We start from the raw sequence: 46,689 nt of genomic DNA, 5'->3' as shown, positions 1-46,689 counted from the left end.
GACGCTTCTCCATCTCCGCGATGTTGGCTGACACCTGCTAATCACTCCCTGCCGTCACGGCTCTCAACCATGCCCTATCAAAGCATCTCATCCCCTACGTCCAATGTTATTCTGCAAAGTTGTAAACACCAAGTTTGCAAACTATACCCACGAGCATGCCCGCCTACCGCACCTTTGCAGGCTCCAGCCTGCGTGCCATCCGGACGCTGAAGCGGCTTCGCCAGGCGGAAATGGCGCAGACGTTGGGGATCAGCGCCGCCTATCTGTCCCAGCTGGAGAATGACGATCGCCCGCTGACAGCCGCCTTGATCGACAAGCTGGAACGCCACTTCCCGTCCGAGTGGCGTGGCGCACCGCGGGCGCAGGCCGAACCGCTCCATGTCGCGCTGCATCATGCCATGGCCTCGTCGGGCATGAGTGGCGACTTGTCCTCTTCGAAGATCAGGCGGATCGCAGAGCAGCATCCAGAGTTCGCCGCGCGCTTCATCGATCTGGAGCGCTCCGCCAAGCAAAGTCTCCAGCGCCTGGCCATGCTGGACGAGGCACTGGGCGTGGGCAATCTCGCCGGAGGACGTCTCCCGTGGGAAGAGGTCCGGGACTGGTTCAGCGATTCCGACAACTACGTCGATACGATCGACCGCGCGGCCGAGGCGTTTTCCGGTCAGTTGTCGGGTGAAGCGGTGACCCCCTCGATCCAGACGTTGACGCAGTGGCTCGATCAGCGCGGTGTGGATGTCCGCTTTGCTTCGCACGGGCCCCTCCGGCATTTCGATGAGGCGGCACGCACGCTGACCGTGAACTCCGCGCAAGCGCAGGACAGCTTGCGGTTCCATCTGGCTTGGCACGTAGCGAGCATTGTGTTTCGCGAAGAGATCGCGGCAATCATCGCCAACGCCGTGGTGACGTCGGACACGTCACGCAATCTTCTGTCGATCGGCCTTGGCAATTACGCGGCCGGTGCGATCCTGATGCCATATGGCGCGTTTCGCCTTATCGCTCGGGACTATCGCCATGACATCGATCGTCTGCGCCATGCCTTTGGCACGACATTCGAACAGGTCTGCCATCGTCTCTCAACATTGCAGCGCCCGGGAGAGTTGGGCATTCCGATGTACTTCTGCCGTGTTGATATCGCGGGCAACATTACCAAGCGCCATTCAGCGACACGGTTGCGTTTTGCCCGGTTTGGTGGGGCCTGTCCGCTATGGGTGGTGCACGAGGCCGTCGCCGTTCCGGACAGAATCCATGTCCAACTGGCGGAGATGCCGGATGGCGTTCGCTATGTTTCGATCGCGAAGGGGCTGGTCAAGCAAGGGGGCAATTACACCCAACGCCCGCACCGCCATGCCGTGGCGCTCGGCTGCGAGACGGATTATGCCGATGCTTTCATTTACGCCGACGAACTGAATCTCAGCAGTTCGTTCTCAGCTACAAAGATCGGCACGTCTTGCCGCATCTGCCCAAGGACCGACTGTTCTCAGCGCGCGTTTCCGCCCAGTGATCGCGAGATTTCGGTCGACGTCAATCGGCGTGACATCGTGCCCTATGAGATCGGCGGCTAGTTGTCAGTCAGCGCGACGCTTCCGTTGAGAGGGAAGCGTCGCGCCGATGATTGGATGCGTTAACGCGCGCCCGTTTATTCGCCTTGCGGGGTGCGAGCCTTGCGGCGCGGCTTGGCAGAGGCAGCCTTTGCTTCGCCACCATCTTGCGCCGCCGTGCCGGCATCAGCGCCCTGATCCGACGATGAAGAATTGAACAAGCCGAGCTTCTTGCGCGTCTTGCTGGGCGCCGCTTGTTCTCCAGCAGCCGCATTCGATGCTGCAGCCTTTGCAGCAGGAGCCTTGCCCGCGGCGGACTTCGCAGCGGCGGCAGGCTTAAGCCCACGCTTGGGAGCGCTCTTTGCTTCCGGCGCAGCGACAACCGGCGCGTTTACCGCTTCGGAGACGCCAGCCTGCTCAGCCGGGGTCGATGCCGCGCCAGCCTCTTCCACCTTTGCCTTCCGACGCGGGCTGCTGGGCGCGGTCTGCGTTTTCACCGTGTCGTCAGCTTGCACCTTTTCGGCCGGCGCGGGCTTGCGGCTGCCCAAGCCGATCTTCTGTGCAACAGCACGGCGACGTGCAGCATATTCCGGTGCGACAAGCGGATAGCTGGCCGGGAGATTATAACGCGAGCGATAATCGTCCGGAGTAAGTCCGTGCGACGCCAGGTGGCGCTTCAATGTCTTGTAAGGCTTGCCGTCAATCAGGCTGAGAATATGCTCAGGCGATCCCACGCTCTTACGGACCGAAACGGCCGGCGTGAAAGTCTCCGGCGTTTCCTCTGCAACCGTAGGAACGGCGCTTTCCACCAACGCCGAGCGCGTCGTACGGATCAAGTCCGCCAGCTCACCCGCTCCGACCGAATTGTTCGACAGGTACGCGCTCAACAACTGGACGGTCAGCGCGGTGACATCTTGGCTCTGGTCAGCTTCGGGCATTCGGATGGTCTTTCATTTGCGACGCGAGAAAGCTCTATAATAGAAAGATACGACATCTTGGCAATACAGTAATCAACTGCCCGATATATTTCATCTCGGACCCGTAACTTTTGAGGACGGTCTGGCTAGGCGCTAATGACGGCTTTCACAATGTGATCGACCATAAGAACAGCCATTTTGCGCAAGACAATCAGCTGATCGGGTTTGATGCCAAGGCGTCCATTGTCGACGATATCGGCTTAAGTCGTTGTTGAAGTTAGCGATAATCGTACATGCCTGATCGGAGGCGCTCCCGGTAAACATTTCCATGTTTTGAGCATGATCCTCGCCAGCCAATCCAGCAGGAGGTCGATAGATGTTAGTGCGAGGGTTCCACCGGCAATTGGGGCGTGCAACTCTGCTCGATCGGCGCCCGAGCAGCATCGCGATACTTCAGTCGCTTTCCGCAGCCGCTCTCGCGTTCTGGCGGGACTTAACAAAACTTGCTCTTTTTCGGAGGGTCTCGTTTCCGTGACGCTATCAGGCGAAAACGACCACTGTTTCGCAACTATACTGGCCTTAGCTGCTCGACCCATCGATTTCGAAACATAGATGATATCCGAAGCTGGAGACCCGCTGATGCTGTGGTGATCCCGGCCAGGGCCGCAGACCTAAACCGTGGCAGAGACTTTTCTCGAACTTTCGGACGCAAGAATACGTTCGTAGAGCGCCAAATATTCGTCTGCCATGCGATTGACGTGGAAACGGCGTTCGACACTCGCTCGCACGGCTTTCCGATCGAGCGATCCCACGGCGGCAATCGCCTGCACCGCCTCTACATTGCTATCCACCAGGAAACCATTGACGCCGTGCTCGATAATTTCAGTCATAGAACCGCGCCTTGAGGCGATCACCGGCGTACCGCAGGCCATTGCTTCCACCACGGACAGCCCGAAAGGTTCATCGAAATCGATTAGGTGAAGCAGCGCACGTGCCTGACCCAGGGCCTTCAGGCGCTTTTCGTCACCGACTGCCCCATGATACCGTGCGTTCTCGCCAAGTCGGGAGGTTACTTCGCGGGCGAAATATCCGTCATCCTGTACGATGCCGTAAAGATCGAGCGCCCGCCCGCTTTGCCGCGCCACGTCCAGCGCATGGTGCGGGCCCTTGTCGGGATGCATTCGGCCAAAGAACAGCAGCGTATCGCTACCCGCCTCGTCGAAAGGGAAGCTTTCAACATCGATACCATGGTGGATCGTTGCGGCGTATTTCAGGGCTGGATGCCGGTCCGCCTCGCTGATCGCCACATAGTGAACGCGATCCTGATAGGGCTTGTACATCGGGAGGATGCGGTCGGACGAAAAGCCGTGGATCGTCGTGACCATCGGCGTGTCGACAAGCTGAGCAAAGGCGTGGGCCGGGAAATCGGCCTGGTTGTGGATCACATCGAAGTTATCGGCCTGCTCGAAAAGGTGAGCGAGGTGGCGATGCTCCCACACTTTGGCGTCTATCGACGGATCCTCGCTGTAAGGCGCCGGCACGACACCATCCAACTTCGCCGACGTCAAGCTGTCTTGCGTCGCGAACAAAGTGACATCTGCGCCTTTGCGCACCAGCGCTTCGGTGAGCAGGCTGGTGACGAGCTCCCACGGGCCATAATGGCGCGGCGGGGTGCGCCAGGCGATTGGCGCTAGCATGGCGATGCGCATCAGTGTTTTCCCGTCAGTCTAAAGATCACGCCCTCATCCGCCGCAACAGTTCCGGTTTTGGCGTCAGATCTCGCGAGTGTAGAAGCGATCGTATCACCCAGGCCATAGCCGTGGGGCGTCGCAAACCGGCGCGCTTGCGAACTGAGGTTGAGGACGATCAGCAGCGTCTCATCTCCTGCCTGCCTAATGTAGGACAAGACTTCGTCGTCAGCGCCCTTCAAGGTGAAGGAACCAATCGTCAACGCCGGGGAACTGCGCCGCAGCGCGAGCAGTTTCTGAAAAAACCGCAGCATTGAATGTTCATCCGCACTCTGCGCGGCGACATTTCTGGCACGCCAGTCATCGTTCAGCGGCAACCACGGCTCGGCGGTGCTGAAGCCGGCGAACGGCGCATCGTTCCAGGGCATCGGCGTGCGAGACCGATCGCGACCGATCCCTCGCTCCGGCTCTCGCAAGTGCTGGGGATCGCGCATTCGTTCCGGTGGAATCGTCACCTCGCCGATGCCGAGTTCATCGCCTTGATAAAGCGTGGGCGTACCGCGCAAGGTCAGCAGCAGCATCGCCGCGACCCGCGCCTGCGCCTCACCGACGCGCGCAGCGATGCGGGGCGCGTCGTGGCTGCCGATAACCCAGTTGGGCCAACCAAACGCCGGCAACGAACCTTCATAATCCGCGATGATTTGCCGAAGCGAAGCCGCATCCCACGGATTTTCGATCAATTGGAAGTTGAACGGCAAGTGCACTTGCGGCTGTTCTGGGGTGCCATACCATTTGGCATGGCGATCGTTGGGTAGGAATATTTCCCCGACCAGAACCCGGTCGCCATAACTGTCAGCAAGACGACGCATCTCCACTGAAATCGTGTGCGCTTCGGGTTGATCAGTCGAGTGAAGCTGGATCAGCTTGTCGCGCTCTCTCACTTCGGGCGTCCATGCCGGATTGAGTGGATTGTCCGGGAACGCTTCATGCTTGATCATGTGCCAGATCACATCAATGCGGAAGCCGTCCACGCCGCGATCCAGCCAGAACCGGAGCACATCGCTCATCGCCGCGCGCAGTTCCGGGTTGCGCCAGTTAAGGTCCGGCTGTTCTTTCAGGAACGCGTGTAGGTAGTATTGCCCCGTCGCTTCATCCCATTCCCAGGATGAGCCGCCAAAATCACTGATCCAATTGTTGGGCGGGCCACCGTCCGCGCCGGCATCACGCCAGATATACCAGTCTCGCTTCGGATTATCGCGGGACGAGCGGCTTTCGATAAACCACGGATGTTGGTCCGAACTGTGATTGGGCACGAAATCGAGCAGCAGCTTCAAACCACGGGCGTGGATTTCGCTGATCAGCCGATCAAAAGTAGCCAAATCCCCGAAGAGCGGTTCGATCCCGCAATAGTCGGCTACGTCGTATCCGAAGTCGGCCATGGGCGAAGGAAATATGGGCGACAACCAGATCGCATCGACGCCCAACTGCGCAACATAGTCCAACCGCGCGATCACACCCGCAAGATCACCGATCCCGTCTCCGTTGGAGTCCTGAAAAGATCTGGGGTAGATCTGGTAGATCACCCCCCGCTCCCACCAGGGCGTGTCGCGTCGTTCTGCCATCACGCCGACGAAAGGCGCGGGGCCGGCGATGGTTCCTTGTCACGGGGTGATGATAGCGTTTCCTGCCATAGGATAGGGCCAGCGATCATTAGCCCTGAACTTGTGAACCGCCATGACCTCCGCGCGTTACTTGGCCAGGATCAAGGAGTTCATACGATGCCTGCAAAATCTGCCGCTCAGCAGAAAGCCGCCGGAGCCGCTTTGTCAGCCAAACGTGGCGACACGCCCAAGAGCAAACTTCAGGGCGCGTCCAAATCGATGGAAAAGTCGATGACGGAAAAGGAGTTGGAAGAGCTTGCCTCCACGAAGCGGAAGGGCAAGCCGGAGCATAAAGCCAAAAGTTGACGGCGATGTAGGCCGCCTCAGCGGCCGAATACGACCGTCCGCGTTCCGTTCAACAGTACCCGATCTTCCACATGGAGCCGCACCGCTTCCGCCAAAACACGGCGTTCGATGTCGCGCCCCTTGCGTACCATATCCTCAGGCGTGTCGGCATGCGTCACCGCTTCCACGTCCTGGTGGATGATCGGCCCTTCGTCTAGGTCGGCCGTGACGTAATGCGCCGTCGCCCCAATCATTTTCACGCCGCGGGCATGGGCCTGGTGGTAGGGTTTCGCGCCCTTGAACCCGGGCAGGAACGAGTGGTGGATGTTGATGCAGCGACCTGACAGATATCCCGCCATCTCGTCGGACAGGATTTGCATGTAGCGCGCCAGCACCACCAGCTCAGCCCGCGTTTCCTCCACCAAGGCGCGGACTTGCGCTTCCTGCGTGGCCTTGTTGTCCTTGGCTACGGGCAAGTGATGAAACGGAATATCGCCGATCATTTCGGAATTGATCGCATCGCGCGGATGGTTGCTGACGATCGCCACGACATCCATCGCGATCTCACCGATGCGACGGCGATAGAGCAAGTCCGCCAGGCAATGGTCGAACTTGCTGACCATCAGCAGCACGCGCCGCGGGCGATCGCGCCGCTGCATCGACCAAGCCATGCCATATTCGTGCGCGATCGGGCCGAAGCCTTCGCGGATATCCTCACGATCGGCAGCGCCCGGATCAAAAGCGACGCGCATGAAGAATTTGTCCTGGGCGCGGTCGTTAAATTGCTGCGCCTCGATAATGTTGCCACCGGCCTGAGCCAGGTAACCCGTCACCCGGGCGACGATGCCAGGGCGATCCTTGCAGGACAGCGCCAGGATGAGCGGCTCGACCATCAGCAAGCCTCAGGCCGCGACGGCGCGCTTGGCCAGCGCGGCCTCGCACTCGCCCATCAGCGCCGCGATGATCTCTGCCACGGGCTCTTCCTTCGTGACCATTCCGACCGACTGGCCGGCCATCAGCGAACCGTTCTCCACATCACCGTCGATCACAGCGCGGCGCAAGGCGCCCGCCCAGTAATGCTCGATCTGGAGTTGCGCCTCCATCATGGCCACACTTTCGTCATCCAGCAGCTTGGCCACTTCGATCTGCTTGGCGGTGAATGCCTCGGTGCCCTTGTTCTTCAACGCGCGGACCGGGATCACCGGCAGGCGCGCGTCCACTTGCACGGAAGCGACCGCATCACGGGCGGAAGCGCGGAAGAACGCCTGCTTGAATGCGGGGTGCGCAATGGACTCGGCGGCACAAGCAAAGCGGGTGCCTAGTTGCACGCCCGCCGCCCCCATCTCCAGGTAGCCGGCGATCGCTTCACCCCGGCCGATCCCGCCCGCCACGAAGATAAGATGATCGGCTGCGAGAGAAGGGAGGATCTCCTGCGCCAGCACGGATGTGGACACCGGCCCGATGTGGCCGCCCGCCTCCATGCCTTCGATCACCAGGGCATCCGCGCCAGATCGCAACAGCTTCTTGCCCAGCGCGAGAGTGGGCGCAAAGCAGATGACCTTCGCCCCGCCCGCCTTGATCGCTTCCACGCTGCCTTTGGGAGGGATGCCGCCCGCCAGCACGACGTGGCCCACGGCATGGCGGCCGCATACCGCGATCAGATCGAACAGTTGCGGGTGCATGGTGATGAGGTTCACGCCGAACGGCTTCGCCGTCAGCGCCTTGGTCGCCGCGATCTCTTTGTCCAGCAGTTCAGGCGTCATGGCGCCGCAGGCGATTACGCCGAAGCCGCCGGCGTTGCTGATCGCCGAGACCAGATTGCGCTCCGACACCCAGGACATCGCGCCGCACAGGATCGCATGTTCGCTGCCGAAGAATTCTGCGCCACGCGCCATCAACGCTGCGGTCTTGGTATAGGCGCTCATGACTGCTCCGGTCGGCAAGAGGTGGAGCGCGCCTTTAGGCTGACCCGGCCCGTCGCACAAGTCGCACAGGCCGGGGATCGACTGGATCAGGCCGGGGCGTCCATCCCGTAGGCGGTGTGCAGCACGCGCACGGCCAGTTCGGTCTCGTCCGAATCGATCAGCACCGAGACCTTGATCTCGCTGGTGGAAATCGCCTCGATGTTGATGCCGCGATCCGCCAGCGTCTGGAACATGGTGGATGCGACGCCCGCATGACTGCGCATACCCACGCCCACGACACTGACCTTCGCCACCTGATCGTCCGCGATCAGACGGTAGTAGCCGATCGCTTCCTGGCGCTCTTCCAGCAAGGACTGAGCGCGCGGCAGATCGGCCTTGGGCACGGTGAAGGTGACGTCCGTCTCGCCCTTTTCCTTCGCCACGTTCTGGATGATCATGTCGACGTTGATGTTCGCATCAGCCAGCGGCGTGAATATCCCGGCCACCGCACCGGGACGGTCCGGCACGCGGGTCAAGGTGATCTTGGCTTCGTTCTTGTCGGCAGCGATGCCGGTGATCAGCTGGCGTTCCATGTCGCTTCCTTCCTGTTCCGCATTGGCCAATTCTTCATCACTGACGATCATCGTGCCGGGCAGCGTATCGGCGGCAGGCGCGTCCTCGTCGATAAACGAGGAGAGGACTTGCACCCGCACCTTTTCCTTCATCGCGAGGCTGACCGAACGGGTTTGCAGCACCTTCGATCCGACCGAAGCCAGTTCCAGCATTTCCTCATATGTCACCAGCGGCAACTTGCGCGCCTTGGCGACGATGCGCGGATCGGTGGTATAGACGCCGTCCACATCCGTATAGATGTCGCAGCGATCGGCCTTGACCGCGGCGGCGACCGCGACAGCCGAGGTGTCCGAGCCGCCCCGGCCCAGCGTGGTCACCCGGCCTTCGGGCGATACGCCCTGGAATCCCGGGATCACCGCGATCTCGCCCGACGCCATGGAAGCGATCAGCGCGTCGGCATCAATATCCTCGATCCGGGCCTTGGCATGGGCGTCGTCAGTCTTGATCTGCACTTGCCAGCCCAGCCACGAACGCGCCTTGCAGCCCAGGGCCTGCAGCGTGAGCGCCAACAAGCCGGATGTAACCTGCTCACCACTGGCGACGACGACGTCGTATTCCGCCGGATCGTACAGCGCGCTGGCCTCGCGGCAGAAGTTCACCAGTCGATCGGTTTCGCCCGCCATGGCCGAAACTACGACGGCAACCTCGTGGCCTGCTTCCTGCTGGCGTTTGACGATGCCCGCCACACGCCGGATGCGCTCGGTGCCGGCCATCGAAGTGCCGCCGAATTTCATCACGATGCGCGCCACGGGGCGGTACCTCCTGTGATCGCCGGGTTTACCGTCCGGGCCAGTGGATTAGAGTCGGGCGCGCTGTTAGGGGGTGCCCATGAACAATGCAACCGCCGCAACGCAACAGACCATCCGCCCGCAAGAAGCCGCACACTTCGGCGCGCTCGCGGCGCAGTGGTGGGACCCCAAGGGCTCGTCGGCGATGCTCCACCGGCTGAACCCGGTTCGACTGGGCTTCGTGCGCTCGGCGGTGGACGCGCATTTCGGCACCGATCCGCGCAGCCTCAAACCCCTCGCCGGCAAGCGGGCGCTGGATGTCGGCTGCGGGGCCGGCCTCCTAACAGAGCCTCTGGCAAGGCTCGGGGCTGCCGTCACCGGGATCGACGCCGCCGCCGAAAACATCGCGGCAGCGCGGGCGCACGCGGATGAGATGGGCCTTGCGATCACCTATCACGCGGATGAGATCGCGCACGTCGCCCCGCAAGAGCAGGACCTGGTTTGCGCCATGGAGGTGATCGAGCATGTCGGCCACAAGGCCGCGTTCGTCGGATCGTTGGCGGATGCCCTGGCACCCGGCGGGTTGATGGTGATCTCCACCCCCAACCGCACCTCGCGCTCTCGCCTGCTGCTTGTCGAGGCGGCGGAGCGGTTGGGGCAAGTCCCGCGCGGCACGCATCACTGGGGCGATTTCATCACCCCTGACGAACTGCGCGATCTGCTGCTGGCGGCCGGACTGGTCATGGGAGAGCCGCGCGGGATCGCCTGGTCGCCGCTGAAAGGCCTGCACGAATCGGACGACCTTGCCCTGAATTACATCGTCACCGCCACGCAGGCTTAGCCCCGCCATTGCCCCTATGGACAGGGTAAGGCATCGGCTTAGCTCTCGACGGTCATGATCAATTCACTTAATCTTCGCATCTAGCGGGGTGCAGGCAAGTTAGAGCCGTGGCGGGATCCACTCTGTGGCAAGGAGGGGTAACCAACTGCATCGACTGACGCATTTCGATATCGCGCGACGTTTCGATACGCCAGCCAAGCGTGCCGTGGCGCGGATCACGCTGGGTGTGGCGTGCGGGCTATTGATGATCGGGCTGCGGATGCTTGTAGGCATCTGGGCCCCTGGCACCGGCCTGTTCTCCCTGATCTATCCGGCTGTCCTGCTGGCCACGCTTTACGGTCGCTGGGAAGCTGGACTTGTTGCGTTTGCGGTCGCTTTCGGTTGGGCCTGCTACCAGACTTTCGCGATGGACATCGGCGTCAGGATGGAAACGCAGGCTGCCTCCATCGCCGGGCTGAACGCGCTATCCATCCTTGTCGTGCTGATCTTCGCCGAAACCTTCCGCTACGCCGTGGAGCATGAGCGGCTCCAGCGCGAAGCCGAGATCGAGCGACGCGCGGTGCTTCTGGCAGAACTGGAACATCGCACGAAGAACAACTTCGCGCTGGTCGCCAGCCTGCTCGAACTGCAAAAGCGGCGTGAGGGCTCAAAGCAGATCGTCCGCGCCTTCGACGATGCGATCGGCCGCGTACGCACTTTCGCAGAGGCTTATACCCACCTCGCCGGGGAGCAGGGCGAGGGCGTGGTTGTGGAAATGCGTCCCTATCTCCATCGCATGGTGGAGCGGGTCAGCGGCGCGATGTTGCCGCCCGAGGTGAAGGTGGAGGCGCGCTGCGCCGATGTCAGCCTGCCGCGCGAGTCGGCCGTGGCCATCGGTCTGTTCGCCAACGAGGCGCTAACCAACTGCGCCAAGTACGCTTTCCCGCAGAGCCGCCCGGGCAAGGTGGTGGTGCATTTCGAAGCGCAGGGAGAGAAATGGCGGCTGGTCATCCGCGACAACGGCGTGGGCAACGCCGCGCCACCGCCCACGACGACGGGCGGCATCGGATCGAAGCTGCTCGAAGCCTTCGCACGCCAGGCCCGGGCCCGGCACGCTACGCGTTTCGGACCGGAAGGCTGCGAAGTGTCACTCAGTTGCGATGGTGGAGACGCACGGGCCGCCTGAGCATCAACGCAGCGCCTGCTCCCAGCGCGCAGCGTCGAACCCGACCAGCAGGCCGCCCGGATATTCGACGACAGGCCGCTTGATGCAACTCGGGTTCGCCGCCATCAGCTTCACCGCCTTGGTCGCGTCAAGATCGGACTTGTCGGCCTCCGGCAACGCGCGAAACGTGGTGCCACGGCGGTTCAACACCACCTCCCACCCGGCCTGATCGACCCACCGTGCAAGTTGCTCCGGGTCCGCTCCCTGCTTCTTGTAGTCATGAAAGTCGTAAGCCAGATCGTTCTGATCGAGCCATGCCCGCGCCTTCTTCACGGTGTCGCAGTTGGGTATGCCGTAGAGAGTGATCGTCATGCGCAATCCTTTGCGCGGCGGGTCCGGCCGGGCAAGCGGATAATGCGCAAACTGGACAAAGCGCCCCTGACGCGACAAAGCGCGCAGCCATGAGCGTCAACAGTTTCGGTCGCCTGCTGCGGTTCACGACTTGGGGGGAGAGCCATGGCCCTGCCCTTGGCGCGGTCGTGGACGGGTGTCCCCCGGGGCTGGAGATCGATGAGGGCAAGCTGCAGCCCTTCCTGGATGCGCGTCGGCCCGGCCAGTCAAAGTTCACCACGCAGCGGCAAGAGCCGGATCAGGTCCGCATCCTGTCCGGCGTGTTCGAAGGCAAGACCACTGGCACGCCGATCTCGCTGATGATCGAGAATGTCGACCAGCGATCGAAGGACTACTCCGAGGTTGCCAAGGCCTATCGCCCCGGCCACGCCGACTATGCCTATGACGCCAAGTACGGCTTTCGCGACTATCGCGGGGGCGGCCGCAGTTCGGCGCGTGAGACGGCAGCACGGGTCGCGGCGGGCGGCGTCGCGCGGCTGGTGATTCCCGAAGTCTCGATCCTGGCGTATGTCACCGAGATCGGGGGCGATGCGATCGACCGCGCTAGCTTCGACGCGTCCGAAATCGCCAACAACCCGTTCTTCTGCCCCGACGCGCAGGCCGCAGCGCGCTGGGCCACGCAGATGGAGGCCGTACGCAAGTCCGGCTCGTCCGTCGGAGCCGTGGTCGAATGTATCGCTACCGGCTTGCCGGCTGGCTGGGGGGCACCACTCTATGGCAAGCTCGACGCCGATCTGGCCGCCGCCATGATGGGCATCAACGCGGTCAAGGGCGTGGAGATCGGCGATGGCTTCGCCGCTGCGCGCCTGAGCGGTGAGCAGAACGCCGACCCGATGTACCCCGGCGCAACCGGTCCACGGTTCGACGCCAACCACGCGGGCGGCATCGCCGGTGGCATTTCCACCGGACAACCCGTGGTGGTGCGCGTGGCTTTCAAGCCGACCAGTTCGATCCTGACCCCGCAGCCCACGATCACCCGGGATGGTGACGCGACGGAGTTGTTCACCAAAGGTCGCCATGACCCTTGCGTCGGCATTCGTGGCGCGCCGGTGGTGGAAGCGATGATGGCGCTTGTTCTGGCCGATCATAAGCTGCTGCATCGCGGCCAGTGCGGCTGACAGAACGCGCCGATCAGGCCTGATGCTCGACTGATCGCCACTGCCGCTCATCTCACCGCCTGTGATCGTTAAACTCGATCAAGCCTATCGGACCTTTGGGCTACCATCTGCCCTCGCCCTCTCCTATCTCCCGCTTCGGACAGTCCAACCAAGTAGGAGTTTTCTAACCCATGGGTATCGTCGGCAGCACCATCAAGCCGTTCAACAACACCGCCTTCCAGGCCGGTAAGGACTTCTTCGACGTCACCGAAAAGGACATCGAAGGCAAGTGGGCCGTATTCTTCTTCTATCCCGCAGACTTCACCTTCGTCTGCCCCACCGAGCTGGAAGACCTAGGTGAGCAGTATGACACGCTTCAGGGCCTGGGCGTGGAAGTGTATGGCGTGTCGACCGACACCCATTTCAGCCACAAGGCATGGCACGACACTTCGGAGACCATCGGCAAGCTGAAGTACGCCTTCCTGGGCGACCAGAATCACCGCCTCACCAACAACTTCGGCGTTCTGCGCGAAGAGGCCGGCCTGGCCGACCGCGCGACCTTCGTGGTCGATCCGGACGGCGTGATCCAGCTGGTGGAAATCACCCCCGAGGGCGTGGGCCGCAACGCCTCCGAACTCGTCCGCAAGATCAAGGCCGCCAAGTACTGGCGTGAGCACCCCGGCCAGGTCTGCCCGGCCAAGTGGGAAGAAGGCAGCGAAACGCTGGCTCCCTCGCTCGACCTCGTCGGCAAGATCTAAGGCACTAATGGCCTGGGGGGACCAAGCGCCCCCCCAACGCCCACGCACTTCGTCATTCCCGCAAGGCGGGGGTGGCGAAAGTGGGCCGCAGGCCATCGCAACACATAAGGAACATCACACATGCTCGACGCCACCTTGAAGCAACAGCTCTCGCAATACCTCGCCATGCTGCGCGAGCCGATCGAGCTTGTCGCCTCACTGGGCGACGACGCAAAGTCCGCCGAAACCCGCGAGCTGCTGGAAGCGATCTCCAGCCTCAGCGACAAAGTGACGGCGACGTTCGACGGCGACGATGCGCGCCGCCCCAGCTTCATCATCCGCCGCGCCTCGGACGCCAGCGTCTGGGTTCGCTTCGCCGGCGTGCCGCTGGGCCATGAATTCACCTCCCTCGTGCTGGCGCTGCTGTGGACCGGCGGCCATCCGCCCAAGGTTTCGGACGAGACGCTGGAGGCGATCCGCAGCCTCGAAGGCGATTTTGACTTCGAGATGTATTTCTCGCTCTCATGCCACAATTGCCCCGACGTGGTGCAGGCGCTGACGCTGATGGCGCTCTACAACCCGCGCGTGAATGCCACGCTGATCGAAGGCGGCACGTTCAAACAGGAAGTGGAATCGCGCGGTGTCATGGCCGTGCCGGCGGTATTCCTGAACGGTGCCATGTGGGGCTCGGGCAAGATGAGCGTGGAGGAGATCCTCGCCAAGCTCGACACCGGAGCCGAGGCCCGCGCCGCCGCCAAGCTGGCGGACAAGGCGCCCTACGAAGTGCTGGTCGTCGGCGGCGGCCCGGCAGGCGCGGCGGCGGCCATCTATACCGCGCGCAAGGGCTTTCGCACCGGCATCGCCGCCGAGCGCATGGGCGGCCAGGTGCAGGATACGATGGGGATCGAGAATTTCATCTCCGTCCCCTACACCGAGGGCCCGAAGCTGGCGGGTGCGCTGGAACAGCACGTCAAGGAGTACGAGATCGACTCCATGAACCTGCTGCGAGCCGAAAAGCTGATCCCGGCCACGCAGCTGGGCGGCATGCACGAAGTTGTGTTCTCGAACGGTGCTTCGCTGAAGGCGCGCTCCGTGATCCTCACCACCGGCGCGCGCTGGCGCAATCTGGGCGTGCCCGGTGAAGCCGAGTACCGCAACAAGGGCGTGGCCTACTGCCCGCACTGCGATGGCCCGCTGTTCAAGGGCAAGCGCGTGGCGGTGATCGGCGGCGGCAATTCGGGTGTCGAAGCCGCGATTGATTTGGCCAACATCGTCGGCCACGTCACGCTGATCGAATACGACAGCAAGCTGCGCGCCGATCAGGTGCTGGTGGACAAGCTACGCTCGATGAAGAACGTCGACATCCTGGTCTCGGCACAATCCACCGAAGTCCTGGGCGATGGCGAAAAGGTCAGCGCCCTCACCTATAAGAACCGCGAAACGGGTGAAGACCACAAGCTGTCGCTGGAAGGCATATTCGTGCAGATCGGCTTGGTCCCCAACACCGAATTCCTGCAGGACACGGGGCTGGAATTGAACCGGGGTGAGATCGTGATCGACGGTCATTGCGCCACCAACCTGCCCGGCGTGTTCGCGGCGGGAGACGCGACGACCACGCCCTACAAGCAGATCATCATCGCCATGGGCGAAGGCTCCAAGGCGGCGCTCTCCGCGTTCGACTACCTCATCCGTAACGAGCCGGTCGAGGAGATAGCGCAGGAGTTCCAGCACGCCGTCGCTGCGGAATAAAGCGGAACAAGCAGGCGTCGTTCCGGGCTAGCCCCCGGGGCGACGTCGCCAACCCTACCGTCGGCGCTTCAGCACCACGTAAAGCGCACCCGGCCCGCCATGCCGGCGATGCGCACCGCGAATGGCGGCGATCGATCCGGCATGTTCGCTCGCGCCCAGCCAGTCGATGATCTTCGCCCGGATTGCACCTCGAGCCTGGCCGCGATCGGCGGCTTCGGTCGGGCGGGGCTTTCCAGTGACCACCAGCACCACGCGCGCACCCAGCGCGCGGGCCTGCGCCAAGCCGTGCATCAGGCGGCTATAGGCCTGGTCCAGCCCCGCGCCGTGCAGATCGAGGCTGAAGTCAGGATCGAGCCCTCCCCGCGCAATCTTGCGTTCCCATGAAGCATCGAGGCCTATCGGCACATCTCCGCGCGGGGGGGCTGGCGGTCTTGGAGGTTCGGGCCGTGCCGGCGGTATCCGGCCTTTCGGTTTTGTCGCGAGCGCCGGAGCCGCGACCGGAACCTCCGGTATCGGCGGTGCAGGATCGGCGTCTTGCCTAGCCGGACGGGCTCGCTGTAGCGGAGTTACCGTCTCGGCCACCCTGCGCCAGACGGCGGCCTCTTCCGTGCTCAACCGCCGGGGCGGCCTCATTTCGCGCCGAGGCGGGTAAGCGTTCCCTTTGGTAGCAGGATGAACGCCCGGCCCCTGCCGCTCATTCCGCCAGCCGTGCGACGGGCTTCATCTCCGGCGCCCCAGAACGTGTCAAAGCGATTGGCGCCCTTGATCGCACCGCCAGTATCCTGGGCGATCCACAGGCCGTTCGCGACTGTCCGATCAAGATCAAGCCAGACCGGCGCACCCAGCGGCGTGAACTTGGGATCTGCGGCGACGGAGCTTTCGGCGCGAACCGGAACGCCCAGCGATCCCAGCGGGCCATCGCCTCTGATCTCGGTGAAGAAAACCCAACTGCGGTTGCGCCGCATCAGCGCTCGGCCTTCTACCGGATTGTCATGAATATACTGGATGATGCCCTGCATCGAACCGGAATATTGGCCGGGTTGCGAGCCGATCAGCCCCTGCTCACGCATCACGCTGCCAATCCCGGTATAGGCAAGGCCATTCTGCCCGGCATATCCGATCCGCATGACACCACCGTCGGGCAGCCGCAGCCGTCCCGAGCCCTGGACTTGGAGAAAGAAGAACTCCACCGGATCGCGAACCCACGCGATCTCCAGGCCCTTTCCGGCCAACGCGCCATTCTCGATTTCGGTGCGATCGAAATACGGCACGAACGCGCCGCTTTCGTCATAGCGGCCGATCGGCATGCGTCCGTTGGCCAGAGCGGCAGCATCTCCCGGTCGCGCGCGCACCAGATCGGGCGGCACGGCATAAACCGGGGTGTCGTAACCTGGAATGTGCGCGCGCGATCCGGCGATCTCAGGCTCGAAATAACCAGTGGCGAAGGCCCGTCCATCGCCCACTTGCACGGTCTCGAAGAACGTATCGAAAAAGTTCTCCGCCTGGCCATAGGGCCAAGTCGCGAAGGCATCGCAAGCTGCCTTCCAATCCCCGGGACGCGTCAAACCACTTTCATCCGTGCGGGTCGTCAGCCGCGGACAGCTTTCACGGAAGGACAGCAACGCGGCGGCGGCGTCATCCTGCCGGATCGTCAGCGCGGAAACGGGAGGCCCCTCGCGCAAGAGGAGTTGGCGGGCGGTTTGCGCTTGCGGCGCAGTGTCAGGAGATGACTGCGAAGGCGGTGGCCGCGAGACTACTTCGGGAGACGGCACCAGCCGGCCACATCCTGCGAGCGTCAGAAGCGCGACGAGAACGACGGCGAACCGGCTCCCGCCTGGAAAACCGGCCATGCCCCGCAAGTTCAGCCCTCGTCGGTTTCGTCGAGCAACCAGTCGGGGTCGGGAGAATTGACGGCGCGGCTGAAAGTCCACACGTCAACCGCCTCGATTGCATCATCGAGCGAGCCGGCAACGAGAACTCCGTCGGCGTCACGCGTGACAGACGCGATATCGCTACGGAAGCGAACTGTGACCCGGGCGGTGCCACCATCCAATGATGCCGCGCTGATCGCACTTTCCTCGATCCGGATCAGCCGGTTGTCGAGCGTCTCACCGGCTTCAACCCTCGCGTCGATAGCGGCGGCAAAACCTTCATAGACATCACGATCGCACAAGTGACGCAGCTCTTCCTTGTCGCCTTTCCAGAAGGCTTCCAGGATCATGCGATATGCACTGCGTGAGCCATCCACGAACGCGAAGGGATCGAACCGGCGATCGGCGGCAGCGATTTCACGCAAGCCACGCTCAACCGCAGGCGACACCGCAGGCAAATCGCGCTGAGTTTTAACCGGTACGGCGCCAGCAGCCTCGTCCGGCTTGGCAGGAGCGGCGACGCGCGGCGAGCCCGCAGCGTTACGACGCGGATCAAACCGGGCGGCGATCGTTTCTTCCTCATGCTCGGCACGGCGGCCAAGCACGGAGTAAAGGCGCAGCCCCAGAAAGGCAGCGATCATCGCCAGGATCACGATTTCGACCGTCACGTCTAACTAACCGTCCTTCCCTCACCGCCACGCCAGCGGATTGCTCAAGCGCGGCAGCATAACCTCAGATAGGTAGGCTTTACAAATGAACAACGCGTGAGTTGCACCGCGAGGCCAAAAAAGCGCCCACCCGACACCCTTGGGCGATCGGTGCTCGGCATTGCCGCATGGCCGGCACGGTGCTAGGCGCCCGGGCAATTGAGAACCAACGCAGGAAGCTTTGCGCGCCATGGCCGACGAAGGCAACATCATCTCCGACCTCAACCTGAATAATGGCAGCGACGAGGACAACGATCCCGCCGCCGGTATCATCTCGCAGTATGTGAAGGACCTCTCGGTAGAGAGCCCGAACGCACCGCACAGCTTCCAGTGGCAGGATGCGCCGCAGATCGACGTGCAGTTCAACATCGCCTCCACCCCGATCGAGGGCGAAGTGCACGAAGTCGAGCTGAAGATCGTCGTCACCTCACGCGCGGATGCCGGGGTCGCCTTCGCGGTGGACCTGACGTACGCAGCACTTGTCGGCATGCGCAATCTGCCCGACCAGCAGGCCCACGCGTTCCTCTTCGCCGAAGCCCCGCGCATCCTGTTCCCCTTCGCCCGCGCGATCGTGTCGGAAGCGGTGCGTGATGCCGGCTTCCCGCCGCTGATGCTGGATCCGATCGATTTCAATGGCCTGTACATGCAGCAGCTCACCGCCCAGCAGGGCGTCGGCGCGCCGCCTGCCGGGAATGCCTGAACGAACTGCGCGTCGTTCCTGAACCCCTCGGGCACGACGCGTAGCCTATGAGCCTGGTCCGCAACGTCAGCACCATCGGCGGGCTGACGGCGCTTAGCCGGGTGTTCGGCTTCGTGCGCGACATGCTGCTCGCCCGCGTTCTGGGCGCGGGACTGGCGGCAGACGCCTTCCAGCTGGCGTTCGTGCTGCCCAACACATTCCGGCGGCTGTTTGCCGAGGGCGCTTTTTCCGTTGCTTTCGTGCCGATGTACACCCGCGCTCTGGGCTCCGACCGCGGCGACGGTGTGGCGGAGCGGTTCGCCAATGATGTGCTAGCGGTATTCGTCTGGGTATTGCTGGGCTTCTCCGCGCTTGCGATGCTGGCGATGCCCGGCATCGTGTGGGTGCTCGCCCGCGAATATGCCGGAGTGCCGGGTAAGTTCGAGCTGGCGGTATCGCTCAGCCGCGTGACCTTACCCTATCTCGCGCTGGTCAGCGTGGTGGCGATGCTTTCGGGCGTGCTGAACGCCCATGCTCGCTTCGCGCCCGGCGCATTCGTGCCGGTGTTGCTCAACCTGACGCTGATCACCGGCATCGTGACCGGCTACGTCCTGCGTCAGCAGGGCGGCACGGACATCGCCGTAGCCTGGTCCGTGGCCGTCAGCGTGGCGGCGGCAGGACTGCTGCAACTGATCTACATGGTCTGGGCCGTTCGCCGAGCCGGAGTGAGGCTTACACTTTCGACGCCGCGCTTTACGCCTGAGGTCAGGCGTTTGGGCCGGCTGATCCTGCCCGCAACTTTCGGAGCCGGAATTTACCAGATCAGCCAATTCGTCGACACATTCTTCGCCACCTCGCTCGCCCAGGGTTCGCTGACGCTGCTGAAATATGCCGACCGGCTGAACCAGATGCCGCTGGGCATCGTGGGTATCGCGCTGGGAACCGCGATCCTGCCGATGCTGGCGCGCCACATCCACTCTCATGACGAGGAAGGCGCGCAGCGATTGCAGGCGAATGCGGTGGAGATCGCCACTTTGCTCACCCTGCCCGCCGCAGCGGCGCTGGCGGTCTGCGCTCCGGCCTTTGTCACCGCGTTTTTCGTCGGCGGGAAGATGAACCAGGCACAAGGCGACGTGATGGCCGCGATCGTCACGGCGCTGGTCTGCGGCCTGCCGTCCTACGTGCTGGTGAAGGTCTTTCAACCCGCGTTCTTCAGCCGGGAGGACACCCGCACGCCGGTATGGATCGCGGCGGCGGCGCTGGTTATCAACATCGCCATCAACGTGGCGATCGTGCCGACCTATGGCATCGTCGGGCTGGCGGGAGCGACCGCGTTTACCTCAAGCCTCAACGTCGCCGCCTTGTACGCGGTGCTGCATCACCGCGGATGGTTTCGCATATCGTGGCGGCTCGCCACCCGCGTGGCGCGGCAACTGGCGGCGACGGGGGTGATGGCGCTGGCACTGTGGGCCCTGCTACCGCTGTTCCAGAACCGATACGCCGGCACCGCGCTGGAGCGGGCTCTGGCCCTGGCGACCCTCGTCGGCGCGGGCGGCGCGGTGTTCCTCGCCAGCGCCTGGCTCGTCGGCGCGCTCGACAAGAGCCACCTTGCGCAGCTACGGCGCAAGCCACGCGAAGCCAGCGCGGTCAATCTCTCGGAATAGGTCAAGTCCCATGCGTATCGTCTCCGGCATCCAGCCCACCGGCAATCTGCACCTCGGCAATTACCTGGGCGCGATCCGCAATTGGGTGCGGATGCAGGACGATGCGGAAGCGGCCGGCGGGCAATGCCTCTATTTCCTGGCAGACCTTCACGCCCTTTCCTTGCCGCTTGTTCCAGCCGAGCTGACCTCGAACACGCGCGAGATGGTGGCGGCGCTGGTTGCTTGCGGAATCGATCCCGAGCGTTCGATCCTGTTCAATCAGGCGCAAGTGCCACACCATGCCGAGATGCAGTGGCTGCTTAACGGCACCGCCCGGATGGGCTGGCTGAACCGCATGACGCAATGGAAGGACAAGGCAGGCAAGAACCGGGAAGGTTCCAGCGTGGCCTTGTTCACCTACCCCGTACTGCAGGCCGCCGATGTCCTGCTGTATCAGGCGACGCACGTACCCGTGGGTGAGGATCAGAAGCAGCATCTGGAACTAGCGCGCGATATCGCCCAGAAGTTCAACAACGACTTCGCAAGCGAGGCGGAGCCGATCTTCACTCTGCCCGCGCCATTCATTCCGCCCGAAGCCGCTCGGATCATGTCCTTGCGCGATGGAACGGCGAAGATGAGCAAGTCAGACCCGTCAGACATGGCCCGCATCAACCTGACGGACGATGCCGATACGATCATGCAGAAGGTCAAGAAGGCCAAGACCGATCCAGAGCCGCTGCCATCGGAAAAAGCCGGACTGGAAGGCCGAGCCGAGGCGAAGAACCTCGTCAGCATCTATTCCGCGATGACGGGTGAGCCCGTGGATGCGGTGCTGGCCCAGCATGGCGGCGAAGGCTTCGGCAAGTTCAAGCCGGCATTGGGCGAGGCATTGATCGCCCATCTTGCGCCCATCAACGCCCGCTTCGTAGAGTTGCGGCAGGATACTGGCGCGCTCGATGCGATCTTGCGCAAGGGCTCTGAAAAGGCCCGCGAACTGGCCGTGCCCACGCTGAACGCCGCATATCGGGCGCTCGGGCTGGTGCGCGGATAAGATACGGGGGTGCAGGTGATTTCCAAACACCTGACGCGCGATCACTAGTACATGATGATTGGGGAACGGCGCGGCTTCTGCGCCGTTCATCCTATAGAGCGGTCAACCGCGCGCCGTTTCCAGCCATTCCGGTGGACAACGATGCGACGAGCGGAAGGCCAAACTTCCAATCGTCGCTCACGCGGGTCTATTCAACCGGTATTCAGCCGTTTGGATGCAAGGCTGATCGGTTCGCCGAGCGTGACGCGCCGGGAGGGAGCAAGTCGCACTCTGGCTCATGGAGAACAAGAGCATGACCATGAATGGCAACAGCCACTTGAGCCGGTTTAGACTGGCCGCAGCGGCGGTACTGCTGATGGCGCTGGCCGCCTGTACCAATACCTTTCGCGCTGACGTTTCGCGTTTCCAGTCCCAGCTTCCCGCTCCGGCGGGCCAGACGTTCGCCGTGGTGGCGGATGATCCGGCTATGGCCGGTGGGATCGAGTTCAATCAATATGCCAGCCAGGTTACGGCGCGCATGGCGCAGCTGGGCTATACCCCTTCGCGCCCCGAGAATGCGCAGTTGCTGGTCCGCTTCGATTACGGCGTCGACAAGGGCCGTGAGCGGGTTCGCTCCACCGGGTTTGGTGGCGGTGGTTTCGGCGGTCCCTGGGGTCCGTGGTATGGCTACGGCGGCTTCGGGCGCGGTTACTGGGGCGGCGGTCGCTTCGGCGGCTGGGGTGGCCCATGGCGCTACGGCTGGTACGACCCGTTCTTTGACAATGGCGTGGAAAGCTACACGATCTACACCAGTGGTATTTCGCTGAAGATCGATCGCCGGGCCGACAATGTCCGCCTGTTCGAAGGCAAGGCCGAAGCCGTTTCCGCCTCCAACCGCCTGCCCTACCTCGTACCAAATTTGATCGAAGCCATGTTCACCAATTTTCCCGGGAACTCGGGAGAGACCATGCGCATTACGGTGGCGCCAGAGAAGACGAAGAACTGACTGGCTCCCCCGCAAAGGGAGACACCGAGGGGCGGGTCCGTTGCAGAAACGGGCCCGTCCTTTTTTATGTGCTAGGCCGTCATCTCGGACGGCATCGAACGCCCGGTTCGACGACTCGCTGATTTCCTGATGGGTTGAGCTTGAAGCCGTGGCCTGGCGATCTGCCGGCTAATTACCGAGCGAGACCACACCACCGGTGGAGCCAAAGCCGCCCTCGCCCCGCGCCGTTTGATCCAATTCATCCACTTTCAGCCAGCTGGCCCTGACCACTGGCGCTAGCACCAACTGCGCGATCCGGTCGCCCCGGCGGATCGAGAACGCGTCCTGCCCGTGATTGATCAGGATGACCTTCAATTCGCCGCGATAATCCGAATCGATCGTGCCGGGCGTATTGGGAACGGTGATGCCGTGCTTCAGTGCCAGGCCGGAGCGTGGACGGACTTGGATTTCGTAGCCCGGCGGGATCGCGAATGCCAAGCCGGTGGCCACCGCATGACGCCCCCCCACGGCGAGCGTCACATCCTCGGCGGCAAGCACATCCATGCCTGCGGCGCCGTCCGTGGCATAGGCCGGTAGCTCCAAACCCTCGAAATGCGGCAGCCGCTTCACCGGGACGGGTACGTTATCGGGCGAGTGCATCGGCAATCCTCTCGACAATGACGCGGGCCACGTCGTCTTTTGGCATTTCGGGCAAACTGACGACATCGTTTTCGCGCACGATTTGGACAGCATTGGCATCACCGCCCATCACATCGCCCGAGACGTCGTTGGCGATGATCCAGTCCACCTGCTTGCGCGCGCGCTTTTGCTGGGCGTGCGGGATGACATCGTTGGTTTCCGCCGCAAAGCCGATCAGCAACGCCGGTCGCCGGGGGCTGGCCGCCAACCCCGCCAGGATGTCCGGGTTCTCGGTCAAAGGCAGCGGTTCAGGGGCCAGCCCCTGTTTCTTGATCTTGCGGCCTGCCACGGTCTCGGGCCGCCAATCCGCCACGGCGGCGACCATCACCGCGACATCGGCGGGCAACGCCTGTTCCACCGCCTGCGCCATCTCGCGCGCGGTTTCCACATCCACGCGCTCCACCCCCGGAGGCGTGGGCAAGTGGACCGGCCCCGCCACCAGCGTCACGCGAGCACCGGCCTGCGCCGCCGCCGCCGCGATCGCGAAGCCCTGTTTCCCGGAAGAACGATTGGCGATGTAGCGCACCGGGTCGATCGGCTCATGCGTGGGCCCGGCGGTCACCAGCACATGCCGGCCGTGCAACGGGCGGTGGATGGCGTCCGCGAAGTCCGGCTGATCGGCCAGCGGATCGCCGCCCAGAGCCTGCCGGATGCGCTGCCAGATCACCGGCGGCTCAGGCAGACGGCCAGGGCCGAATTCACCGCAAGCCATCGGGCCTTCATCAGGCTCCAGCACCGTCACGCCTGACGCGCGCAGCATCGCGACATTGCGTTGCGTTGCCGGGTGCTGCCACATGCGCACGTTCATCGCCGGCACGGCCAGCACCGGCTTGTCGGTGGCCAGAAGCAGCGTCGTCGCCAGGTCATCCGCCATCCCGGCCGCCATCTTGGCCATGAGGTCCGCCGTCGCCGGGCAGACCACGACCAGATCGGCTTGGCGCGAAAGCTGGATGTGACCCATTTCCGTCTCGTTCTTGAGATCCCACAGCGTGGTGTAGACCTCGTTCTCGGAAAGCGCGGCGAGCGTCATCGGGGTGACGAAGTGGCTGCCGCCCTCCGTCAACACGCAAGTGACCGTGCCGCCTTCCTTGCGGATCAGGCGGATCAATTCGCATGACTTGTAGGCCGCGATCCCGCCGCCGATCACCAGCAGGATGCGCCAGGGCGCGGTGGGTTTAGACATCGCCCGGCTTGTGCAACACACCGGGTGCGGGCGCAATGGCGTTGGTGGCGCGGCGCCTCAGAGCGCCCTAGCGGACCGCAGCAGCGACTCGATCGCCCGAGGCGCAAAGGCCAGACCGGCGGTCAGCATCGGCGCCACCATCGCGCCCCAGTAAAAATTGTCCCACCTGCCGATGATCATGAATAGAAGGCCGTAGCCTATCGAGATGATAAACCCGAACACCCCGGCCGGCGTGCGCCACCCGGCCCACCCCAGCGTCGTCAGCACGACCAGCGGCCCGGCCAGCCAGTGCGGCAGCAGGCGCAGGTTGCTCGATTCAGCGACATTGCCCAGCCATCCGGACAAGCCGCGAAAGGCCCACCAGCTGGGACCATGCGGATCGCTGGGCAACACTTGGGGTGCCACCAGACTGAGGTGAAACGCCAGGAATGCCAGGAAGGCGGCCACCAGCACTCCCCACGCCGCCGCCTCGCGCCACTGCCGCCGCCACAGCGCTGTCGCCCCCATCAGCAGGACGAACGGCAGCGAGAATTCGCGAATGAACAGTGCCAGCGCCGCTACGAAAAAGGCCGCTCGCCAGCGCCCGGGCTGCCCGTTGGTCGGCCCACGGTGCAGGCCGAAGGACAGCATCAGCAACATCCCCGCCCACAGCTCGTGCAGCGAATAGTAATGCCGGTTCAGCATCAGCGAGGCCCCGACGAACGCCATGGCCGTCGCCACGCGCTGCAGCCGGCCCACGCCCGGCTCCTCGCCAAAGCGCCGCCACCACGCCCAGATTGCCGCCAGCATCAGCGCGATCGAAGCCGCGACTCCCAGATGCAGCGTGTCCAACCCGGCCTCGATATAGGCCAGGGTAGGCAAGCGGACGGAAAGCCCCGGTCGTACCGGATAGTCCCGCAACCGATGCTCGGGGACGATGAAGTCGTAATAGTTCTGGCCGGAGCGCACCTTGCGGATCGCCGCTTCGTAAAGCGCGATATCCTGATCGTATTCTTCCGCGCCGAGGACGGGCTTGCCATCCAGGCGCGTGGTGACGTTGGGCTGGACGCCGCCGGGCCGCTCCAACGGCACGACCGCAGACGCGATCAGCAACAGTAACAGCGCGAGCAGGCCCAGTCGCGCCGACAGCGGCGACCAATGCGCGAAACGATCCCAGCGCGCGGCAGATAGCGCCGCCACAGCCCGTGGCGACCCTAGCTCAGCAGTCCCGATAGTGACAGCACCCATACAGCCAGACCTCCGCCCACGGCGGCGCCAGCATATCCCAGCCAATGGTTAGTATGGCGTTTACGAGACCACAGCAGCTCGACCGGCGGCAGCGGCGCCTGTTCGGGCGCGCCACCCTTTGGTGGGTACTTTTCCTCGATCCGGCGCACCAATGCGGGCAAGCGCATCAGCGTATCGAGATCTTCGCGAAGGCGATCGGCGATGTACGCTTCAGGCCCCAGCTCGTCGCGGATCCAGTTGCGCACGAATGGTGCAGCCACGTCCCACATATTGATCGAGGGATCGAGCGATGTGGCAAGGCCTTCGACCATCACCATCGTCTTTTGCAGCAGCAGCAGATGCGGCTGGGTCTGCATGTCGAAATCGCGCGTGATGGCGAACAGACCGTCCAGCATCTGGCCAACGGAAAGCTCGCTGACAGGCTTGCCCCGCATCGGCTCACCCACGGCCCGCAGCGCGGTGGCGAATTCCTCCACCGAGTGATAGCTCGGCACGTACTGCGCCTCGAAGTGGATTTCGGCGACGCGGCGATAATTGCCCGTTGTCAGGCCATAGAGGATTTCCGCCAGCCATTGCCGCGCCTGCCGGTCGATCCGGCCCATGATGCCAAAATCGATCGCCACGATCGTCCCGGCGGGATCGGTCACGCTTGGCTGCACGAACAGGTTGCCCTGATGCATGTCGGCATGAAAATAGCCTGCGTTTATCGCCTGAGTCAGAAAGGCCAACACCAGCCTGCGGGCCAGCACCGGCCGATCGATGCCCGCTTCGCTCAACGCTTGGTGATTGCTGACCTTGATGCCGTCGATCCATTCGACCGTCATCACTTTGCCGTTGGTGCGATCCCAATCGATATCAGGAACGCGGTAACCCTCGTATCCCTTCATCGCTTTGGCGAGTTCGGACGCGGAGGCCGCCTCACGCCGCAAGTCCAGTTCACGCAAGGTCCATCGCTTGAGGTTGGCGATGACAGCGCGCGGGCGCAAGCGAGACGCTTCGCCGCCCAGCGCTTCAAGATGCGCGGCGGCCCACTCGTACGTTTCGATATCGCGCGCGAATCGCTCCCGCACGCCGGGACGAAGCACTTTCACCGCGACGGTGCGACCCTCGGCAGTGACGGCGCGATAGACTTGCGCGATCGAGGCCGATCCGATGGGTTCCGGATCAAGGCTGGCGAACAAACGCTCCACCGGCGCGCCGAACGTGTTCTCGATTTCCTGGCGGACGAGATCGAACGGCAGCGGCGGCAACTGATCCTGCAAGGTCAGCAGGTTGCGCACCGCTTCCTCGCCCACAAGATCGGGCCGAGTCGCCAGCGTCTGCCCCAGCTTGATCGCGGCGGGGCCGATCTCCTGAAAGGCGCGGGCATAGTCCGGCACTTTGGGCTGACTGGTGCCGAACCTGGCCACACGGCACAGACGGCGCACCGGCGGGGGCGTGTTGCGCCCTTCCTCAATGATGCGCAACGCTCCGTGCCGCGCCAGCACGCGGCCCCACTTGAGCAGCCGGGCGAGGTGAATGACGGAGCTGGTCAACGGCCAGCCCGCAACATCAGCTGGCCCGCTGCCGGGTCTAGCGTGAGGCAGCCCTCTCCCGCCCCCCGCAGCCAGTGCGGAGGGAGAACATCGGCCAGCTTACGTCGCTTGGCAGGCGTCAAGCTTTCCACCCGCTGTGGATCGCAACCAGCCCGCCCATGATCGGCTCGACCTTGGTATGTACGAAGCCGGCGTCACGGATCATGCCCTGGAATTGTGGCATGGGTGGAAACTTGCGGATCGATTCCACCAGATAGCGATAGGAATCGGCATCACCCGCGATCATCTGGCCCAGGCGGGGCACCATGTGGTGCGAGTAGGCGTCGTAAGCTTCCTTGAAGCCCGGCCACTCCACGGTTGAAAATTCCAGGCAGAAGAATCGCCCGCCAAAGCGCAGCACGCGGTGCGCCTCGGCCAGCGCCTTGTCGATGTGGGTCACGTTACGGATGCCGAACGCGATCGTGTAGGCATCGAAGAAGCGATTTCCGAACGACAACTCCTCGGCGTTCTGGCGCGACCAGACCAGGCCATCGATGCCCCGCTCCATCGCGCGCTCCACGCCCACGTCCAGCATGTCCTGGTTGATGTCGCTGACGGTCACCCGCGCGCCCTTGGCGGCCATGCGGAAGGCGATGTCCCCGGTGCCGCCCGCCATGTCGAGAATTTGCTCACCCTCGCGCGGTTTCACCCGACGAACGAAGCGATCCTTCCATAGGCGGTGCATGCCACCCGACATGGCATCGTTCATCACGTCATACTTGCGTGCGACGTTGGAGAATACGGAACCCACGCGCTCGGTTTTCTCGGCGGGGCTGACCTCTTCGTAGCCGAAGGACACGGTTTCGCTCATGTGAGGCGCTTTAGGCGGTTTCACGGCGAGCGCAAAGGGTTGCGTCTATGTGTTGCGCTCCGCGTTCCCTATATACCCGCCACGATGCCCGAACTCCCCGAAGTTGAAACCACCGTGCGCGGCCTGATGCGCTATCTTGAGGGCGAACGGATCGCCCGGCTCACGCTAAACCGCCAGGACTTGCGCCGCCCCTTCCCCGAAGGGCTGGTGCAGGCGATGACCGGGGCCACCGTCACCACGCTCGGCCGCAGGGCCAAGTATGGCCTAATCCACATCGATCGCGGCTCCACCATGATATTTCATCTGGGCATGTCGGGCCGCTGGCGGATCGAGCCTTCGCAGATCGAGAAGCACGATCACCTCGTCCTGGAAACCGGCTCGGGTCATGTGCTGGCGCTCAACGATGCCCGCCGCTTCGGCTCGGTCGATCTGGTGGACACCGCCGCGCTGGACAGTTGGCCGCCGTTCGCCGCGATCGGTCCGGAGCCGCTGGGCAATGGCCTGACACCGCGGCACCTGCAACAGGCCTTTGCGGCCCGGATCGCACCGATCAAGCAATTGCTGCTCGATCAGCGAATCGTGGCGGGCCTTGGCAACATCTATGTATGCGAGGCGCTGCACCGCGCCGGCATCCGGCCAGACAAGGAAGCGGGCGCCGTCTCGCTCGCGGCACTCAAGCGACTGGTGCCTGCCATACAAGAAGTCCTGACCGAATCGATCGCGGCGGGCGGGTCCACCATCCGCGATTACGCGCAGCCGTCGGGCGAGCTGGGCTATTTCGCCAGCGCCTGGCAAGTCTATGGCCGGGAGGGTGATCCTTGCGCTTGCGGATCGCCGGTGCAACGGTTCGTACAGGGTGGGCGCAGCTCCTTCTGGTGTGCGAAATGCCAGAAATGAGGGGCAGGCAAAACTACTCGCGGCTTGACCATATGTGGGGGTACGGGTAAGGGCCCCGCTTCCCGGCGAGTCCGCTCGCCAATCAGTTTCAACAGATCAGCGAAGGCCGCGACAGGCCAGGTACGAGGACGAACATGGCCAATACGCCGCAAGCCCGCAAGCGCATCCGCCGCAATGAGCGCCGCGCTGAAGTGAATACCAACCGCGTCAGCCGCATCCGCACCTTCATCAAGAAGGTCGAAGCCGCGATCGCCGGTGGCGACAAGACCGCCGCCGCGGAAGCGCTGAAGGCTGCACAGCCCGAACTGGCGCGTGGCGTGTCGCGTGGCGTGCTTCACAAGAACACCGCATCGCGCAAGATGTCGCGTCTGTCGAAGCGCGTCTCCGCGCTCTGACAGTTCGAGTCGGGCGTCTGCCAAGACGCCGGGCCGGTACGGAAGTAGAACATGGGCCGGGGGGAAACCTCCGGCCTATTTCTTTGGCGTTGTCATCATTGTGTCGCCAATTGCACTAAAGCGCAGAATTGCTGCGATTCGAAATCGCGAACGGCAAAAGTTACTGATTTCTCAGCAGAAATCTCACTATTAAGGTTTTGCGTCAGTCTGCCCGGTGTCAATCTCAAATAGTTTTTTTATTTGGGGACGCGCTCTTGCCTTGGCAGTCGAAGGCTTCCTAGAACGTCCCCAGGCCGTTGATCGAAACGTGCCGGGGTCGAAATCGAAAGCACTAACTCGTGGGCGGCAAAACCGTTTTGCCACCGGGGGCGAAGCTTTGTGTTAGACTGCCGGCATGATCACGAAGGCGGCCTGAGGGCAGCTTCATGAACAAGGAGGCGGTCGGTTGACAGGGTTCTCGGAACAGCCGGCGCAATTTGCGGGCAAGAAAGCGAAATTGGTGCGGGTGGAAATGGAAGAGGATCACGAGGCGTTGAACCTGGCGGCCGATTGGGCCGACATCAGCCAGGGTCTGCGCAAGGATCTTGGCCAGCAGGTCCACGGTCAATGGATCAAGCCGATCCAGCCAGGCAACTACTGCAAGGAGACGGGCACGCTCGATCTCTATCTGCCTACCGAATTTTCCGCGAGCTGGGTGCAGGACCGTTTCTCGGATCGGCTTTCGCTGGCCTGGAAGATCGCGCGGCCCGATGTGCGCCATGTGCGTATCCTGGTGCATCCGGGCCGCAAGCAGTTGCCCGAGTTGCGCCTGGGCAGTGGCGGCAGCCCCCGTCGCCCGGCTAATGATTCGCTGGCCCAAAGCGACCCGATGGCCGCCGCGCTGGAAGGGGAGGCGTTCGCCACCCTGACTCAAGGCGCCGCCAATATCGACGCCTCGCAGACCTTCACCAGTTTCGTCACCGGCACCAGCAACGTGCTGGCCGCCAACGCCGCGCAGCGCATGGCCGCGCTGGAGACGCCGCAGTTCTCGCCGCTCTATCTCAAGGCCGCCACGGGCCAGGGCAAGACGCACCTGCTGCACGCGATCGGCCACGCCTACTTGGCCAGCCATCCCAGCGCGCGAATCTTCTACTGCTCGGCCGAGCGCTTCATGGTCGAGTTCGTCCAGGCCCTGCGCCACAATCAGATGATGGAGTTCAAGTCCCGACTGCGCGGGTTCGACCTGCTGCTGGTGGACGATATCCAGTTCATCATCGGCAAGGCGAGCGCGCAGGAGGAATTGCTCTACACGATTGATGCGCTGCTGGCCGAAGGCAAGCGCCTGGTCTTCGCCGCCGATCGTGCGCCCCAGGCGCTCGACGGGGTAGAGCCGCGCCTCCTCAGCCGCTTGTCGATGGGCTTGGTGGCCGATATCCAGTCTGCCGACATCGAACTGCGCCGCTCGATCCTGGAAAGCCGCCTCACCCGCTTTGCCTCGGTCCAGGTTCCGGCCGACGTGATCGAATTCCTGGCCCGCACCATCAACCGCAACGTGCGCGAGCTGGTGGGCGGCCTCAACAAGCTGATCGCCTATGCCCAGCTGACCGGTCAGGCGGTGTCGCTGCAACTGGCCGAAGAGCAGTTGACCGACATCCTTTCGGCCAACCGCCGCCGGATCACCATCGACGAGATCCAGCGCACGGTCTGCCAGTTCTATCGCATCGACAAGACGGAGATGAGCAGCAAGCGCCGCGCGCGCGCCGTGGTACGGCCGCGGCAGGTGGCGATGTATCTCGCCAAGGTGCTCACACCGCGCTCCTACCCCGAGATCGGCCGCAAGTTCGGCGGGCGCGATCACTCCACCGTGATCCACGCCGTGCGCTTGATCGAGGAACTGCGTACGCGCGACGCGGACATGGACGGCGATGTGCGCAGCTTGCTGCGTCAGCTGGAAAGCTGAGCCGCCACATTCGCAACACAGCCAGTCCGGGGCCGGGAAGCACGCTTTCCGGCCCCGCTGCTTTTTGTGATGTACGCTACTAATTTCCTTATGAAACAACCGTTCTCTATCAATGAAGGCCCAATAGGCATCATCACGTAGAGCGGGCCCGCCAAGGGAACCGCCGGGCAGGAGAGCGGTACCGGTCATGCGTTTCTACAGGGCCACACAGTTCCTGTTTCCCCGTCAATTCGAGCTTCGCCTCCTGACGATCGCGCTTCTCGCGGTACTGCTGCCGACAGTCCTTGTTCTCGCGTTTGGCTTTACGACATTGGGATGGCCGCCCCGCACCGCAGGCATGATGTTGCTGGCGGCGCTCCTGGGCGCGGGTCTTGCCACGGCGGCGATTCATGCGTTGCTGGCCCCCCTGGCAACGGCAACGGCAATGTTGCGCGCGATCCAAATCGGCGAGTCTGTGGCGGACATCCCGGTGGGCGGAGAGGATCTGGTCGGACGTCTGCTGCGCGGGGTGAGCCAAGCGGCCAGAGACGCCGAGGAACGTTCGGATGCCATGGTCGTCGTCGCCGAACATGATCCGCTGACCAAGATCCTCAATCGCCGCGGCTTCATGCGCGCGGCCGAGCGCCTGCTGGTCGGGGAGCGCCCGGCGGTCCTTGCGCTGATCGACCTGGATCATTTCCGGGCGATCAACGACCACCTGGGCCACGATGTCGGTGATGAGCTGCTCTTCGCCTTTGCGCAGCGCGTGCGCGATACGGTGCGCGGTACCGATATCTGCGCGCGTTGGGGCGGCGAGGAGTTCGCCGTGCTGCTGCCCGGCGCGACGCTGGATCAGGCCCACGCGGCGATGGGCCGACTGCGCAGTTCGATTGCGCGACACCCCCTGCCCGGCGCCGGGCTGACGTTCTCCTGTGGTCTGGCCGACACGTGCGGCTTCGACGATCTCGACGATACGGCCCGCCGCGCCGACAAGGCGCTCTACTCCGCCAAGCACCTGGGGCGCGACCGGACCGAACTGGCGGATTGAGCAGCGCGCTTTTCCCGGCGCAGCGCTTGCGATAAGGCGCTGGGGATGATCCCCACCGTGTGTTCTCCCGCCCTGCCCGCGACCTTCTGGCGCGCCATCCAACGCGGCGTGCGTGGGCGGTGCCCACGCTGCGGCGAGGCGCCGCTATTTCGCAAGTGGCTGAAATCGCAGGAGCTTTGCGCTCATTGTGGACAGGACTGGAGCCATCACCGGGCCGACGATTTCCCCGCCTACATCGCGATGCTGCTGACCGGGCACCTGCTAGCCCCGGTGATGATCGCGTTGACGCTGGATCTCGATCTTTCCCCCGCGGTCATCCTGACGCTGTTGCTGCCGACGGCGGTGGCGATGATGCTGGCGATGTTGGGCCCGGCAAAAGGCGCGGTGATCGCGGCGCAATGGTGGCACGGTCTCCACGGCTTCACCCGGGAACGCGCAGCGCTGGCGCCCCAGAGTCCTTCGCAATGAGCCTATCGCCCGACCGCCTCGAACGCTTCGCGCGCCATATCGTGCTGCCCGAAGTGGGCGGCACCGGGCAAGTGGCGCTGGCGCAAGGCCACATCGTGCTGATCGGCTGCGGCGGGATCGGCAGCCCCGCCCTGCAATACCTCGCCGCCGCCGGGATCGGACAGCTTACTCTGATCGATTCCGACACGATCGACCTCAGCAACCTGCAACGCCAGACCATCTTTACGCCCGCCGATGTCGGGCATGCCAAGGCGAAGGTCGCAGCCGCATGGGTCCATCGCTTCGATCCCGCGCTGCAAGTGCGCGCCATCGTCGATCGCGTCACGCGTGAGAACGTCGCCGCTCTGCTGGCCGGCGCGGACGTGGTGCTGGATGGCTGCGACAACTTCGCGACGCGGTTGATCGTGTCGGATGCCAGCGTTGCCGCCGGCATCCCCCTCACCAGTGTGGCGATCGGCCGCTTCCAAGGTCAGATCGCCAACTTCGCCGGGCACTTGCCCGATCAGCCGTGCTACCGCTGCTTCGTGGGCGACGCTTTCGATGCCGAGGATTGCGATACCTGCGCTGCCGATGGCGTGCTGGGCGCGATGGCCGGGATGGCCGGCACTTTCGGCGCGATGCAGGCCATGCGCGTGCTTCTTCAAGGCCATGCCGCGCTCGGCGATCCGCAATTCGGCACGATCCACCTCCTGGATGGTCTCACCCCCTCGCTTCGCCCGCTAGCGATTGCGAAAGACCCCGGCTGCAAGGGCTGCGGTGCGACATGACCGACGATCTCCACCGCTTCGTGGCAGCGCAGGCGCAGACCTACGCCGATGCCCTGGCGGAAATCCGGGCAGGCGCGAAACGCAGCCATTGGATGTGGTTCATTTTCCCGCAGATCGCGGGCTTGGGACGCAGTGCGATAGCGCAGCACTATGCCATCGCATCGCTGGACGAAGCGCGGGCCTATCTTGCGCATCCCCTGCTGGGGGCACGACTGCGTGAATGCGTGTCGGCGCTCAATTCGCTAGAGACCACCACGGCGGAGCGTGTCTTCGGCACAATCGACGCGATGAAGCTGCGCTCGTCCCTCACTTTATTCGAGGGAGCGGGGGCGGACTTTGGCGGCACGATAGATCGCTGGTTCGGCGATCGCGATTCCCAGACGCTCGCCCTTCTGCAGAACACGTCGCGCTAGGACGCGGCCGAAAGCACCTCGTCCACCCAGGCCGGCACGATCTGAGTCGCCGGGCCATGGCGCGCTTCCTCGAACCAGCGGGTTCCCTTGGACGGCTCCAGATTCAACTCCAGCGTATGCGCGCCCATTTCCCGCGCGTTGCGCACGAAGCCCGCAGCGGGATAGACCGCGCCGGACGTGCCGATCGAAACGAACAAGTCCGCCTCACGCAGGGCCGCATAAATCTCGTCCATCCGATAGGGCATCTCGCCAAACCACACGACGTCCGGCCGCAGCGCCCGCTCGCCACACACCGGGCACGGCGGACGCTCGATCAGAGTGCCGGTCCAAGGCGAGCGCGTATCGCAGGCGGTGCACCAGGCGAGCAGATGCTCCCCATGCATATGCAGCACCCGCTCAGCACCGGCGCGCTCGTGAAGATCGTCGACATTCTGGGTCACGATCAGCAATTCGCCCGGCCATTCCGCATCGAGCCGCGCCAGCGCCAGATGCGCGGCATTGGGCTCCTTGGTCTGGATGGCGGCGCGGCGCATGTCATAGAAGCGCAGCACCAGATCGGGATCGCGCGCAAAGGCTTCGGGCGTCGCGACGTCCTCCACCCGGTGCCGTTCCCATAAGCCGCCTTCCGAGCGGAACGTGTCGATGCCGCTCTCGGCTGAAATCCCGGCGCCGGAGAGGATGACGATATTGCGGATGTCCTTCATCACCGGCATGAGACACGCGCAACAAGGATCGCGCAATGACGTCTTCGGGGACATCTTCAGGTATTCGCATCGGCATCATCGGCAGCGCCGGTCGCATGGGTCAGGCGATCGCCGCCGCAATCGCGGAGGCAGGAGCCACGTTAGCCGGCGGGATCGACAAGGATGGCGATGTCGCCGCCTTGGCCGCGCACAGCGACGTACTGGTGGATTTCTCGTCCCCCGCCGCGTTGGAGGGCAATCTCGATGCGGCGGTGGCCGCCGGGGTACCGGTGGTGATCGGCACCACCGGGCTGGAAGAGCGCCACCATTTTCTGATTGATCACGCGGCGGAGCGGATCGCCATCCTGCAAACCGGCAACACCTCGCTTGGCGTCACCCTACTGGCCCATCTGGTGCGCGAAGCGGCAAGCCGCCTGGCCGAAGACTGGGATATCGAGATCGTCGAGACGCATCACCGCATGAAGGTGGACGCGCCCTCCGGCACTGCGCTGCTGCTGGGCGAAGCCGCTGCCGCGGGTCGAGGGATTGGCCTGGACGAGCATAGCGAGCGCGGGCGGGACGGGATCACGGGCAAGCGCGAACACGGCACGATCGGCTTTGCGTCGTTGCGCGGCGGCTCGGTGGCGGGCGACCACTCAGTGATGTTCCTCAGCGATGGCGAGCGTGTCACCCTGTCTCACATGGCCGAGAATCGCTCGATCTTCGCCAAGGGTGCGGTGCGGGCCTGCCAGTGGCTGGTCGGCAAACCGGCGCGGCGATACACGATGCCCGAAGTGCTCGACCTTTGAAGAAGGCCGATATTTTCGAGTTCTTCCGCCGCCTGGCGGAGGCCAATCCCGATCCGGTGACGGAGCTCGAATACGGCCGGGACAATGTCTACCAGTTGCTGGTGGCCGTCGTTCTTTCAGCCCAGTCAACCGACGTAGGCGTCAACAAAGCCACCCGCGCGCTGTTCCGGGAAGTGACCAAGCCCGATCAGATGATCGAATTGGGCGAAGAAGGCCTGAAGGAACACATCAAGACGATCGGTCTGTTCAACTCGAAGGCCAAGAACGTCATCGCCTTGTCGGAAATCCTGGTGCGGGACTATGGCGGCGAGGTGCCGGCCGATCGCGATGCCCTTGTCACGTTGCCCGGCGTGGGCCGCAAGACCGCCAACGTGGTGATGAATTCCGCGTTCGGTGCGGAGACCTTCGCGGTCGACACTCATATATTTCGCGTCGGCAACCGCACGGGGTTGGCCAAGGGCAAGACGCCGCTCGCAGTGGAACTGGGCCTGGAAAAGAAAGTGCCCCAACCCTTTCGCATCGGCGCTCATCACTGGCTGATCCTGCACGGCCGCTACATTTGCAAGGCCCGCACACCCGAATGCTGGCGCTGTCCGGTGGTGGACTTGTGCAGCTTCAAGGCCAAGGTACTGGAGAAGCCCAAGAGCCGCGCCGACTGATGCGATGGTGGAAGCGCTTCTGGCTGCGCTACCTCTATTACTGCAAGGTCCACTGGTTCATTGCTGCGTCGATCGTCGCAACCATCCTCTGGCTTCTATGGCAAAGCGTGTCGCTTCTCGGTCTCCTGCTGGATGTCGTCGCCATTTTCGCCTGACCGTAAGGCGCGCAATACCCGGACGATTTACGTTTCCTTGGTGACTGCGGAAATCACCGTCGCCGCTACCAGATCGCCGATGACGTTCAGCGTTGTGCGGCACATATCCAAAAAGCGATCGACGCCCAGGATCAGGCCGATGCCCTCGGGCGGCACGCCAACGCCGTTCAGGATCAGGGCGATCACCGGCAGCGATCCGGCCGGTACCCCCGCGGTGCCCACGCCCGCCAGGATGCACACCAGCATCACGAAGATCTGCTGCCCCAAGTCCAGGCTAACTCCGAAGAACTGCGCCAGGAACAGCACGGTCACGCCTTCGAACATGGCGGTGCCGTTCTGGTTTGCCGTCGCCCCGATGGTCAGGACGAAGCGCGACACTTTCGTGGGCAGCTTTAGCTCATCCTCGGCAACCCGAAGCGAGGTCGGCAGGGTGGCGTTTGAACTGGCGGTGGAGAAGGCCATCAGGCTCGCCTCGCGCGTCTCGCGAAAGAAGGCGATCGGACTTTTCTTGGCGATGAACGCCAGCAGCAGCGAAAACACACCGAAGGTTTGCAAGGCCAGGGCCAACAGCACGACGCCGACGTAGGCCGCCAGCTTGAACAGCAGATCCCACCCGAACTGCGCGGCCAGGTTGAACATGAAGCAGAAGATGGCGAACGGCGCGAGCTGGATGACGATGTTGATCAACTTCATCGCCACCTGGAACACACCTTCGATCGCGTCCTTCAACACATCGGTCTTGCGTGATTGCACCAGCAGAATGCCGATGCCGAAAAACAGCGCGAAGAACATCACCGCCAGGATATCGTTCTGGCTCATGGCGGTGATGACGTTCGTGGGCACGATGCCCAGCACTGCTTCGACGCCGCCCTTCGCCTCTTTAGACGCGGCGACAATGCCGGATGCGGCCTGCCCGCCTTGCGCCAGCAATGCCTGCGCCGCGTCCCGATCGACGCCGGCGCCCGGACGCAGGACGTTGACGATCGTCAGCGACAGGACGACGGCGATGCCGGAGACGATGATGGTATAAAGCAGCGTGGCGATGCCGACCCGGCGCAGTGCCCGGATTTCGCCCATCTCGGCGATGCCCAGAACTAGCGCGGAAAACAGCAGCGGCAGAACCAGCATGAACAGTAGCCGGAGGAAGATCTGGCCGATCGGACCCGTGACGTACGTCACGATAGTCGAAACCCACGGCGCGCCCGCCGCAAACGTATAGACCAGAAGACCCGCCCCCAGCCCAGCGATAAAGCCGATCAGGATACGCCACTGCAGTCCGTTGGCATGCGCTTCTACCGAAGCATCGGAAGCTGGGGCGTCAGTCATCAGGTCTTGGTCTCCAGCACGGCGATGATGCCGCCGCTAGGGAAGCAAGAGGACCCCTACAAAGCAAGGCCGCAATTGCGGGGCAATGCGGCCTTGCTTGGAAAAAAGTCGGGGAACATCCGCCTCGCCATTACTGGCAAGGCGGGCAATCAGGATCAGGCGGCGGCTTCGGCCTTGTCGCCCTTGTGAACGCGGACCGGTTCCTTGCGGCCTTCCACCACGTCCTTATCGACCACGACCTCGGCAATGTTGTTCTCGGTCGGTAGGTCGAACATGGTGTCAAGCAACATGCTTTCCACGATGGAGCGAAGGCCACGCGCGCCGGTCTTGCGTTCGATAGCGCGCTGCGCGATCGCCTCCAGCGCATCGTCGGTGAACGTCAGCTCAACGTCTTCAAGGTCGAACAGCTTGGCATACTGCTTGATCAGCGCGTTCTTCGGCTCGCTGAGAATCTTCACCAGCGCGACGATATCCAGATCTTCCAGCGTCGCGATGACGGGGAGACGTCCGACGAACTCCGGGATCAGACCGAACTTGAGGAGATCCTCCGGCTCTGCCTTCTGCAGCAGTTCACCAATGCGGCGCTTGTCGGGATCGGCGACATGGTTGCCGAAACCGATTGAACGCTTCTGCAGGCGATCGGAGATGATCTTGTCCAACCCGGCGAACGCGCCGCCGCAAATGAACAGGATGTTGGTCGTATCCACCTGCAGGAATTCCTGCTGCGGATGCTTGCGGCCACCCTGCGGCGGGACGGAGGCGGTCGTGCCTTCCATCAGCTTGAGCAACGCTTGCTGCACGCCCTCGCCCGAAACGTCACGCGTGATCGACGGATTCTCGGCCTTGCGGCTGATCTTGTCGATCTCGTCGATATAGACGATGCCGTGCTGCGCCTTCTCGACATTATAGTCGGAGGATTGCAGCAGTTTGAGGATGATGTTTTCCACGTCCTCGCCCACGTAACCCGCTTCGGTAAGCGTCGTGGCGTCGGCCATGGTAAACGGAACGTCGAACGTCTTGGCCAGCGTCTGAGCCAGCAGCGTCTTGCCCGAACCGGTGGGCCCGATCAGAAGGATGTTCGACTTCGAAAGCTCGACATCACCGGATTTTCCGCTGTGCTTCAACCGCTTATAGTGGTTGTGCACCGCAACCGAAAGCACGCGCTTGGCGCGATCCTGGCCGATGACATAGTCGTTCAGCGTTTCGCAGATCTCTCGCGGCGATGGGACGCCGCCGTCCTTCTTGCCGGCAATACCTGCCTTGGTTTCTTCGCGGATGATGTCGTTGCAAAGCTCGACACACTCATCGCAAATGAACACGGTCGGACCCGCGATCAGCTTGCGCACCTCATGCTGCGATTTCCCGCAGAAGCTGCAGTAAAGGGTGCTCTTGGCGTCAGATCCGCTCAATTTGGTCATTCTCGTTCTTGCTGCCCCGGCGCGGGGCGACTCGCCACCCTTACTCTGCGGGGGGCCTGTTGATCAATCCTAGCTAGCGATGGTTGCCGCCAGATGAAGGGTGACCCAAGGGCCACCCTCCCTGTATCACTTTGCCTCTTCGGCCTTTTCCGCGTCCGGCCGGCTCTCGAACACCTTGTCCACAAGACCGAAGGTCAAAGCCTCGTCGGCCTCCAGGAACGTGTCGCGATCCATCGCCTTCTCGATGTCATCCAGCGACTTGCCGGTGTATTTGACGTAGAGATCGTTCAGGCGGCGACGCATCCGCAGGATCTCACGAGCCTGGATTTCGATATCGCTGGCCATGCCCTGCGCGCCGCCCGAAGGCTGGTGCACCATGATTCGGGCGTTGGGCAGAGCGATCCGCATGCCGGGCTCACCCGCCGCGAGCAGGAAGCTACCCATCGAGGCGGCCTGCCCGATGCAGACGGTGGACACGCGTGGGCGAATGTACTGCATGGTGTCATGGATCGCCATGCCGGCCGTTACCACGCCACCGGGCGAGTTGATGTACATCGAGATATCCTTGGAGGGATTTTCACTCTCCAGGAACAGCAGCTGCGCGACGATCAGCGAGGCCATGTGATCCTCGACCGCGCCGGTGATGAATACGATACGCTCCCGCAGCAGGCGCGAGTAGATATCGAAGCTACGCTCGCCACGGCTGGTCTGTTCGACCACCATCGGCACGAGTGCGCCGGTCACGGGATCGGCGGTGAACTTACCCTGGGCGCCGCTTGCGCCGAACAAGTCGATCATGGAGGTCCTCTTCAATCTGGACCCGCTATGTCGCGTGCCTCTGGCTTCAGTTCAAGGGCATTAACCCACGTATCGGCCATGTGCTCCCCGCAGGTTGGGGATAGTCCGGCGTTCGTACCACAAATCACCCGCCTAAAGCCTGCCGCAAAGCACTGATCCCAGGCAGATCGATCTGGCCCCAAAAGCAAGAAGCGCCGCAGCCAGGCCGCGACGCTCCTTGCGTGAGATCATAGCGAGAGGATCAATCCTCGGTCGTGGCCGCCTTCTTCGCAGGAGTCTTCTTGGCCGGCTTGGCCTCGGCTTCAGCGGCATCGCCTTCGTCGGCGGCCTCGGCCTTCTTTTTGGCCGGAGCCTTCTTCGCCGCAGGCTTGGCTTCCGCGTCAGCCTCTGTCTCGGCTTCAGCTGCAGCAGGCTCGGCTGCCTTCTTCTTGGCAGGAGCCTTCTTCGGCTCGGCATCGGCTTCCGCTTCGTCGGTCGCGTCAGCCTTCTTGGCCTTCTTCGCCGCTGCCTTCTTCGGCTTGGCGTCGGAGGTCGTTTCGTCTGCGTCCGCTTCGATCGCGGCCTGCAGCTCTTCGCGCGTCACTTCACGCTCGGTCACGTCGGCCTTCTCGATCAGGAAATCGACGACCTTGTCCTCATAAAGAGGCGCGCGAAGCTGGGCTGCGGCCATCGGGTCCTGGCGGACATACTCGACGAAACGCTGGCGATCTTCCGGGCGGTACTGCTGCGCGGCCTGCTGCAGCAGCATCTGCATCTCCTGCGCGCTCACTTCGACGCCGTTGCTCTGGCCGATTTCCGACAGCAGCAGGCCCAGGCGCACGCGGCGCTCTGCGATCTTGCGATAATCTTCCTTCTCGGCCTCGATCTCGGCGATCGCGGCTTCGGGGTCTTCCTCGCGCGCGGCTTCCTGCTGAAGCTGCTGCCAGATCTGCTCGAACTCGGCCTCGACCATCGTCGGCGGCACGGCGAAATCATGACCGGCGGCAAGCTGGTCGAGCAGCTGGCGCTTCATCTGGGTGCGGGTAAGGCCTTCGGTCTCCGATTCGAGCTGACCGCGCAGCAGGCCCTTGAGCTGGTCGAGCCCTTCCAGGCCCAGCTGCTTGGCGAACTCGTCATCGATCTTGGTTTCGGCCGGCACCTTCACTTCGTGGACGGTGATGTCGAAGGTGGCGTCCTGCCCCTTGAGGTTGGCGGCCGGGTAATCTTCGGGGAAAGTGACGGTGATGGTACGCTCTTCACCGGCCTTGGCGCCGATGAGCTGCTCTTCGAAGCCAGGGATCAGGCGGCCCGAGCCGATCACGATCGCCTGCTGTTCAGCCTTGCCGCCCTCGAACTCTTCGCCGTTTAGCTTGCCGACGAAATCGCAGATCACCTGGTCGCCATCTTCGGCGGCGCGGCCTTCTGCGGCTTCGTAGCTCTTCTGCTGCTCGGCAAACTTCTGCACCTGCTCGTCCACCGCCTCGTCGGCGACGGGCACGGTCAGCTTTTCCAGCTTCAGGCCATCGATCGCGGGCGCTTCGATCTTGGGCAGCACTTCCAGGCTGACGGACAGTTCGGCGTCCTTGCCCTCTTCATAGCCTTCGCCCAGCGAAACGTCGGGCTGCATCGCGGGACGCAGGGCGTTATCCGCCACCAACTTGTCCATCGCTTCCTTGATGGAGGTCTGCAGCGCCTCCTGGTGAAGCGCCGGGCCATGCATCTTCTTGACGAGATTGGCGGGCACCTTGCCGGGGCGGAAGCCGGGCATCTTCATCGTCGGGGCGATGCGCTTCACCTCACCCTCGATGCGGGCCGAGATTTCGGTGGCGGGGATGGTCACCGTATAGGCGCGCTTCAGCCCCTCATTGGTGGTCTCGACGATCTGCATTGGTCCGATGCCTTCCTGTACACGCGGCACGGAGCATCCTCACACGGGCGGAAAATTGGTGCGGGCGAAGGGACTCGAACCCCCACATCTTTCGATACTGGTACCTAAAACCAGCGCGTCTACCAATTCCGCCACGCCCGCAAAGAAACTCGTAGCCTGAAACTCAAGGGACGTGCCCTTATAGACCCTCGCCGGATTGAGCAAGGGTCCGCCGCCAGCGCGCGCAACTTGGCGGCGCGGTGGGCGTTGGTTGACCAGGGATCGAGAATACCCGATCAAGAACAAAGGAATGACCTGATGGCCACCGACCCGGGCGCGCCGCGCCCTGATATCGACCGCCCCGACGTTTCGCCAGACGAAGTGACGCCTGCGCCCACTGCACCCGAGCAGCCCGGCACCCCTGAAGGACCGGACGAAGTGCCGGGACAAGCGCCGGATATCGACGCTCCGGATCAGGGTCCGATAGAGATGCCGCCGCCGATGCAGGGCTGATGGCAAGGGAATGGGGCTGAGCATGGCACTCGCCCCGTTCTTGATCTAGTTCACCAGAAGAACGAGCTGCTTCATCCACCCGATCGTGCCCAATCCTGCCGATGAACGCAGCGTCGCCGTCGATGGGACGCCGGGGCATTCCAGACACATCGCCTGCATCCCCTGGCCCGACACCATCGCCTCCGCCTGGTTGAGTGCGGTCGCCAACTGCATCCGTTGACGCCGGGCGGCGAAGGCGGAGATGTCACCACCTGTGCCCCGCTTGCGATACATCTGCAGGAGCAAGGCGTTCAACGGGTCTTCCTTGCGGCCGATATACTTCACCTGCCAGGCCGCGTTGCCCAACTTTGCCGCCTTCGCAGCGTAGGCGAGCGCGGCGTCGAGATCGCCGAAGCCATCGATCAGGCCGTTCTCCCGCGCGCGTTCCCCCGTCCAGACGCGGCCTTGCGCGATTCCATCGACCTGCTGCGGCGTCTTGCCGCGCGCCTTGCCGACAATACCGAGGAACTTCGCGTAGGCATTCTCGATGCCGATCTGCACGATCTGCTCCAGCTCGGGCGAGAGTCCCCCCAGGAGATCGGGCTGGCCTGAAAGCGGAGTGGTCTTCACGCCGCCCGAACTGACGCCGATATCCGCCAAGGCCCGCTCGAATGAGGGGAGTATGCCGAATACGCCGATCGAACCGGTGATCGTGCCCGGCTCGGCGAAGACATATTGGGCCGGCGTGGAAACCCAATAGCCCCCACTCGCCGCCACGTTACCCATCGATGCGACGATCGGAATACCCTTCTGCTTGTAGCGCTCGATCGATCGGCGGATGCGCTCCGATGCCAGCACCGAGCCGCCGGGCGAATCGATGCGCACCACCAGCGCCTTGATGTCGTTGCTCAAGGCGTCATCCAGAGCCTGGGCGATGCGATCGCCACCGGCGGTGCCGGGTCCGGCCTCGCCATCGACGATATTGCCGGCGATCGTCACCACCCCGATCTGCGCGCCGCTGCGGCTTTCGGGATGCGCGGCAAGGTACGTTGCCAGTTGCGTGCCGACCAATTGCCCCGAGGGCTTGTCCGATGCCTCTGCACCCGAAAGCTGCGCCACGCGCGAGGCGAAGTCGCTGGGCGTGCCGATCCGGTCGATCAGGCCAGCCGCTTGCGACGCCTTGGCAAAATCACCACCAGAAGCCTTGAGCCAGCCCACCGGATCGCCGGTCACCAGCGCCAGGTTCGCTTTCGGCCGCGCTTTCTTCACGTCCGCCTGCCAATTGCGCCACAGGCCGCCGTAAAGGTCGGTGTACGATTCGATCGCCGCCGGCGATGGTCCATCGCGGGTATAGGGCTCCACGAAAGTCTTGTAGGTGCCGACGCGGAAGACGTGGGCGTTGATCTTCAGCTTCTGCAGCAAGGTCCCGAAATAGAGGTTGTTGCCCCCCGGCCCCACCGCCAGGGCACCGCCCATGGGGTTGACCCAGGCCTCGCTGGCGTGCGCGGCCAGCTGCGTGCCATCGTCGGCGTAGGTGTCCGCATAAGTCAGCACCGGCTTGCCCGCCTTGCGCACGGCATCCATCGCCGCGCCGATATCGCGCAAGTGGACGAAGCCGCCGCCAGTGAAGCGCGACAAGTCGATCGCCACCAGCTTGATTTTGCTGTCTTTCGCCGCCGCCAGCAGCGCCCGTTCGACGTCGCGGGCGCGCACGTCGGCGGGCAGATTGGCATTGGTGGTCTGGGCCACCAGCAGGTCTGTGGTGGTGACGTCCGCCGTCTCTTCCACCACCGCGCCGTCCAGCTGGATCACCAGCGCGCCCTCGCTCACCTTGCCGGGCGTGGGCCGCATCGACAGCAGGGCGTAGAGCAGGCCGAAGAACAGCAGCAGCAGCGCCAGGACCAGCGCGTCCTTCACCGCCACCAGCAACTTCCAGACCTTGCGCGCGAATTTCATGCAAACCTGCCTTTCGTGGCGAGGCCTTAGACCAGAACGTACCGGATCAGAACCGCCGAGTGCGCCGATCGCGCGCGGCCCGGTCAAATCCCTTGAGCCCGCCCCCGCCCTTCCCTAATGCCTCGTCTTCAATGACAGCACCGACATACACTTATCCGGCAGGTTCGGCGGCCTTCCCGCACCGTGGCCTCGTCGGCATTGCCGGCCTCGCTCCCCATGAAATCCACTACATGCTCGATGAGGCGCAGCAGTGGGTGGAGATGAACCGGCAGGCGAAGAAAACGCGCGATCTGCTGGCCGGCCTCACCATCATCAACGCCTTTTTCGAGAACTCCACGCGCACGCTGCTGAGCTTCGAGATCGCCGGCAAGCGCCTGGGCGCCGACGTCGTGAACATGACGGTTGCCACGTCCAGCGTGAAGAAGGGCGAGACCTTGATCGATACCGCGATGACGCTGAACGCGATGCATGCCGATGCGATCGTCATCCGCCATGCCAGCTCGGGCGCGGTGCAGCTGATTGCCGACATGGTGGATTGCCCGGTCCTCAACGCCGGGGATGGCCAGCACGAGCACCCGACGCAAGCCTTGCTGGATGCGCTGACGATCCGCCATGCCAAGCGCCATTTCAACGGCCTCGTCGTTACCATCTGCGGCGATATCCTGCACAGCCGCGTCGCCCGCTCCAACATTCTGTGCCTCACCTCTCTGGGTGCCGAAGTGCGCGTGTGCGCTCCGCCCGCGCTGATGCCGGAGGCGATCGAGATGATGAACGTCGCGGTCTATCATGATTTTGAAAAGGCCCTGCAAGGCGCGGACGTGGTGATGATGCTGCGCCTGCAGCTGGAGCGGATGCAGGGCCAGTTCATCCCCTCCCCCCGCGAATATCGGCACCTGTACGGCCTGACGCTTGAGCGGCTTGCCATGGCCCGCCCGGATGCGTTGGTCATGCATCCCGGCCCGATGAACCGCGGCGTCGAGATCGACAGCAATGTCGCCGATCTGGTCGGTCGGTCGCAGATCACCACGCAAGTCGAGATGGGCGTGGCTATGCGCATGGCCTGCCTGGATGTGCTGACGCGGCGCACGCGCGCTGTGGAGGGTTGGGCATGAGCCAGGCCGCGCCACTTACCATCACCAACGGCCGCATCGTCCACCCCGATGGCACCGTCGCGCCAGGCGCCGTCCGTTGCGAGGGGGACCGGATCGTGGCGGTCGGAGCCGACGCTCAGCCCCAGCCGGGGGACCGGATCCACGATGCCAAAGGATTGCTGATCGCCCCCGGCCTGGTGGACTATGGCGTCTTCGCGATCGACAAGCCGGCGTTCCACTTCGGCGGCGTCACCCGTGCGGCGCTGATGCCGGATCAGAACCCGCCCCTCGACGTTCCGCCCCGCGTTCGCTTTGCCGCCTCGTCCGGTAAGCCTGATTTCTGGGTCCATCCCCTGGCCGCGGCCACCCGCGAGCTTGAGGGCGAAAAACTGGCCGAGATCGCGATGATGCGGGACGCCGGTGCGCGCGGGATCGCCACCGGTCGGCGCTGGATCGCCGATTCGGGCACGATGCTGCGGTTGTGCCAATATGCCGCGATGCTGGGCATGACGGTCTGCACCCATGCCGAAGATGCCGGCCTGGTGGGGTCCGCCGTGGCCACCGCGGGCGAAATGGCGACACGTCTGGGCCTCCCCGCCGCGCCGGCCCAGGCCGAATCACTCGCCATCGCGCGCGATATCGCCATTGCCGAAATGGCCGATTGCGCCATCCACTTCCGCACGGTGACGACCGCCGCCGGGCTGGAACTGGTGCGACACGCCAAGGCCCGCGGGATCAAGGTGACGGCGGGAGTCACGCCTGCCTATTTCATGCTGTCCGATCTGGCGGTGGCGCAGTTCAGGACGTTTGCGCACCTCTCCCCGCCACTGCGCTCCGAGGCAGACCGGAAGGCGGTGATCGCGGGAATCGCGGACGGGACGATCGACGTCATCGCCTCAGGCCACGATCCGCGCGGAGCGGAGGACAAGCGGCTGCCCTTCACCGATTCGGCGCCAGGCATGGCCGGAGCGGAGACACTGCTGCCCTTGACCCTGACCCTGGTGCGGGACGGCGTGATCGATCTTGGCCGCGCCTTTGCGCTGCTGGCGGCAAATCCCGCTCGGCTGCTGGGGGTCGAGGCGGGGAAACTGGCGACGGGAGCCGAAGCCGATATCGCGGTGATCGACGCCGATCGCCCCTGGATCGTCGACTCCGACAAAATGGCCGCCAGCGCCGGTAACACCCCGTTCGATCGCCAGCCCGTGCAGGGCCGCGTATCGGCGCTGTTCAAGGGCGGCGCGCAAGTCGCCTAGTTACTTCGCGACAGGCCGACGCCTAAAAAAAAACGCCCCCGCTACGAGAGCGGGGGCGGCGAGTGGCTTCACATGGGGTCGTGAAGAACTTTGAAATTCAGCGGCTTGCCAGGCGGCGCGAGACCGAGGCCACTGCGCCGGGAAGCTCACGAGCGGCGGAATGGGCGATACAGGAACCTGCAGCAACCCGCCCCGAAGAACACTTGGCCTTGGCAGAAGCCATGTCATAGCCGCCCGCAGCCACGCGCCAGTAGGTCCGGCCGTTCACCACGGCCTGGGTCAAATGCAACTCACGTTCCTTGAGCCCCGGATCGCGCTGCTGGAAAATCTTCCACGCCCTATGTGCGCCCGCCTCAGTGGAAAACGAGCCGAGTTGCACCACGTGGGTGGAGGCAATTGCGGCGGGGCGCCGGGGCGCCGGGACCGGCTTGCGCACGACGGGCGGCGTCGGGCGGACGGCTTCGGCGCGCGCCATCCGGACCGGCGCAGCGGAACGCGGCGATTCGGCAACCGCTTGGACGACGGGATTGGAAACGAACTGTCGATCGGTCGCGG

46 protein-coding genes and 1 tRNA gene (1 of these 47 cut by a window edge) are annotated in these 46,689 nt (G+C 63.7%); 24 read left to right on the top strand and 23 right to left on the bottom strand.

All coding sequences use genetic code 11. The annotated features are described in order from the left end of the window. The first annotated feature begins 155 nt into the window (after positions 1 to 155). Positions 156 to 1,562 carry a helix-turn-helix domain-containing protein gene (locus GGR39_RS12065; RefSeq protein ID WP_183617359.1) on the top strand — a complete coding sequence of 469 codons (1,407 nt, stop codon included), beginning with the start codon at positions 156 to 158 and terminating at the stop codon, positions 1,560 to 1,562. Between the two features lie 74 nt (positions 1,563 to 1,636). Here the strand turns inward: GGR39_RS12065 and GGR39_RS12060 are convergent, their stop codons facing one another. The 3 genes from GGR39_RS12060 to GGR39_RS12050 form a co-directional block, all read right to left on the bottom strand. Next, the gene (locus GGR39_RS12060; RefSeq protein ID WP_183617358.1) at positions 1,637 to 2,476 is read right to left on the bottom strand and encodes a Ros/MucR family transcriptional regulator; all 840 of its coding nucleotides are present in this window, start codon (positions 2,474 to 2,476) and stop codon (positions 1,637 to 1,639) included. A gap of 650 nt (positions 2,477 to 3,126) precedes the next feature. Continuing rightward, positions 3,127 to 4,164, bottom strand: coding sequence for a glycosyltransferase family 4 protein (locus tag GGR39_RS12055; protein WP_183617357.1), 1,038 nt, complete (start codon positions 4,162 to 4,164; stop codon positions 3,127 to 3,129). Further along, complete coding sequence (locus GGR39_RS12050) at positions 4,164 to 5,765, bottom strand: alpha-amylase family glycosyl hydrolase (protein ID WP_183617356.1); 1,602 nt, start codon at positions 5,763 to 5,765, stop codon at positions 4,164 to 4,166. The genes GGR39_RS12055 and GGR39_RS12050 overlap by 1 nt, the downstream gene beginning before the upstream one ends. 156 nt (positions 5,766 to 5,921) lie before the next feature. Here GGR39_RS12050 and GGR39_RS12045 point away from each other — a divergent pair, with 156 nt between their 5' ends. Beyond that, positions 5,922 to 6,110 carry a DUF3008 family protein gene (locus GGR39_RS12045; RefSeq protein ID WP_058737218.1) on the top strand — a complete coding sequence of 63 codons (189 nt, stop codon included), beginning with the start codon at positions 5,922 to 5,924 and terminating at the stop codon, positions 6,108 to 6,110. A gap of 17 nt (positions 6,111 to 6,127) precedes the next feature. Here the strand turns inward: GGR39_RS12045 and purU are convergent, their stop codons facing one another. From purU to GGR39_RS12030, 3 genes are all read right to left on the bottom strand, one after another. After that, the gene (gene purU / locus GGR39_RS12040) at positions 6,128 to 6,982 is read right to left on the bottom strand and encodes a formyltetrahydrofolate deformylase (RefSeq protein WP_183617355.1); all 855 of its coding nucleotides are present in this window, start codon (positions 6,980 to 6,982) and stop codon (positions 6,128 to 6,130) included. A 9-nt stretch (positions 6,983 to 6,991) separates the two neighbouring features. After that, positions 6,992 to 8,014 carry an NAD(P)H-dependent flavin oxidoreductase gene (locus GGR39_RS12035; RefSeq protein ID WP_183617354.1) on the bottom strand — a complete coding sequence of 341 codons (1,023 nt, stop codon included), beginning with the start codon at positions 8,012 to 8,014 and terminating at the stop codon, positions 6,992 to 6,994. An 86-nt stretch (positions 8,015 to 8,100) separates the two neighbouring features. Beyond that, a complete protein-coding gene (locus GGR39_RS12030) occupies positions 8,101 to 9,375 on the bottom strand; it encodes an aspartate kinase (protein ID WP_425490600.1) in 1,275 nt (424 codons plus the stop codon). Positions 9,376 to 9,454: 79 nt separating this feature from the next. On the opposite strand from GGR39_RS12030, the gene ubiG reads away from it, so the two are divergent. Together ubiG and GGR39_RS12020 are read left to right on the top strand one after the other, a co-directional pair. Then, positions 9,455 to 10,195: a bifunctional 2-polyprenyl-6-hydroxyphenol methylase/3-demethylubiquinol 3-O-methyltransferase UbiG gene (gene ubiG / locus GGR39_RS12025; protein ID WP_183617353.1), complete on the top strand. Its 741-nt coding sequence runs from the start codon at positions 9,455 to 9,457 to the stop codon at positions 10,193 to 10,195. 124 nt (positions 10,196 to 10,319) lie between these two features. Then, positions 10,320 to 11,360: a histidine kinase dimerization/phosphoacceptor domain -containing protein gene (locus GGR39_RS12020; protein ID WP_242867156.1), complete on the top strand. Its 1,041-nt coding sequence runs from the start codon at positions 10,320 to 10,322 to the stop codon at positions 11,358 to 11,360. A gap of 3 nt (positions 11,361 to 11,363) precedes the next feature. Here GGR39_RS12020 and GGR39_RS12015 read toward each other — a convergent pair whose 3' ends face one another. Further along, positions 11,364 to 11,711 carry an ArsC family reductase gene (locus GGR39_RS12015; protein WP_183617352.1) on the bottom strand — a complete coding sequence of 116 codons (348 nt, stop codon included), beginning with the start codon at positions 11,709 to 11,711 and terminating at the stop codon, positions 11,364 to 11,366. Between the two features lie 89 nt (positions 11,712 to 11,800). Between GGR39_RS12015 and aroC the strand changes: the two genes are divergently transcribed. The 3 genes from aroC (at position 11,801) to ahpF (ending at position 15,333) form a co-directional block, all read left to right on the top strand. Beyond that, positions 11,801 to 12,868: a chorismate synthase gene (gene aroC, locus GGR39_RS12010; protein WP_183617351.1), complete on the top strand. Its 1,068-nt coding sequence runs from the start codon at positions 11,801 to 11,803 to the stop codon at positions 12,866 to 12,868. Between the two features lie 170 nt (positions 12,869 to 13,038). Then, positions 13,039 to 13,605: an alkyl hydroperoxide reductase subunit C gene (gene ahpC / locus GGR39_RS12005; protein ID WP_183617350.1), complete on the top strand. Its 567-nt coding sequence runs from the start codon at positions 13,039 to 13,041 to the stop codon at positions 13,603 to 13,605. 120 nt (positions 13,606 to 13,725) lie between these two features. Beyond that, positions 13,726 to 15,333 (top strand): alkyl hydroperoxide reductase subunit F, encoded by a 1,608-nt coding sequence (gene ahpF, locus GGR39_RS12000; RefSeq protein ID WP_183617349.1) that lies wholly within the window; start codon positions 13,726 to 13,728, stop codon positions 15,331 to 15,333. Between the two features lie 54 nt (positions 15,334 to 15,387). Here ahpF and GGR39_RS17470 read toward each other — a convergent pair whose 3' ends face one another. The 3 genes from GGR39_RS17470 to GGR39_RS11985 all read right to left on the bottom strand — a co-directional run bounded on the left by GGR39_RS17470 (position 15,388) and on the right by GGR39_RS11985 (position 17,872). Next, entirely contained in the window at positions 15,388 to 15,738 is a 351-nt protein-coding gene (locus tag GGR39_RS17470) for a Smr/MutS family protein (protein ID WP_343055871.1), read from the bottom strand. A 224-nt stretch (positions 15,739 to 15,962) separates the two neighbouring features. Then, a complete protein-coding gene (gene mltA, locus GGR39_RS11990) occupies positions 15,963 to 17,183 on the bottom strand; it encodes a murein transglycosylase A (protein ID WP_183617347.1) in 1,221 nt (406 codons plus the stop codon). Between the two features lie 11 nt (positions 17,184 to 17,194). Beyond that, positions 17,195 to 17,872 carry a Tim44/TimA family putative adaptor protein gene (locus tag GGR39_RS11985; RefSeq protein WP_183617346.1) on the bottom strand — a complete coding sequence of 226 codons (678 nt, stop codon included), beginning with the start codon at positions 17,870 to 17,872 and terminating at the stop codon, positions 17,195 to 17,197. 229 nt (positions 17,873 to 18,101) lie between these two features. On the opposite strand from GGR39_RS11985, the gene secB reads away from it, so the two are divergent. The 4 genes from secB to GGR39_RS11965 all read left to right on the top strand — a co-directional run bounded on the left by secB (position 18,102) and on the right by GGR39_RS11965 (position 22,269). Beyond that, positions 18,102 to 18,611, top strand: coding sequence for a protein-export chaperone SecB (secB, locus tag GGR39_RS11980; RefSeq protein ID WP_183617345.1), 510 nt, complete (start codon positions 18,102 to 18,104; stop codon positions 18,609 to 18,611). 47 nt (positions 18,612 to 18,658) lie between these two features. Further along, on the top strand, positions 18,659 to 20,254 hold the full coding sequence (gene murJ, locus GGR39_RS11975) for a murein biosynthesis integral membrane protein MurJ (RefSeq protein ID WP_183617344.1): 1,596 nt from the start codon (positions 18,659 to 18,661) through the stop codon (positions 20,252 to 20,254). Positions 20,255 to 20,264: 10 nt separating this feature from the next. After that, positions 20,265 to 21,284, top strand: a complete 1,020-nt coding sequence (gene trpS / locus GGR39_RS11970; RefSeq protein ID WP_183617343.1) for a tryptophan--tRNA ligase — start codon at positions 20,265 to 20,267, stop codon at positions 21,282 to 21,284. Positions 21,285 to 21,576: 292 nt separating this feature from the next. Further along, positions 21,577 to 22,269, top strand: coding sequence for a DUF4136 domain-containing protein (locus GGR39_RS11965; RefSeq protein WP_246388653.1), 693 nt, complete (start codon positions 21,577 to 21,579; stop codon positions 22,267 to 22,269). A 168-nt stretch (positions 22,270 to 22,437) separates the two neighbouring features. Here the strand turns inward: GGR39_RS11965 and dut are convergent, their stop codons facing one another. The 5 genes from dut to GGR39_RS11940 form a co-directional block, all read right to left on the bottom strand. Next, complete coding sequence (dut, locus tag GGR39_RS11960) at positions 22,438 to 22,908, bottom strand: dUTP diphosphatase (RefSeq protein WP_183617342.1); 471 nt, start codon at positions 22,906 to 22,908, stop codon at positions 22,438 to 22,440. Next, on the bottom strand, positions 22,892 to 24,130 hold the full coding sequence (gene coaBC / locus GGR39_RS11955) for a bifunctional phosphopantothenoylcysteine decarboxylase/phosphopantothenate--cysteine ligase CoaBC (RefSeq protein ID WP_183617341.1): 1,239 nt from the start codon (positions 24,128 to 24,130) through the stop codon (positions 22,892 to 22,894). The genes dut and coaBC overlap by 17 nt, the downstream gene beginning before the upstream one ends. 57 nt (positions 24,131 to 24,187) lie before the next feature. Then, positions 24,188 to 25,309, bottom strand: a complete 1,122-nt coding sequence (locus GGR39_RS11950) for a hypothetical protein (RefSeq protein ID WP_343055870.1) — start codon at positions 25,307 to 25,309, stop codon at positions 24,188 to 24,190. Positions 25,310 to 25,323: 14 nt separating this feature from the next. Continuing rightward, on the bottom strand, positions 25,324 to 26,892 hold the full coding sequence (gene ubiB / locus GGR39_RS11945; protein ID WP_183617340.1) for a 2-polyprenylphenol 6-hydroxylase: 1,569 nt from the start codon (positions 26,890 to 26,892) through the stop codon (positions 25,324 to 25,326). Positions 26,893 to 27,010: 118 nt separating this feature from the next. Beyond that, complete coding sequence (locus tag GGR39_RS11940) at positions 27,011 to 27,742, bottom strand: class I SAM-dependent methyltransferase (RefSeq protein ID WP_058737008.1); 732 nt, start codon at positions 27,740 to 27,742, stop codon at positions 27,011 to 27,013. A gap of 84 nt (positions 27,743 to 27,826) precedes the next feature. Here GGR39_RS11940 and mutM point away from each other — a divergent pair, with 84 nt between their 5' ends. The 7 genes from mutM to GGR39_RS11905 all read left to right on the top strand — a co-directional run bounded on the left by mutM (position 27,827) and on the right by GGR39_RS11905 (position 33,648). Beyond that, positions 27,827 to 28,639 carry a bifunctional DNA-formamidopyrimidine glycosylase/DNA-(apurinic or apyrimidinic site) lyase gene (gene mutM, locus GGR39_RS11935; RefSeq protein WP_183617339.1) on the top strand — a complete coding sequence of 271 codons (813 nt, stop codon included), beginning with the start codon at positions 27,827 to 27,829 and terminating at the stop codon, positions 28,637 to 28,639. 134 nt (positions 28,640 to 28,773) lie between these two features. Continuing rightward, the gene (rpsT, locus tag GGR39_RS11930) at positions 28,774 to 29,034 is read left to right on the top strand and encodes a 30S ribosomal protein S20 (protein WP_058737010.1); all 261 of its coding nucleotides are present in this window, start codon (positions 28,774 to 28,776) and stop codon (positions 29,032 to 29,034) included. Positions 29,035 to 29,545: 511 nt separating this feature from the next. Further along, entirely contained in the window at positions 29,546 to 30,973 is a 1,428-nt protein-coding gene (dnaA, locus tag GGR39_RS11925; protein ID WP_058737011.1) for a chromosomal replication initiator protein DnaA, read from the top strand. A gap of 187 nt (positions 30,974 to 31,160) precedes the next feature. Next, positions 31,161 to 32,000, top strand: coding sequence for a GGDEF domain-containing protein (locus tag GGR39_RS11920; protein ID WP_183617338.1), 840 nt, complete (start codon positions 31,161 to 31,163; stop codon positions 31,998 to 32,000). A gap of 45 nt (positions 32,001 to 32,045) precedes the next feature. After that, positions 32,046 to 32,468 carry a DUF983 domain-containing protein gene (locus tag GGR39_RS11915; RefSeq protein ID WP_183617337.1) on the top strand — a complete coding sequence of 141 codons (423 nt, stop codon included), beginning with the start codon at positions 32,046 to 32,048 and terminating at the stop codon, positions 32,466 to 32,468. Beyond that, the gene (locus GGR39_RS11910) at positions 32,465 to 33,235 is read left to right on the top strand and encodes a HesA/MoeB/ThiF family protein (RefSeq protein ID WP_183617336.1); all 771 of its coding nucleotides are present in this window, start codon (positions 32,465 to 32,467) and stop codon (positions 33,233 to 33,235) included. The genes GGR39_RS11915 and GGR39_RS11910 overlap by 4 nt, the downstream gene beginning before the upstream one ends. Then, complete coding sequence (locus GGR39_RS11905; protein WP_183617335.1) at positions 33,232 to 33,648, top strand: DUF1810 domain-containing protein; 417 nt, start codon at positions 33,232 to 33,234, stop codon at positions 33,646 to 33,648. The genes GGR39_RS11910 and GGR39_RS11905 overlap by 4 nt, the downstream gene beginning before the upstream one ends. Here the strand turns inward: GGR39_RS11905 and GGR39_RS11900 are convergent. Continuing rightward, the gene (locus GGR39_RS11900) at positions 33,645 to 34,352 is read right to left on the bottom strand and encodes an NAD-dependent deacylase (protein ID WP_183617334.1); all 708 of its coding nucleotides are present in this window, start codon (positions 34,350 to 34,352) and stop codon (positions 33,645 to 33,647) included. The two genes, GGR39_RS11905 and GGR39_RS11900, sit on opposite strands and share 4 nt — an antisense overlap. A gap of 35 nt (positions 34,353 to 34,387) precedes the next feature. Between GGR39_RS11900 and dapB the strand changes: the two genes are divergently transcribed. Genes dapB through GGR39_RS11885 form a run of 3 tightly spaced genes read left to right on the top strand, consistent with a single transcriptional unit; the run spans position 34,388 to position 35,954 of the window. Next, entirely contained in the window at positions 34,388 to 35,140 is a 753-nt protein-coding gene (gene dapB, locus GGR39_RS11895) for a 4-hydroxy-tetrahydrodipicolinate reductase (protein ID WP_183617333.1), read from the top strand. Then, positions 35,137 to 35,799 carry an endonuclease III gene (gene nth / locus GGR39_RS11890; RefSeq protein ID WP_183617332.1) on the top strand — a complete coding sequence of 221 codons (663 nt, stop codon included), beginning with the start codon at positions 35,137 to 35,139 and terminating at the stop codon, positions 35,797 to 35,799. The genes dapB and nth overlap by 4 nt, the downstream gene beginning before the upstream one ends. Then, the gene (locus GGR39_RS11885) at positions 35,799 to 35,954 is read left to right on the top strand and encodes a hypothetical protein (RefSeq protein WP_183617331.1); all 156 of its coding nucleotides are present in this window, start codon (positions 35,799 to 35,801) and stop codon (positions 35,952 to 35,954) included. Before nth ends, GGR39_RS11885 begins: the two co-directional genes overlap by 1 nt. A 27-nt stretch (positions 35,955 to 35,981) precedes the next feature. Here the strand turns inward: GGR39_RS11885 and GGR39_RS11880 are convergent, their stop codons facing one another. The 5 genes from GGR39_RS11880 to GGR39_RS11860 form a co-directional block, all read right to left on the bottom strand. Next, positions 35,982 to 37,280, bottom strand: coding sequence for a dicarboxylate/amino acid:cation symporter (locus GGR39_RS11880; RefSeq protein WP_058737018.1), 1,299 nt, complete (start codon positions 37,278 to 37,280; stop codon positions 35,982 to 35,984). A 155-nt stretch (positions 37,281 to 37,435) separates the two neighbouring features. Further along, positions 37,436 to 38,698: an ATP-dependent Clp protease ATP-binding subunit ClpX gene (gene clpX / locus GGR39_RS11875; protein WP_058737019.1), complete on the bottom strand. Its 1,263-nt coding sequence runs from the start codon at positions 38,696 to 38,698 to the stop codon at positions 37,436 to 37,438. A 126-nt stretch (positions 38,699 to 38,824) separates the two neighbouring features. Beyond that, on the bottom strand, positions 38,825 to 39,496 hold the full coding sequence (clpP, locus tag GGR39_RS11870) for an ATP-dependent Clp endopeptidase proteolytic subunit ClpP (protein ID WP_183617330.1): 672 nt from the start codon (positions 39,494 to 39,496) through the stop codon (positions 38,825 to 38,827). Positions 39,497 to 39,737: 241 nt separating this feature from the next. Beyond that, positions 39,738 to 41,363 (bottom strand): trigger factor, encoded by a 1,626-nt coding sequence (tig, locus tag GGR39_RS11865; protein WP_183617329.1) that lies wholly within the window; start codon positions 41,361 to 41,363, stop codon positions 39,738 to 39,740. A 56-nt stretch (positions 41,364 to 41,419) separates the two neighbouring features. Continuing rightward, positions 41,420 to 41,504: transfer RNA gene (locus GGR39_RS11860), tRNA-Leu, on the bottom strand. 156 nt (positions 41,505 to 41,660) lie between these two features. On the opposite strand from GGR39_RS11860, the gene GGR39_RS11855 reads away from it, so the two are divergent. Beyond that, positions 41,661 to 41,855 (top strand): hypothetical protein, encoded by a 195-nt coding sequence (locus GGR39_RS11855; RefSeq protein ID WP_058737022.1) that lies wholly within the window; start codon positions 41,661 to 41,663, stop codon positions 41,853 to 41,855. A 45-nt stretch (positions 41,856 to 41,900) separates the two neighbouring features. Here the strand turns inward: GGR39_RS11855 and sppA are convergent, their stop codons facing one another. Further along, the gene (gene sppA / locus GGR39_RS11850; RefSeq protein WP_183617328.1) at positions 41,901 to 43,790 is read right to left on the bottom strand and encodes a signal peptide peptidase SppA; all 1,890 of its coding nucleotides are present in this window, start codon (positions 43,788 to 43,790) and stop codon (positions 41,901 to 41,903) included. 131 nt (positions 43,791 to 43,921) lie between these two features. Between sppA and GGR39_RS11845 the strand changes: the two genes are divergently transcribed. Together GGR39_RS11845 and GGR39_RS11840 are read left to right on the top strand one after the other, a co-directional pair. Continuing rightward, positions 43,922 to 44,902 carry an aspartate carbamoyltransferase catalytic subunit gene (locus GGR39_RS11845; protein ID WP_183617327.1) on the top strand — a complete coding sequence of 327 codons (981 nt, stop codon included), beginning with the start codon at positions 43,922 to 43,924 and terminating at the stop codon, positions 44,900 to 44,902. After that, positions 44,899 to 46,134, top strand: a complete 1,236-nt coding sequence (locus GGR39_RS11840) for a dihydroorotase (RefSeq protein ID WP_183617326.1) — start codon at positions 44,899 to 44,901, stop codon at positions 46,132 to 46,134. The genes GGR39_RS11845 and GGR39_RS11840 overlap by 4 nt, the downstream gene beginning before the upstream one ends. Positions 46,135 to 46,231: 97 nt before the next feature. Here GGR39_RS11840 and GGR39_RS11835 read toward each other — a convergent pair whose 3' ends face one another. Beyond that, positions 46,232 to 46,689 carry the 3' portion of a tetratricopeptide repeat protein gene (locus tag GGR39_RS11835; protein ID WP_221226109.1) on the bottom strand. Its footprint extends 925 nt past the window's final position, so the window shows 458 of its 1,383 coding nt (coding positions 926-1,383); its start codon lies beyond the right edge, outside the window — the gene reads right to left on this strand; it ends in the stop codon at positions 46,232 to 46,234.

It is taken from the genome of Novosphingobium fluoreni (genome assembly GCF_014196615.1).
GTDB classification, from domain to species: domain Bacteria; phylum Pseudomonadota; class Alphaproteobacteria; order Sphingomonadales; family Sphingomonadaceae; genus Novosphingobium; species Novosphingobium fluoreni.
This window is presented reverse-complemented; position numbering and strand designations above follow the sequence as displayed.

Excerpts from the sequence above, each read along its gene's own strand:
- GGR39_RS12065 (WP_183617359.1), top strand. The coding sequence starts at position 156 with ATGCCCGCCTACCGCACCTTTGCAGGCTCCAGCCTGCGTGCCATCCGG.
- GGR39_RS12060 (WP_183617358.1), bottom strand. The coding sequence starts at position 2,476 with ATGCCCGAAGCTGACCAGAGCCAAGATGTCACCGCGCTGACCGTCCAG.
- GGR39_RS12055 (WP_183617357.1), bottom strand. The coding sequence starts at position 4,164 with ATGCGCATCGCCATGCTAGCGCCAATCGCCTGGCGCACCCCGCCGCGC.
- GGR39_RS12050 (WP_183617356.1), bottom strand. The coding sequence starts at position 5,765 with ATGGCAGAACGACGCGACACGCCCTGGTGGGAGCGGGGGGTGATCTAC.
- GGR39_RS12045 (WP_058737218.1), top strand. The coding sequence starts at position 5,922 with ATGCCTGCAAAATCTGCCGCTCAGCAGAAAGCCGCCGGAGCCGCTTTG.
- purU (WP_183617355.1), bottom strand. The coding sequence starts at position 6,982 with ATGGTCGAGCCGCTCATCCTGGCGCTGTCCTGCAAGGATCGCCCTGGC.
- GGR39_RS12035 (WP_183617354.1), bottom strand. The coding sequence starts at position 8,014 with ATGAGCGCCTATACCAAGACCGCAGCGTTGATGGCGCGTGGCGCAGAA.
- ubiG (WP_183617353.1), top strand. The coding sequence starts at position 9,455 with ATGAACAATGCAACCGCCGCAACGCAACAGACCATCCGCCCGCAAGAA.
- GGR39_RS12015 (WP_183617352.1), bottom strand. The coding sequence starts at position 11,711 with ATGACGATCACTCTCTACGGCATACCCAACTGCGACACCGTGAAGAAG.
- aroC (WP_183617351.1), top strand. The coding sequence starts at position 11,801 with ATGAGCGTCAACAGTTTCGGTCGCCTGCTGCGGTTCACGACTTGGGGG.
- ahpC (WP_183617350.1), top strand. The coding sequence starts at position 13,039 with ATGGGTATCGTCGGCAGCACCATCAAGCCGTTCAACAACACCGCCTTC.
- ahpF (WP_183617349.1), top strand. The coding sequence starts at position 13,726 with ATGCTCGACGCCACCTTGAAGCAACAGCTCTCGCAATACCTCGCCATG.
- mltA (WP_183617347.1), bottom strand. The coding sequence starts at position 17,183 with ATGGCCGGTTTTCCAGGCGGGAGCCGGTTCGCCGTCGTTCTCGTCGCG.
- secB (WP_183617345.1), top strand. The coding sequence starts at position 18,102 with ATGGCCGACGAAGGCAACATCATCTCCGACCTCAACCTGAATAATGGC.
- murJ (WP_183617344.1), top strand. The coding sequence starts at position 18,659 with ATGAGCCTGGTCCGCAACGTCAGCACCATCGGCGGGCTGACGGCGCTT.
- trpS (WP_183617343.1), top strand. The coding sequence starts at position 20,265 with ATGCGTATCGTCTCCGGCATCCAGCCCACCGGCAATCTGCACCTCGGC.
- GGR39_RS11965 (WP_246388653.1), top strand. The coding sequence starts at position 21,577 with ATGACCATGAATGGCAACAGCCACTTGAGCCGGTTTAGACTGGCCGCA.
- dut (WP_183617342.1), bottom strand. The coding sequence starts at position 22,908 with ATGCACTCGCCCGATAACGTACCCGTCCCGGTGAAGCGGCTGCCGCAT.
- coaBC (WP_183617341.1), bottom strand. The coding sequence starts at position 24,130 with ATGTCTAAACCCACCGCGCCCTGGCGCATCCTGCTGGTGATCGGCGGC.
- GGR39_RS11940 (WP_058737008.1), bottom strand. The coding sequence starts at position 27,742 with ATGAGCGAAACCGTGTCCTTCGGCTACGAAGAGGTCAGCCCCGCCGAG.
- mutM (WP_183617339.1), top strand. The coding sequence starts at position 27,827 with ATGCCCGAACTCCCCGAAGTTGAAACCACCGTGCGCGGCCTGATGCGC.
- rpsT (WP_058737010.1), top strand. The coding sequence starts at position 28,774 with ATGGCCAATACGCCGCAAGCCCGCAAGCGCATCCGCCGCAATGAGCGC.
- dnaA (WP_058737011.1), top strand. The coding sequence starts at position 29,546 with ATGGAAGAGGATCACGAGGCGTTGAACCTGGCGGCCGATTGGGCCGAC.
- GGR39_RS11920 (WP_183617338.1), top strand. The coding sequence starts at position 31,161 with ATGCGTTTCTACAGGGCCACACAGTTCCTGTTTCCCCGTCAATTCGAG.
- GGR39_RS11915 (WP_183617337.1), top strand. The coding sequence starts at position 32,046 with ATGATCCCCACCGTGTGTTCTCCCGCCCTGCCCGCGACCTTCTGGCGC.
- GGR39_RS11910 (WP_183617336.1), top strand. The coding sequence starts at position 32,465 with ATGAGCCTATCGCCCGACCGCCTCGAACGCTTCGCGCGCCATATCGTG.
- GGR39_RS11905 (WP_183617335.1), top strand. The coding sequence starts at position 33,232 with ATGACCGACGATCTCCACCGCTTCGTGGCAGCGCAGGCGCAGACCTAC.
- GGR39_RS11900 (WP_183617334.1), bottom strand. The coding sequence starts at position 34,352 with ATGAAGGACATCCGCAATATCGTCATCCTCTCCGGCGCCGGGATTTCA.
- dapB (WP_183617333.1), top strand. The coding sequence starts at position 34,388 with ATGACGTCTTCGGGGACATCTTCAGGTATTCGCATCGGCATCATCGGC.
- GGR39_RS11885 (WP_183617331.1), top strand. The coding sequence starts at position 35,799 with ATGCGATGGTGGAAGCGCTTCTGGCTGCGCTACCTCTATTACTGCAAG.
- GGR39_RS11880 (WP_058737018.1), bottom strand. The coding sequence starts at position 37,280 with ATGACTGACGCCCCAGCTTCCGATGCTTCGGTAGAAGCGCATGCCAAC.
- clpX (WP_058737019.1), bottom strand. The coding sequence starts at position 38,698 with ATGACCAAATTGAGCGGATCTGACGCCAAGAGCACCCTTTACTGCAGC.
- clpP (WP_183617330.1), bottom strand. The coding sequence starts at position 39,496 with ATGATCGACTTGTTCGGCGCAAGCGGCGCCCAGGGTAAGTTCACCGCC.
- tig (WP_183617329.1), bottom strand. The coding sequence starts at position 41,363 with ATGCAGATCGTCGAGACCACCAATGAGGGGCTGAAGCGCGCCTATACG.
- GGR39_RS11855 (WP_058737022.1), top strand. The coding sequence starts at position 41,661 with ATGGCCACCGACCCGGGCGCGCCGCGCCCTGATATCGACCGCCCCGAC.
- sppA (WP_183617328.1), bottom strand. The coding sequence starts at position 43,790 with ATGAAATTCGCGCGCAAGGTCTGGAAGTTGCTGGTGGCGGTGAAGGAC.
- GGR39_RS11845 (WP_183617327.1), top strand. The coding sequence starts at position 43,922 with ATGACAGCACCGACATACACTTATCCGGCAGGTTCGGCGGCCTTCCCG.
- GGR39_RS11840 (WP_183617326.1), top strand. The coding sequence starts at position 44,899 with ATGAGCCAGGCCGCGCCACTTACCATCACCAACGGCCGCATCGTCCAC.